This window comes from Gemmiger formicilis (assembly GCF_016900095.1).
GTDB classification, from domain to species: domain Bacteria; phylum Bacillota; class Clostridia; order Oscillospirales; family Ruminococcaceae; genus Gemmiger; species Gemmiger formicilis_A.
The window spans coordinates 1-46095 of record NZ_JACJJP010000026.1; the positions used below are offsets into that span (position 1 = coordinate 1).

The following is a 46095-nucleotide window of genomic DNA, read 5'->3' on the forward strand; positions in this document are numbered from 1 at the left end:
CCGCTTACGCTTCGCCAGTCCTGTTAAGGTCCCCACTACACGAGGGTCTTTTTATTCATGTCTACTAATTCTGGGGCAGTTCACTTCCCTGCCGGGGCGGCGTTTTTTGTTTGTTTCAGGCCAAAACCGTTACAGGACCTGGTGTTCGGGCACCGGAGCGTCCACCGAGGTGGGTTTTCCTTCCACCCAATGGATGACCTTCTTCGGGCACTTGGTCACGCAGGTACCGCAGCCGTTGCACTTGGTGTAGTCGATGACGGCCACGTTGTTCTTGAGGAAGATGGCCTGCTGCGGGCAGTTCTTGACGCACAGGCCGCAGGCAATGCAGCCCACCTTGCAGGTCTTGTTGACAATGGCACCACGGTCGGTGTTGGAGCATTCCACCACAGGCTGGGGCGCGATGGGCTTCATGTCGATGACATGGCGCGGGCAGACGTTCATGCAGGCGGAACAGCCGGTGCACTTGGTGCGGTCCACCACGGCCACGCCGTTCTTCACATGGATGGCGTCGAACATGCAGGCGCGGGTGCAGTCACCCAGGCCCAGGCAGCCGAAGGCGCAGGCGCTGGGGCCACCGGCCACAGAAGCCGCCGCGGCGCAGGTCTGGATGCCCTGGTAGCTGAACCGCTGGCCGCAGTTTTCGCCGCCGTTGCACAGGACAACCGCCTTCAGGCTGGGGCGGTCGCTGGTTTCGCTGCCCATGATGGTGTTGATGGCATCGGCCACCTTGTCGCCGCCGGGGGCGCACTTGAAGGTGGGCGCACCGTCCTCCACAATGGCCTTGGCGTAGTCGGCACAGCCAGCGTAGCCGCAGCCGCCGCAGTTGGCGCCTGCCAGGCAGGCGGTGATTTCCGCAATGCGCGGGTCTTCGTACACGGCCATAAACTTGGAAGCCAGCACCAGAACGATACTGCCCACCAGGCCCAGCACAGCCAGGACGGCGACCGCAAGAATGATCGGATTCATACTTAGTCCCCCTCCTTCTGTTACAGCAGTGCGTTGATGATGTTTTCAACCAGGCCGCCGAAGCCCATGAAACTCATCGAGGTGATGGCCGCCGACACCAGGGTGATGGGCAGGCCCTTGAAGCTTTCCGGCGGGTTGGAGGATTCCACACGCTGGCGCACGCCGCAGAACAGCAGCATGGCCACCAGGAAGCCCACACCGGCGCCGGCCGCGCAGATCAGCGCTTCGGCGTAAGCCATGCCGAAGCCCTGGGCGGTGACGATCTCAGAGTAGTCCTGCACGGCCAGGATGGTGACGCCCAGCACGCAGCAGTTGGTGGTGATCAGGGGCAGGTACACGCCCAGGGCGGTGTACAGGGCGGGCACGTACTTCTTCAGGGTGATCTCGATGAGCTGAACCAGCACGGCGATGACCAGAATGAAGACGACGGTCTGCATGTAGCCCAGATCATAGGCGTCCAGCAGGAAGATCTGCAGCGGGAAGGTCACCGCCGTGGCGATGACCATGACGAAGATGACCGCCAGGCCCATGCCGGTGGAGGAGTCCACCTTTTTGGAGACACCCAGGAAGGGGCAGATGCCCAGGAACTGAACCAGAACGTAGTTGTTGACCAGAATCAGGTTGAAGAAGATGGTTGCAAACACGGCAAGGTTATTCATGCCTGGTCACCCCCTTCGGATTTGGCGGCGTCGATCTCGTCCAGCATGACTTCGCCGCAGGTCTTGCGCTCAATGGGATGGTTGGTCTTCTTTTCGATGAAGACGCACAGGGCCATCAGGCAGCCGAAGACGAAGAAGCCGCCGGGAGCCTGGTTCATCAGGCCCATGCGATCCACACTTTCGGGGATGATGGTGATGCCCATCCAGGAACCGTTGCCGATGATCTCACGCACGCTGGACATGAGCAGCATGGTGATGATGTAGCCCAGGCCCATGCCCACGCCGTCCACAGCGGATTCCACCACCGTGTGCTTGCAGGCGAACATTTCGGCGCGGCCCAGGATGATGCAGTTGACCACGATCAGGGCCAGGAAGACACCCAGGGAGTCATACAGATCCTGGGCGTAGGCTTCCAGCACCATCTGAACGACGGTCACGAAGGTTGCGATGATGACGATGTAGCAGGGCAGATGCACCTTGTCCGGAATGGCCTTGCGCAGGGCGGAAATGACGATGTTGGAGCAGACCAGAACGAAGGTCATGGACAGGCCCATGCCCAGAGCGCCGGACACGGTGGTGGTCACGGCCAGGGCCGAGCAGCAGCCCAGCACCAGGCGCAGAACCGGGTTTTCACGGATAATACCGGCGGTGAAGATCTTCCACAGGCTTTGTTTTTCGCTCATGGTCAAGCCACCCCCTTGATCTCATTGTTGTAGCAGTCGATGGCACTGTTGTAGGCCGAGATGACTGCGTTGGAAGAAATGGTGGCACCCGCGATGGTATCCACGGGGTTGCCGGCGGACACATGCTGGGAGGCATCCCAGCCCAGGAAGCCGGACCAGAAACTTTCGTTCTGGGTCTTGGAACCGATGCCGGTGGTCTGGGTGGAAGCGTCCACGCTGGTGGCCAGAATCTTGCCGGAAGCGTCAAAGGAAACATAGACAACCACTTCCTTGCCGCTGTAGCCGGAGCCGGAAGCCTTGATGGCCACCAGACCGTCGGCGGTGGTCACGGCGCCCTGCACACCGGGGGTCTGCAGGTTTTCCACCGTGGTCAGGGCGGAAGGATCGGTCACGCCGGGCAGAACGCCCATGTAGGCTTCCTGGGTGGCGATTTCCTGGTTGGTCTTGATGATGGGTTTGGTCACATCGTTCAGTGCTGCCAGGGCCGCGCTGCACACCACACAGATCACCACCAGAATGATGACCGGGTAGATCATGGTCTTGAAAGCGGACTCCTGCGCGGGGGTCTTTGCATTCTTCTCAGCCATCAGGCGTTGCCCCCTTCCTTGGCCGCGGCTTTGGCGGCCTTTTTCTTTTTGGGTTTGGTGTAGCCCAGCGGGATCTGGTGGCTCCAGGCGTTGAACCAGGGCACCAGCAGGTTGCCCAGCAGGATGGCGAAACTCATACCTTCGTTCATGCTGCCGAAGTAACGGATGGCGAAGGTCACCAGGCCGATGAAGATGCCGTACATCAGCTTGCCCTTGGTGGTGAAGGGACTGGTGACGTAGTCGGTGGCCATGAAGACGGCACCGAACAGCAGGCCGCCGGCCATGATCTCGGCCACGGCAGCGTGCAGGCTGCCGGTGGCGATCCAGGAGAGCACGAACACGGTGCCCACAATGCTGCCCGGAATGGCAAAGCCGATGGTGCCGGTGGCCAGCAGGTAGACCAGGCCCAGCAGGATGGCCAGGATGCAGGTCTCACCCATCATGCCGCCGTGCAGGCCCAGGAACAGATCCACCAGACTGACGGTGGTCTTGTCCACGCTGTCGGCCAGCGGGGTGGCGGAAGCCAGGGCATCCACCGCCATGTCGGGGTAGACGTACGCGGTCATGCGGGCGGTAAAGCTGAGGAACAGCACGATACGGCCCACCAGTGCCGGGTTGGCAAAGTTGAAGCCGATGCCGCCGAACAGCTGCTTGACCACCACAATGGACACAAAGGCGCCCACCACGCAGATCCACAGAGGCAGACCCACGGGGAAGTTCAGCGCCAGGATCACGCCGGTGACGCAGGCGGAAAGGTCGCCCACCGGGTTGGGTTTCTTCATGATCAGGCAGTACAGATACTCAAAAGCCACACAGGCCAGCGTGGTGACGACCACGCTGATGAGGGCCTCGTAGCCGAAGATCAGCGCCGCCGCGACAACGCAGGGCACCAGCGCCTTGAGCACGTTGCCCATCAGGCCGCGGGTGCTGGAGTCGTCCCGGATGTGGGGCGAGGCAGTTACGAGCAAAACCTGGTCCATCGTTACTTACCTCCCTTACGCATTTCGCTGAGATACCACGCCTTGGCCTGGGTGACAGCCTGGGACACGGGGCGTTTGGCCGGGCAGACATAGGTGCAGCTGCCGCAGGCCACGCACAGATCCACGCACAGGCTCTTCAGGGCCGCGGTATCCTTCTTGTTGTGATTTTCCACAATGACCACCGGTTCCAGACCCATGGGGCAGGCGCTGATGCACCGGCCGCAGCGGATGCAGGGCTGGGCGGCGGGCAGCTGGGCGGCCTTGCGGCTGAACAGCAGCAGGCCGTTGTTCTGCTTGAGCACCGGGAAATCGGCGCTGGGCGAAGCGCCGCCCATCATGGGGCCGCCGAAGATGATCTTGCCCAGTTCCACGTCCGGCTTGATGCCGCCGCAGGCTTCGATGACATCCCGGTACAGGGTGCCGATGGGCACTTCGATGTTCTGGGGCTTGGCAATGGCGTCGCCGTCCACGGTGACACGCTTACTGACCAGAGGAATACCCGTTTTGAGGTACTTGCCCAGGGTGGACACAGAGGTCACGTTCATGACGATGCAGCCGCAGTCCGCCGGCAGGCCCGCCTTGCCGGAAGGTCCGATCTGGGGCACTTCCCGGCCGGTGCAGGTTTCCACCAGGGTTTTCTCGGCGCCCTGGGGATAGCGCATGGGCAGCGGCTTGACCGAAACGCCCTTCATATCCCGGGTCAGGGAGCACATCAGATCGATGCAGGCCGGCTTGTTGCGCTCAATGCCGATGATGCAGTTGGGGATTTCGCAGTACTTCATGACCGCCTGGATGCCGGACAGGATGGTATCGCTGCATTCCAGCATTTCCCGGGCGTCGGTGGTCAGGTAGGGCTCACACTCGGCCGCATTGATGAGCAGGGTGTCCACCTTGGCCATGAGCTTGACGTGGGTCGGGAAACCCGCACCGCCCACGCCCACCAGGCCGCAGGCCTGGATGGCTGCCAGCAGAGAGTCCTTGTCGGTGACCGTGGGCGGCACACAGGCCGGGTCAACGGTCTGGTTGCCGTCGCACTGGATGGCCACGGCCTGGCACACCGGGCCGTTGACCATGCGCATGGGCGCCACGTCAACCACCGTGCCGGACACGCTGGAGTGGATATTGGCACTGACAAAACCGCCGGCTTTGCCGATCAGGGTGCCAACGAACACCTGATCGCCCTTTTTGACGACGGGTTCCGCCGGGGCGCCGATGTGCATCGACATGGGAATGACGACGTTCTTGGGCACCGGCATGCGTACGGTGGGCATGTCGGCCGTCGATTTCTCATGCGGAACACGGGCACCCTTGGCGGAGCGCTTCAGGATTTTGAACATGGATCCTGTTCCCCCATTCCTTTGTTTCTCTTTCTGACGGGCCATTTACCGCCAAAAAGACAAAATAATACATGGTTTATTTTAATCCGCTTGCCCGGACAAGTCAAGGCCGCTCCGGGCGACACTTTTTACATATTGACCATATTTCTTTTACCTTTTTTGTACAGTTTCTTTGGCTCCGGAGGGGGTTTTCGTTGCCATTTTTCCCTTGGTATGGTATACTGTACGCAAGCATACTGTATCGTTACGCACCCATTGCCGGGGTATGGAGGTATGACAGATGAAAACCTTTCTCAAAATGATCGCTTTCCTGGCCGTCGCAGCCGGTATTCTGGCTTTGGTCGCCGCCCTTTTCTGCAAAGGAAAGTCTGAGCCGGTACACTATATCACCCTGTATGGCGGCCCGGAGGATGAGCGGGAATAATTTCCTCCTTCCGCCTTGCCCTGCCCGTATTTGGGCAATATACGCAAGATTGCCGCTGCAAGATTTGCAAAGTTAAGCGCGCCCTTTCCGGTTAAGGAACCGGAAAGGGCGCGCTTTTCCGTTGTATTTCTGTCTTCACTCCAACCGCAGCAGCACGGCGGAGAAGGGTGCCAGCGTCCCGGACAGTTTTCCTTCCGCCACGGTGCAGGGGGAGGCGCCTTCCGGCGTCATGCCGCCGTAGGGCTGCCAGTCGCTGTACAGCAGCGCCCGGGCGCCCTGGGCCTGCACCGGCACCCCGAAGGGCTGGGCCCTATCACTGAAGTTGAAGGCCGCCGCCACCCGGCGGTTCCCGGCCCGGCGCTCAAACACATAGACGCACTGGCTTTCCAGATGGCAGTCCAGCCAGGCAAAGCCGTCGGGGGTCTCGTCGGCCTCCCACAAGGCCGGTTCCGCCAGATAAATCCGGTTCAGGGCCTGGATATAATGGTAAAAGCCGTCGTGGTTGGGATAGCTGCGCAGGCACCAGTCCTGTTCCCGGTCCTGGTCCCACTCCCGCAGCTGGCCGATCTCGCTGCCCATGAAGTTCAGCTTTTTGCCCGGGTGGGTCATCATATACAGGTACAGCGCCCGGCCCTGGGGGAACTTGCCGTCGTAGCCGCCGTTCATTTTCTGCAGGATGGTGGCCTTGCCGTGCACCACCTCGTCGTGGGAGAAGGGCAGCAGATACCGTTCCTTATAATAGTACATCATAGAGAAGGTCAGCTTGTGGTAGTTGTCCGGGCGGCAGGCGGGATCGGTCTGCAGGAAGGAGAGGGTGTCGTGCATCCAGCCCAGATCCCACTTGTAATCGAAGCCCAGTCCCCCCTGCTCCGCCGGGCGGGTGACCCCTTCAAAGCTGGTGGAGTCCTCCGCCGCCAGCAGACAGCCGGGATGCCGCTGCTTGAGGCCCTTGTTCATGGTGCGCAGGAATTCCACCCCGTTGCCGTTCACACCCCGGCGCTCGTCCCCCTGCCAGTAGATGATCCGGCTGATGGCGTCGTACCGCAGGCCGTCGAAGTGGAATTTTTCCAGCCAGTAATGCCCGGCCGACTGCAGAAAGCTGCGCACCTCCCCCCGGGAATGCATGAAGTTGCAGCTGCCCCACTCGCTGACGCCCACATCCTGGTGGGGATACTCATACAGGGCGGTGCCGTCGTACTGGGCCAGGCCGTAGGGGTCCAGGGCAAAGTGGGCGGGCACAAAGTCCATAATCACCCCGATGCCCCGGTTGTGCAGGGTGTCCACCAGGGCCATGAGCTGCGCCGCCGTGCCGTACCGGCTGGTGGGGGCAAAAAAGCCGGTGACCTGGTAGCCCCAGCTCTCGTCACAGGGGTGCTCGGTCAGGGGCAGGAACTCCACATAGTTGTAGCCGCTTTCGCAGAGATAGTCGGCCAGGGGTTCGGCCAGTTCGTCATAGGTGTAGAACTCGCCATCCGGCTTGCGCCGCCAGGAACCCAGGTGCATCTCGTAGATGTTCAGCGGTCCGGTTCGCCGGTCGGTGCGGGTGCGCATCCAGCGGGCATCGGTGAAGGTATACGCCCCCAGGTCCCGCACCACCGACCGGTGGGCCGGGCGCAGTTCCATACCGAAGCCGTAGGGGTCGCAGTGGTCGGTCCATCCCCCGTTCCGGGTATGGATGCGGTATTCGTAGGGGGTGCCGGGCGGGGCGTCGGGCACGGTGAGTTCATAGAAATTGCCGTCCGCCATCTTCTGCATGGGCCGGGGTTGGCCGTCCAGCAGCAGCTCCACCGCCGTGGCTCCCGGTGCAAAGGTGCGGAACACCGTGCCGCCCGGCTGCAGGTGCGCGCCGAGAAATTCATGGGCATCAAAGATCTGCCCGGTGTAAAATCCGTAAAAATCCATGGGTGCCTCCGTTTTATTTGACTACCGTCCAATAATTTACTATAATCAATATAGCAGACCCGCCCGGGCGGCACCATCCGCAAATTTGACAAAGGGTACAATACTGGACGGTTTTGAAAAATCGACAAGGGAGGCCGGGCCATGGACCTGCGAGAGAAAAAAACACGGCAGAACATCCGCAATGCCTTTTTGCAGCTGCGCGCCCACAAGCCGCTGGAGCGCATCACCGTGAAGGAGCTGGCCGAGCTGGCCCAGATCAGCAAAGCCACCTTTTATCTGCACTACCATGACATTTACGATCTTTCGGAACAGATGCAGGACGAGGTCATCCGGATGATGCTGGACAGCCTGGAACAGCCGGACAGCTTCCTCACCGACCGCAAGCGGTTCACCCGGGAACTGTTTGCCGCCTTTTCCGCCCATGAAAACCTGACCAACATCCTGTTTTCCGGCACCCAGGCGGCGGTGCTGCCCATCCGCATCGAGCGGGGCATCAAGGAACACATCTTTTCCATCCTGCCCGAAACCCGCAGCGACGCCCGGTTCAACATCCTGCTGACCTACCAGGTCCAGGGTGCCTACTACACCTACATGGAAAACCGGGAAAAGTTCGGTACCGAGCAGGTGCTGGCCGCCCTGGACGAGGTGACCGACCGCATCACCGCCAAACCGGGCGCATGACAAAAACCGCCGACCCCTTTGCAGGGGCCGGCGGTTTTGTTTGGTTTGTGAGTTCAGGCGTGCTGGCGGCGGGTGCCGGGCAGCAGGCGGGCCTTTTCCAGGGCGGGACGCAGGGCCAGGTAGAGCACCACGGCGCAGACGGTGGATAGCAGCGAGTTGACCAGGGTCACCCCGCTGGCCACCTTGGCCATGGTGGCGGCCAGGTCCACTTCCTGGCCGAAGATGTACCGGTTGCGGAAGTAGCCGATGAACGGATCGGTGAAGACGTTGACCAGCAGGCCGCTGAAGGCGCTGCCCACCACCATGGACAGGTATTTCAGGTCTGCGCCCACCTTGCGGGTGGGGTGACGGTCGGCCAGGCGGAACAGGCGGTGGCTGGTGGCCCCGCAGACCAGGCCGATGATGAACTTGAGCAGGAAGGTGGTGATGGCGTACCCCGGGTCACCGGCCACGATGTCCGCCAGGGACAGGCCGATGGCACCGGCCAGGCCGCCGGAAACGCCGTCCAGCAGCATGGCGGTGAGGGCGGTGAAGGTGTTGCCCAGGTGGAAGGAAGAACCGGTGCCCAGAATGTTGGGAATCCGGAAGAATTCATAGGCCACAAAGCTGAGGGCGGCCATCACACCGATGAGCGCGATCTTCTGCACCGTGAACTTGGTGCGGGACAGGGCCGCGAACACCAGGACCAGAACGACTACCAAAAAGAACAAAAGCCAGATCATTGCAGGCTGCATACAAAACTCTCCCCTCGTGCCGGTGGGACGGGGCGCCTGCCGTCCTTTCGGCTTCTGATTCCCGACGGCTTGACTTTTGGGTCCCGTCGGGGTATGCTCTCATTATAGTCGTTTCTGGCCTTGTGTGAATATCCAGTATTTGATTTTTTCATGGGGCCAGTTTTCCTTGACCGGAGGGGAGGCAACCTATGATCACACTGTCCGCCCAAAGCAGCACCCCCATGTACGAACAGCTGTATACCCAGCTGGCCGCCGAGATCCGCAGCGGTGCCAGGGCGCCGGGCAGTCCCTTGCCGGGGCGGCGCACCATGGCCAACCAGCTGGGGGTCAGCGTGAACACGGTGGATGCCGCCTACCAGATGCTGGCCGCCGAGGGCCTGGCCGAGTCCCGGCCCCGCAGCGGGTTCTATGTGCAGGACACGGGGGGCATGCTCTGCCCTGCCCCAACGGCGCCCTTGCCGGAAACGGTGCCCGATGGTCCCGCCGTCAGGGAACCGGCGCCCCGGTACGACCTGTCCACCGGCAGCATCGACACCGCCCTGTTCCCCGCCCGCAGCTGGGGACGCATCCAGAAGGAACTGCTGTACCAGGCCCCGGAACTGCTGCAGCGCGGCCCCATGCAGGGGGACGAGGACCTGCGCCGGGAGATTGCCCGGTATCTGGCCAGCTACCGGGGGGTGGTGTGCACCCCCGAACAGGTGGTGGTGGGCGCGGGCATCGAGTATCTGCTGGGCTGCGTGGCCCATCTGTTTGCCGGGTCCTGCGCCGCGGTGGAAAACCCGGGCTACACCCGGTCCCGCACCATCCTGGAGAACAACGGCATTTCCTGTCGGCTGGTGGACATCGACCGCCACGGTCTGCCCGCCGAAGGGCTGGAAGCCTGCGGGGCCAACCTGTGTTATGTCACCCCCAGCCACCATTTTCCCACCGGGGTGACCATGCCCGCCTGGCGCCGGGCCCAGCTGCTGGCCTGGGCCGCCGCCCGGCCGGGGCGGTACATTCTGGAGGATGACTACGACTCGGAATTCCGGTTCAGTACCCGTCCCCTGCCCAGTCTGCAGGGCATGGCGGGGGCGGACGGGCCGGTGGTGTATCTGACCACCTTTTCCAAAAGCCTGGCCCCGGGCATCCGTATTGCCTGCATGGTGCTGCCGCCCCATCTGCTGAAGCGGTACCGGCAGGACTTTGCGGTGTACTCCAACACGGTGAGCCGGTTTGAGCAGGAAACCCTCTGCCGGTTTATGGCCCAGGGCCACTTTACCCGGCACATTGCCCGCATGCGCCTGGCCTACAAGCGGCGGATGGAAACCTTTGCCGACGCCCTGCGGGCCCGGCTGGGGCCGCAGCTGACCCTGGACGGCACCCGGTCCGGGCTGCATTTTCTGCTGACCCTGCCGGGGGCGGGCGGCGAGCGTGCCATGGTGCAGTCCGCCCGGGCCCAGGGGGTCCAGCTGCGGGGGCTGAGCGAATACTACATGGCCCGGCCCGAAGCCTGCCGCCCCGACACGGTGGTGGCCGGGTATGCTGCCCTGCGCAGCGAGGACATCCCCGCCGTGGCCGACGCTCTGGGCAGGGCCTGGCGGCCTCAGACTCACTCCACCTGTGTGCCCCCTGCCAGCATGGTCTGAATCATCTGTTGGTCCTCCTCGGTGAGCTGCCAGCCCCCTGCTCCCTGCTGCAGAGCCAGGGACTGATAATCCACATGGTAGCCCGTGGCCCCCGACAGCCAGCTTAGAGTCTCTTCCAGCTCATACAGGTCCTGGGCCCGCAGGTCGGTGAGGGTCTGGGTACCGGCGTCGCGGACAGCGTCGGCCAGAGCGGCCAGCCGCTGGGGATATTGCCGGAAAAAGGCCGACCACAACGCCCCCCGGGTGCGGGCCAGGGCGGCGGGGGTCTGTTCCGGCAGGGCCGCGGCCCGGGTGAGGAAGTCGGCGGACTGTTCCGCCGTCAGCTCCACCACCGTTTCGTCTGCCAGATGCAGCGCTTCCCGCTCGTCTTCTGAAAGGACGGCGGCGGTATCGAACCGGACGGCATCCTCCCCCCAGATGGAAGCAAAGGTGCCGGCGGTGGCGGCCAGATAGGCGTCCGGGGCAATGCCCAGGGTCTGGCCCAGCAGCTCGGCGGCCCGGGCGGGCCCGGCGGCCAGGTAACACTCGGACAGGGTGGTGGTGCCCGCCGGGGCCTGCAGCAGCAGTTCCCCCGGCAGGGCACAGAAAAGCACTGCCTGTTCGGGGCCGTCCAGCCGAAGCAGCAGAAAGGCCGGGTCGTTGGCCTGCACCGCCAGCAGCAGCCGATGGGTGTTGCGCGCCCCCGCCGGTTCACTTACCTGGGTCTGCCCGGCTGCCGCCTGCCGCAGTTGTTGCTGCTCGGTGCGCTGGGAGGCAAAAAAGACCACCGTGCCCATCATGGGCAGGACCAGCAACAGGGTCAGAACCAGGCTCTGGAAAAAAAGTCCGCGCCGTTTGTGCATAAAGGACACCTCTTTGTTGCAAAATGTAGTCATAGCTTGGGCCGATTGGCCCGGCCTTATGCACAAAAGGAGGCAAACGTTTATGTATCATGCACCTTACGGTCCCCGCGGCGCCGAGAGCGAACAGGATGATTTCTGGACCGATATCGTGGAGGGCGGCGACATGCTGCCCGGTATGGTTCCCGGCATGATGCCCGGCCAACCCAACCAGAAAACCACCGACGAGGAAGAGGAAGAGCAGCAGCCTTCCACCGCCGAAAACCGGGAATGGTTTGAGATGACCGAGCAGCCGGAGGACAACGACCTCTGATTTTCCCCGCAGCGCAAAAAACGGCGGAAGGCACCCAAGAAAGGGCCTTCCGCCGTTTTTATGTATTTCCTTACATCAGGGGGCTGAACAACCGCAGCAGGCAGTCCACCCCGCGCACCGCCGCCGAGCGCACCTTGTACTGGTCGGTGACCTCCCGGCACTGGGGGAAAAGCGCTTCAAAGTCCTTTCGCACATCCTTCACCGCGCCGCAGCCGGTAAACCAGCAGGCATTTTCAAAATGCAGGTACAGGCTGCGGTAGTCCAGGTTGATGGTTCCCACCACCGCGGCCCGGTCGTCGGCCACCGCCTGTTTGGCGTGGATGAAGCCGGGGCTGTACTCAAAGATGCGCACCCCGTGGGCCGCCAACCGGGCATAATGGCTGCGGGTGACCCGGAACACCATCTTCTTGTCCGGAATGCCCGGGGTGATAATGCGCACATCCACCCCGCGGCGGGCCGCCAGGGTCAAGGCCCGCTGCATCTCGTCGCTGATGATCAGATACGGGGTGGTCAGCCAGGCATACCGGTCCGCATGGGTGACCAGATTGATGTACACGTTCTCCCCCACCGGCTCTTCGTCCAGGGGGGTATCGGCATAGGGTACCACCACCCCGTCCGAGGAAACCGGCCGTTCCATGGGCGGCAGGAAGGGGGCCGGGTCGATGGGCTCCTTCTGGGTGGCCCCCCACATCTGCAAAAAGGTCAGGGTCAGACCCCGGACAGCCTCCCCTTCCAGCCGCAGGCCGCTGTCCTTCCAGACGCCGTAGGGATGGGTCAGGTTGAAGTATTCGTCCGCCAGGTTGTACCCGCCGGTAAAGCCGATCTGCCCGTCCACCACCGTGATCTTGCGGTGGTCCCGGTTGTTCATGATGATGTTCATGGCCGGCACCAGGGGGTTGAACACCCGGCACTGGATGCCCTTGGCCCGCAGGCGCTGGGCAAAGGGCGGGCTGATGAAGCCCATACTGCCCACGTCGTCATAAAACACCCGCACATCCACCCCGGCGGCGGCCCGCTGGGCCAGAATCTCCTCCAGCCCCTGCCAGGCGGTGGAATCCTCGATGGCGTGGTATTCCATGAAAATGAAGTGCCGGGCACCGCGCAGGGCTTCCTGCTGGGCTTCCAGAGCCTGGTTGGTATCCCCGTAGAATCGCACCTCGGTGTTGCGGTAGACCGGGAAACCGGCGGTGTTCTGCAGGTAGGCCGCCTGCCCCGCCAGGTCCGGCGCCCGGTCGTGCAATGCCCGGGTGACCTGGGTTCCCTGTTCCACTTCCCGGCGACGGGCGGGGTCCAGGGCTTCATCGGCGGCGCGGAAACGGCGGCGCAGCGGCCAGAGGGCCACCGGTCTGCCGAAGAGCAGATACAGACAGGCTCCCAGCACCGGGAACAACAGGATGAGGATGATCCAGCTGAGTCGGAATGCCGAGTTCATGCTGCGCCCATACACCGAGAAGACCAGCAGGAGCGCCAGCAGGCTGGAGGCCAGCTGCACCACCGCATAATACCGGGTGAGATACAGGGCAAAACCCAGAATCCACCCCACCTGCAGCAAAAAAGACAGGGCCACAAACACGGCCCGGCCGATGCTGTTGGGAATCTGTTGTCGTTTTTCTTCGGTCTGCATGGGAACACATCCTTTCGGCCCGATGTACGGGCTCTTGCTGCCATTGTAGCCGAAATCCACCGCTTTGTAAACGGGTATGCGGGCAAAACAAAAAGCCCCCGGAACGGGGGCTGTAAGAAAAGCTTATTCGGCGCGGCGGTACAAAAGAAACCGGAAGCCGATCTCGGTGGTCAGGCCGGGGCATGCCGCCAGCCGGTCCGCCCCTTCGGGGGGCGTGTTGAAGTAATAGGGGGTCATGGCAAACAGGGCCTGGGCCATGGCGTTGTCCAGGGTGATGGTGTCGGTGACGGTGCGCTCCCCCGCCGGGACAAAACCGGGATACTCGGTGCGGATGGCCGGGTTCTCGTAAGGCTGGTCGTACAGCACCTGTTTCAGCCCGAAAAGATGCCGCGGGGTGGGCACCGCGTAGATCAGCCACCCGCCGGGACGCAGCATGCGGGAAAATTCCGCCGCCGCAAAGGGTGAAAACACGTTGAGCAGGATATCGGCCCAGCCGTCGGCCACCGGGGCGCAGAAACTGCCCCCCACCGCAAAGGCGCCTTCCGGCACCAGCTTGGCCGCCAGGCGCACCGCCAGTTTGGACAGATCAAACCCGATGAGCCGGGGTTCCGCCCCGGCCGCCGTCAGCGTATCCACCACGGTACGGTCGTAACTGCCCTCGCCGCAGCCCGCGTCCACAATATTCGGCGTCTTGTACCCCGCCTGCAGGCAGAGTTCCCCCAGGGCACGGCGGAAGGGATCATAGGCACCGCTTTGCAGGAATGTCCGCCGGGCCGCCACCATGGCTTTGCCGTCGCCGGGGTCGGCGGCGTGGCGTTTCTGGATGGGCAGCAGGTTCACATACCCTTCCCTGGCCATGTCAAAGCTGTGGTTTTTGGCGCAGCGCAGTGCCCGGCCCCAGATGCCCAGCCCGCCGCCGCACACCGGGCAGCGCAGCCCGGCCGCCTGTGCGGCGTTCATTCGGCGTCCGCCGGGGTTTCGGGAGCGGGATCCCCTTGCACCGGCACGGTCACACCGCCATGGGCGGCAATGTACTCTTCAAAGTTGGCAAACTTCTGCTTGGGCGGACGGCGGGTGATCAGCAGCAGACCCAGATCCTCGGTCTGGGGTTCCTTGCGGCCCCGGGATGCATTGTTGGCGCGGCGGCCGGGCTGGGATTCCGCCTGGCGGGCCGGGCGCTGCTCCTGGGGACGGCGCTGGGCTTTCGGCTGCTGGGGCTGCTGGGCCTGGCGGCGGGCATTGCCGTTCTGGGCATTGCCCTGGCCGCCGTTCTGGCCGCCCCGGCCTTTGTTGCGGGGCTGGCTGTTTTTCTCCGCCGGCGCATTTTTGCCCTGCTGGGGCTGCTGGGCCGCCTTGGCCTGGGCCTGCCCCTGCTGGGACGCCCCCTGCCCGCCGCGGGAACGGCGGCGACGGCGGCGGTGCTGCTCCTGCTCGCCGGAGGCTTTTTCCTTATTCTGATTCTGCTGGGGTTGGGCGGGTTTGTTGTTCGGCATGCTTATTCCTCTTCTCTCGGGTATCCAGGCCGCGGCCCTTATACCAGGGCCCGGCATTCATTGTAGTAACGTTTTTCCTCGGCATGGCCCATGCTGAAGGTCTTGCGGGGCAGCACGCCCCCCAGTACCACGCCCCGGAACAGGTCCGCTTTCTCGAAGGGCGGCAGCAGGATGGCGGCGGCCTTTTCCCCCGCCAGGCTGCGCACGGCGTCCTCGCCGTGGATGTAGTCCACCCGGCATTCCGGATTCGCGGCGCACAGATCGGTGAGGAAGGCTTCCACCGTGCCCACCGCCAGCGGCTGCCGGGCATGGGTCAGATGATAGGTTCTGTTCAGGTCCGGGCCGTATACCGTGAAGGTCTGTTCCGGGGTTTGCTCCGCTCCGGCATGGGTCTTCTCCCAGGCATCCAGAGCACGGCAGAGTTCCGCGGCCCCCATGCCGAACACCACCCGGTGGATGGGTTCGATCTCGATGGCCGGGGAATGGACGTTGCACACCTCGGCCAGGCAATACCGGGCGGGATGCACCGCCCGCTGCTCCGGCGTCAGGGTGGGTTTCAGTTCCTCCCAGTAGGCTTTGGCGGTGGCCAGGGAATGGTTGCCGTCCCCCACCGCCAGCACCATGGGCGGCTGGCCGGCGGCTGCGGGCCACCGGGCGGCAAAAGCCTCCGTATTGCCCAGGGCGGACAGGGCCGCATCGATCTGCGCGATCAGTGCCGAGTCCTCCACGGCCCAGCCGGTCAGATGGCCGCCGCCCAGCATCAGGTCCCCGTCATACAGCCGGGGCAGCCGGTCCTTGCAGCGGCCGATGGGCTCGATGAGGCTGCATCCTTCGTCGTCGGCCAGCATCATCACATGGGGTGTTTCCAGCTCGGCGCCCCGGCGGATGGCCAGGCGGGGCGGAATGCGCTCCACCACCGTCTTTTCACTGGGACGGATGGCCGTTTTGGCCCCCGGTTCATAGCGGTAGGCTTCCAGATCCACCATGCCCACCAGTCCCTGGCGGACACTGCCGTCCATCTGGGTGCGCTCCACATACACATACCCGTGTACGGTGCGGGTGAGCACGCTGCGGCGGTATTCTGCCATGGCGGCGCGGATCTCTTCCAGCCGCCGGGGTTCCTCCGGTGTGCCCAGATAGGCTTCGGGCAGAACGATGTGCAGGGTGCTGGGCTGACCGGCAGCCCGCGCCTCGGCGCGCTGCCAGTATTCCGGCTGGGATGTGAACTGATCCACCGCAATGCAGGCCCACGGGTCCAGCGGCACCGAAGAGTCCGGCAGCAGGATCTGCGCCGGCAAGAAGCAATTGGACATTGGTATCAACCTCCCCATACAGGTTGGCGGGGCGGGTCAGCGCGCCACGCCGTGGCCCACCAGGCCGTAGATGGCCAGCGACAGAATGCCGATATAAATCAGATAACTGGGCAGACCGCGGAAGATGGCGGGCACGTCCTTGCTGCCCAGACGGCGGCGGCCTTCGTCCACCACCAGCACGGCAAACAGATACCCTAGCCCGCTGCCGAACCCGAAGGCTATGCACTGCAGCAGGTTATAGTTCTGGTTGGAGCAAAGCAGCAAGGTGCCCAGCACACTGCAGGTGCAGGTGGCCAGAGGCAGCTGCTCCCGGCAGGCCGTGCGGTGAACGGCGGGCAGAAGTCCCAGCAACACCCACACCACCGCCATGGCAATGACCGCACAGGTCAGGTACAGGATGGGGCGCAGGGAGGCAATGGGCAGCCATTCGGGAAGATACAGCCGCAGCTGGGGGGAAACATAGGTCATGCAGGCCCAGCCCAGAGGGGCGCTGAACAGCTGCACCAGGATAACCGGAATGCAATACTGCCAGGTGCTCACGTCCGGGTCGCTGACCAGCTTGATCAGGCGGGAAACACCCATAGCGCGGGAAAACACCACGTTTTCGGCAAAGACGGCCAGGATCGCGTAGGAGACGAACTGCGCCACGCCCTGCAAAACCGTCAGTTCAGTGCTTGCGGTCCACATACAGGTGACGCACCTCCTCCTGTTTGTAATGCACGTAGGCGCCGCCCACGGCGGTCCAGACCGCGGCCACCAGGCCCAGCAGCAGGAACCCGCCCGCCGGCTGGGCTGCCAGCGGCAGCAGCCCCACTTCCAGCACCGGATGCTCGTACACAGTGCCGTAGGCCAGCAGCTCCCGCAAGGTACCCATGAGCAGAATGGCCACACACAGGCCGATGGTGTTGTTGATGCCGCGGCGGAAGGCTTCCCCGATGGATTCCAGCTCGGTGGCTTCCATCCGCTTGACGATGACCGGCTCCACCACCATCATGGGCAGGTAAATGCCCATGATGGACAGGTCGGTGCCGAAGATATAATACATGAGAATATACACCGGGATATAGATGAGGGCCGCCGAATAGGCGTACACCACCGGGCGGAAGCGGTTGCCGGTGATATGGCAGACAGCCACCGCCAGCATACGGGTGGCGGTGAGCAGCAGAATGGACAGCACGCACAGCATCAGCGCACGGTCCACGTCGCTGGCCATGGCCACAATGGGGGCCAGGCCCAAGCCGCGGACCATCACCGGGTTGTTCAGCCACAGATGGTCGTCGTGGATGCTCTGGGCCAGTTCGGCCTCGGCCTCGGCCCGGGTTTTGCGGGCGGGACGGCTGGGCTTGGGCTGGGCGGTCTGCCGGGGCAGTTCGGCCTGCGGTGCCTTGGCCGCCTGGGCGGTCTGGGCCGCGGCGGCGTCCAGAGCTTCCTGTTCTACCTGCTGGGCCGTCTTGCCTTCGGCAGCGGCACGGCGGGCACGTTCCAGAACCTCGGGGGAAAGCTGGGGGATGATGACAGTCTGGGAATGTTCCGGCTGGTTCTTTTTGCGCACCGGGCGGGACGCGGGTTTAGAGGATTTCCGGTTTTGCTCGTTTTGCAAGCCGTTTCGCCTCCTTCTTCATAAACTTCATGCGCTCGGCGCGGCGGGACACGCGGTCCAGCCATTCGGGCACGGCGCCGACGATGAGAAGTGCAAAGCAGACGCCGGTTTCGTACACGGTGTTGTAGCGGAAAACGGTGGTGGCCACCCCCAGCAGCAGGCCGTAGATCAGCCGGCTGGTAAAACGGTTGGGCTGGGTGACCGGCTCACAGATCAGAAACACACCACCGAAAGCCATACCGCCGGTAAGAAGGATATACTTTTCCAGGTACACCCGCTGGCGGATATACTCCCAGGGCAGGCTGAAGGCGGGCAGATCGTTCAGGTTGGGCAGCAGCCAGGGCACCGCCACGCACACAATGAGATACGGCAGCAGGGTGGACAGCTGCAGATGACCCCGGCAGAGCAGGAACAGCCCGCAGGCCACAATGACCAGGAACGCCCCGGTACCCAGCGGTCCGGTGACGTTGCCGGTGAGCAGGTTCATGGTGGTGGCCGAGGGCAGACCGCCTCCGGACAGGGTGGTGTTCATGCCGACGGCGGTGGAGATGGTATCGTTGCCCCACAAAGGCAGCACAGTGCCGGGGGTGGGATAGCGGGTCATCTGGTTGGGCCAGGAAAGCGCCGCCACCGCCACGCCCACCGCCGCCGGGTGGAAGGGATAGTGGCCTTCACCGCCGAAGGCTTCCTTGATCAGCACCGCCATGATCACCGCGGCCACCACCATGAAGTAGGACACGGAGGCCGGCATCATCAGCACGATCAGGGCGGCAAAGCACTCGCTGGAAGGTTCGTGGGGACGATACCCCGCCCCGTGCAGCGGCGTGACCAGGCAATCGCAGACATAGGCCGTGAACAGCCCCACCAGCATCAGCAGAATCGGCCGGGGACCATAGTAGAACCAGGACATGGCCATAAGCGGCACGCAGCACCACAATACGTCTGCATAGTAGTCATAGTTGGCGCTGCGCTCAATCTTGTTTCGGTTTGGCATAAGCTCTCCTTTGCGGCCCGCCCTGCGGGCGTCGGTTGCTTATAAGGCGTGGATGCCCGCCGCCATGGCGGACATATCGGGTGCATTGTAAAAAGCACTGCCCACCACCAGGACATCGGCCCCGGCTTGGGTGCACAGTGGTGCGGTCTGGGTGTTGACGCCGCCGTCCACCTGCACCATGACCGAAAGGCCGCGGCGTTCCAGTTCGGCGCGCACGGCCGCCAGGCGCTGGGACGTCTGGGGCAGGAAGGACTGGCCGCCGAAACCGGGTTCCACGCTCATGATGAGCACCAGTTCCACCTGGTCCAGGTAGGGAAACAGTTCTTCCACCGGGGTGCCGGGGCGGACGCTGAGCCCGGCCTTGCAGCCCAGGTCGTGGATGGCCTGCAGCACCGCCTTGGGGTCCTTGCGGACGCCTTCGGCTTCCAGATGCACGGTGATCAGATCAGCCCCCGCCGCAGCAAAGTCCTTGGCGTAGAAGGCCGGGTCCTCGATCATCAGGTGCACGTCGTAAAAGGCGTCGGGCAGAGCCTTGTGCAGGCACTTGAGCACCGGGGCGCCATAGCTGATGTTGGGCACAAAGTGACCATCCATCACGTCAATGTGCAGCATGTCCGCACCGGCATCCAGGGCGGCCCGGCTCTGTGCGGCCAGATTGGCCAGGTCGGCCGAAAGGACCGACACACTCAGTTTTGTTTGCATGGCAAAATTCCTTTTCCTTTATACTCTTTCCCGCGCGGGCATCCCCGCGCATACTCATACATGTTTTATTGTACCGTAACACAGCCCAAAAATCAAATCTTTATCCCCTTTTCCCACCGGAAAAAACAGGCGGCAGCCCCATGAGCACAGGGCTGCCGCCTGTTTGTGAAAATTTTCAAAACAGATTATTTGTCGTACTGGTTGATCTTGTCCAGCTGCACATGCACACAGTCCAAAGCACTCTCGATGACCTTGTCCATGTCATAGTACCGGTACTCGCCCAGACGGCCGCCGAACACCACATGGGGTTCCGCGTCGGCCATAGCCTTGTAGCGGGCGTACAGGGCGTTGTTCTGCTCGTCGTTCACCGGGTAGTAGGGCTCGTCGCCGGGCTTCCACTCGGCGGAATATTCCCGGCTGATGACCGTCTTGGTGCCGGGTTCGGTGGAGCCGAACTCAAAGTGCTTGTGCTCGATGATGCGGGTGTAGGGCGTTTCGGCGTCGGTGTAGTTGATGACCGCGTTGCCCTGGTAGTTGGGGCAATTCAGCACTTCGGTCTCAAACCGCACGCTGCGGTACTGCAGGGTGCCCAGGGCATAATCAAAGTAGGCGTCGATAGGACCGGTGTAGATCACCCGGCCGGCCAGAGCATCCAGCTCAGCCTTGTCTTTCAGGTAGTTGACACCCAGGCGCACCTCGATGCCGTGGAGCATCTTTTCCACCATGGCGGTGTAGCCGCCGTTGGGAATGCCCTGGTACAGGGCGTTGAAATAGTTGTTGTCGAAGATAAAGCGCACCGGCAGCCGCTTGATGATGAAGGCGGGCAGCTGATCGCAGGGGCGGCCCCACTGCTTCTCGGTATAGCCCTTGATGAGCTTTTCATAGATGTCGATGCCCACCAGGTTGATGGCCTGCTCTTCCAGATTCTTGGGCTCGGCGGTGAAATGGGCGGCCCGCTGCTCGGCAATCTTGGCGGCGGCCTCGGCGGGGGTGACAACGCCCCACATCTTGTTGAAGGTGTTCATGTTGAAGGGCATGTTGTACAGCTCGCCCTTGTAGTTGGCCACCGGCGAGTTGGTGTACCGGTTGAACACCGCAAACTGGTTCACATAGTCCCACACCTGCTTGTTGTTGGTGTGGAAGATGTGGGCGCCGTATTTGTGGACGTTGATGCCCTCCACCTTTTCGGTATAGATGTTGCCGGCGATGTGGTCGCGCTTGTCGATCACCAGGCAGGTGCGCCCGGCCTTGGTGGCTTCGTGGGCAAACACCGCGCCGAACAGTCCGGCGCCGACGATCAGATAATCATATTGTTTTGCCATGGTACTCTTACCTCCTCGTGACAAAAAGGCGTCCGTTCCATCACGGTCCCGGACACCGCACAGACTGATTTTACTGGGCGGCAAAGCGGCGGATCTCTTCCAGCCAGAAAGCCGCTGTCACCGGCCAGCTGTATTTTTGCAGAATCTTCTGGGGCGGCGCCACCGGGCGGGACATCAGCTCATCCAGGTCCACGTCGTAATCGTAAGGATCAAAATACCGCACCGTGTCGCCGTACAGTTCCGGCAGGCAGGACGCGTTGGACACAGCCACCTGCGCCCCCAGGCTCAGCGCTTCCAGCGGCGGAATGCCGAAGCCCTCAAAGACGGCCGGGTGCAAAAACGCCCGGCAGTTCTGCATCAGGGCCTTGTTCTCCCCGTCGGAGACATAGCCGGGATAGTGCAGGTTGCCCCTGCTCACCGCCTGTTCGTCGTCCCCGAAGGCGGCCAGGTCCTTGCCGCCGGCCACCACAAAGGTCTTGTCCGGGTTGCGGGCAGCCACTTCCCGGATCCACTTGTAGTTCTTGTGCCCAGCCAGGCTGCCCAGGGCGTAAAAGTAGGTGCCCTTTTCCACACCGGGCAGTTTTTCGAACACCGATTCGTCCGGCTGCACCGGCTGCAGGTGTTCCCAGCCGTTGTAGGTCAGCCCGATGCGGGCCACCGGAATGTGCAGCCGTTTGGCGATGAGCTGCCGCTGGTCGTCGCTGACCGTGTACACCCGCTGGGCAAAGGCCCGGATGCTCAGGCAGTGCACCCAGAACTTGAACCGGAAAAAGGCCCGGTCGGTGTTCATGACCAGGGGGCGGATGTCGTGCAGCACCACCGCACTGGGGCGGCCCATGAGCATATCGCTGGCCAGGCCCAGGTAAAAAGCATCGTGTTTGCGCACATAATGGGGCAGCACAAACAGGTTGTAGCTGTATTTGACCGCCTTGAGAGGCACGATCTGAATGTTTTTCAGCGGCGGCAGATGCAGGGGACGGCCGTCGTCACGGTAGCACAGCCGCACATCCAGTCCGGTACCGGTGAGCAGCTCGTCCAGCCGGGTCACCACCTCATAGACATACCGCGGGATGCCGGTGATGGGGTCACACAGCACCGTGCCGTTGATCACGATGGGTCTCAAAATGTTTCCTCCTTCGGCATATGGGCACAGTTTTGCAGTTCCCGGCGCCAGTCCTCCACCCGGCGCGCACAGTACGCCCGCAGCTGCGCTTCAAACCGTTCCTCACTGAAGCGCAGGCTGTGGGCCCGGATCTCCTCCTTGGTGCAGGCCACGCCTTCCGCCTCAAACTTTTCGATGCACTCGGCCAGGCTGTCCACCGTCTGGGCGTGGAAGAGCAGGCCGGTACGGCCGTCCTCCACCGTCTCGCAGGCGCCGCCCCTTCCATACGCCAGCACCGGGGTGCCGGCACTCTGGGCTTCCACCGGGGTGATGCCGAAATCCTCTTCCCCGGGGAAAAGAAAGGCCTTGGCACGCAGGTAGTAGTCCCGGACTTCCTCATCCGAGAGACCGCCGCCCTTGAACTCCACCGTGGGGCCGGCGATGGCCCGCAGACGGCTTTCCTCGTCACCGGAACCGATGACCACCAGCCGGCGGCCCAGCTTGGTGCAGGCAGCCACCGCCAGGTCGATGCGCTTGTACCAGGTAAAGCGCCCCACCACCAGGTAGAAGTCCTCCTTTTCTACAAAGGGGCTCTGGTTGATGTGAACACAGGGATAGATCACATCGCTGTCCCGGCGGTAGTACTTTTTGATACGCTGGGCGATATAGCGGGAATTGGCAATAAAGTAATCCACCCGGTCGGCGGCACACTTGTCCCACTGGCGAAGCTTGTGCATCTGGCCGGGCATGACCGCCCGCACCAGCGGGTTGGCATTGGCACGGTAGGTATAATAGAAATCCCACACATACCGGATGGGGGTGTGGCAGTAGCAGATGTGCACCGCATCCGGCCGGGTGATGACCCCCTTGCTGCAGGACGAGGAGGAGGACAGCACCAGATCATACTCCGAAAGGTCCAGGGCTTCAAAGGCGCTGGGCATAAGGGGCAGCAACTTCTTGTACAGCTTGGTGGCAAAGGGAAGTTTCTGTATCCAGGTGGTGCGGATGTCGTAGTCCCGGAACCAGGCGGGCATTTTATCTTTGTCATACACAAGGGTGTAGATGGGGGCGTCCGGAAAGACGTGGTGCATGCAATCCACCACGCGGTCCGCGCCCGCGTACGACACGAGCCAGTCATGCACAATGGCGACCTTGAGTTTGTTGTTTTGCATTAGCTGCCTCCTTGGTGGGATGCGACGAAACGGGCAGCTCAGACGAGCTTTTCGTCGTTGATCATCTTGCCGCCGAAAGCCGTGCGGAAGATGATTTTGATGTCCAGGGCGAGGGTCCAGTTTTCGATATACCAGATATCGTACCGGATGCGCTCGGCGATGTCGGTGTCCCCCCGCAGGCCGTTGATCTGGGCCCAGCCGGTCACACCGGGGCGCACCTGCTGGCGCACCAGATAGCGGGGAATTTCCTCCTTGAAATGCTCCACATGGTAGGGCACTTCGGGGCGGGGGCCCACCAGGCTCATGTCCCCTTTCAGCACATTGAAGAACTGGGGCAGTTCGTCCAGGCTGAATTTGCGGATAAAGCTGCCGAAGCGGGTCTTGCGCGGGTCGGTGTTGGTGCTCCAGCCGGTCTTTTCATCTCCGTTGGTGCGCATGGAGCGGAATTTATACATCATAAATTCCTTTTTGTTCAGCCCCACCCGCTTCTGCCGGAAGATCACCGGACCGGGGCTGGACAGCTTGACCCCGATGGCCACCGCCAGCATGACCGGGCTGGTGAGCACGATCAGCACCAGACTGCCCAGAATGTCAAACAGCCGCTTGGCAAAGGCGTTGAGGATGTTGTCAAAGGGGGTCTGCCGCACGTTGATCAGCTTGCAGCTGCCCACCACGTCGATGGTGGGCCGGGCGGGCAGATAGTCGTTGTAGAAGGGCACCATGGTGATGCGCAGCCCCTGCTTGTCGCAGGCGGCCAGGGCCCGGGGGATCATTTCCATCTCGTCCGCGTCCAGGGCGATGACCACTTCCTCGATGTCGGGGGAGGCCAGGACCTTGTCCAGCTGATGATAAGACCCCAGATACCGGGCTTTCAGGGATTCGTTGGGGGTGTTGGCCAGGTATCCGTCCACATAGTAGCCGTAATAGGGGTTGTGTTCCAGAGCCAGCAGGTACTGGGCGGCCATCTTTCCGCCACCCACCAGCAGCACGTGGTGGAAGTCTTCCCCGTGGCGGTGGCGCCAGCGGTCATAGAACCGGCGCACCAGCCGCTTGAAGATCAGCAGCCCGGTGCCGAAGAGGTAGAACATGCCCACCACCAGGCGGGAAAAGTTGACCACCCGGAACTGGTAGAGCAACGCCTCGAAGCCCAGGATGCAGGCGGCGTTGACCCAAAGGATCAGCCGGCAGCGGCGCCAGAACCCCCGCAGGCGGGAAGCATCGTACAATCCGCACAGCCAGAACACCGCCACCGCCACAACGGCGTACAGGGCACCGGCGTACACCGTATCCTGGGCAATGTCCAGGGCGGGGCCGGCGCCGCCGGGCTGGAAGTAGCGCACATAGTTGAACCGCAGATGGTTGGCCAGAAGATACGCAGCAAACAGAAGCACCGCGTCCAGCAGGCTGCTGGCCCAGGCACGGATGCGTTTGTTCTTTTCAATCATGCTGCGGGCTCCCCTTTCTTGTTAAGATCGTAACTGCGCAATAAAAGGCATCTATATAGAATACCACACTCCCGGCATGGTTGCAAGGCAGACGCCCCGTTGCCGGTTTACTCAAAGAAGTATTCCCAGTCGAAATAGGTGGCTTCCACCGCGGCACTGTCCACGGTCACGCTGGCGGCATCCTGGGGCAGGGCTTCCAGGGTGATGACCCCCGTCCCGTCCGAGATGGTCACCGGCACGTTGTAGGTGCCCCGGTCGGTGGGCAGGAAGAAATTGCCCTGGTCGGGGTCGCGGCCGGCGGCTTCGCACAGCTGGTTTTCGGTCACCGGGGTGCAGAACAGGAAGCTGTGCAGCCCGCCCCGCAGGGCAAAGCCGCTGTCCACGGCGAAGGTATAGTTCAGGGTCACGTCCGCCACCCCGCAGAAGGTGGGATCGTCGGCGGTGACGGTGATGGTCACCGTCTTGCCGTCCTGGGCCAGGTCCACGGTACAGGGCTGGGCCAGGTCATTGCAGACGCCGGTGCGTTCCCAGAACAGGTGCATACCGCCGCTGTTGAAGGTGTTGGCCACCGGGGCCCACCAGCGGTACAGTTCCCGGTAGAACCACCAGTTGGCGTTGCGGCTCCACCGTTCGGACAGAGCCACCTTGGCGCTGGGGGTCACCACCCGGTCAAAACTGCCGGTCTGGAAGGCGGTGAGATACGCCAGCCGCTGCCGGTCCCCCATGGCGTGGATGATGTAATCCACCCCGGTGGGCTGCAGCTGGCCGGTCATGGCTTCCAGCGCGCTGGAATAGGTGCCGAAGAGGGTCTTGCCCTCGTTCATGGACTTTTCGGTGGCCAGCTTGTCCGCCTGGTCCCCGAACCAGCCGCCCAGTTCCGGCACATAGGTCAGGTCGCCGTGGCCGCCCAGGCGGCTTTGCACCTGTGTGGCCAGACCCACGGCCAGCACCCCGCAGGCCAGCAGAGCGCACAGGCCCTGTGCCCCCAGGGCTGCCAGGCGGCCGTATTTCCGGCGGCTGTTCAGCGGACGCCGGGCCAGGTCCAGCAGCACACGCAGCACAAACAGCGGCACCATCACGGCCAGCAGTGCCTGGGCGCCGCCGGTGGGGCCCCCTTCCCGGGAACCGGAAAGGATACAATACAGAAGATTCCACAAAGGCATACCCAGACACAGGGCAAACCCGGCCGCAGCCAGCACGGCGGAGCGGGCTGTGCGGCAGCGGAAGATGCCCACCGCAAACAGCACGGCCAGCACCAGGCAGACAGCCCCCGCGGGCTGGGGAATATAGTCGGTGAGATAGCAGAGCTTGCCCTGGGCGGAGGTGCCGTAATACCACCCCTGGAAGGCACTGACCCCCCGGGTCTGCTGCAGCCAGGCGATGGGATGCCCATAGCTGATGAGCAGCACTGACACACCCAGCGCCACACAGCTGATGAGGATGTACTGCCCCACCCGCAGCAGCACCTGTTTCCAGGCAGTGCCGTACTGCCGCAGCAGAAACAGGCCGTACCCCAGGGCCACCGAAAGATACATGGCGGCGCCCATATCGTTGCTCCAGGGCACCAGGAATCCCGCCACCGCGGGCACCAATACCCAGGGCGGCACCGCCCGGCCCCGGCCGGTGTGACAGCGGCGGGCAAACAGCCACAGACCCAGCAATATCAGCAGCACCACCAGGGTGAGCGCCGCGCCGCGCATCATGCGGGCGCTGTTGCCGTTTCGGGCGGCGTATTCGATCAGGGGACGCACCTGAGTGTACAGGGGTACCTTCACATCGTGGGCGATGAGCAGGAACCAGGCGCACAGCGCCGGGCAGACCGCCGCGGCGCGGCGACCCCGGCCCAGCACCACCAGGCAAGCGGCCAGCACCAGCAGTTCAAAATAGAACCAGGTACAGAAGTTGGTGGCGAAAATGCTGCGGCCGAAGCTGTTGCCCAGCACCAGCAGCAGGGTTCCCACGCTGTACAGTTCCCCGGCTCCCAGGTACACCGCAAAATCCTGGTAGGGCGCCTGGCCGGCCAGCAGATGCCGCACCGGGTTGTAGTTCTGGAAATCGCCGTTCATGATCTCGTAGCTGGAATCGAAGTTGGCGTCCAGCCCATGGACGGCCGCCAGACCCGCCAGAATCACCAGCACAAAGGCCCAGGGTGCCAGGCGTTTCAGGGTTTGTTTCAAGATGCAGGCTCTCCCTTCAGCGGTAAATCGTTTGCAGGGTGTCCAGGGTCTTGCGCATTTCGGCGCGCACTTCCGGCGGGGAGAGGATCTCCACCCCGGTGCCGAACCCGGCCACCCAGCCGAAAAACTGCGGGCTGATCTGCACGTCCACCGTCAGGGTAAAGTGCTCCCCGCCGGTGAAGGGCACCAGGGTTGGCCCGGTGCCGAAACGGTCGATCATTGCCCCCGCAAACCGGTTTTCGCATTTCAGCGTCACCTTTTTCAGCGGACCGTTGAACATGCCGAACATCTGCTGGGTGTAGGCGTTCACGTCAAAGTTGGCGTACTCGTCGGCTCCTTCCCGGGGTACGTCGGGGATGGGTTCCACCTTCTGCATCTTGTCCACCCGGTAATGGCGCAGGTGGCCTTCGGTGTAGGCGATGAGATAATAGTTTCCGTTTTCCCACACCAGCGCCCAGGGACTGACCCGGTACAGCATACCGCCGTGGCGGGGCACCATCTGTTTTTGCAGATTCCAGTCGCAATAGCGGAACTGCACCTGCACCCCGGTGGTAATGGCGGTGTGCAAAGCATCCACACTGTACAGGATCTTTTCGTCCTGGCTTTTCACCCGGCCGGAAACCAGCACCGTACGGTCCAGCTCCGCCTGACGGTAACGGGAGGTAAAGCGGCCCAGCTTTTCAATGAGAGTGCGGCTCTTGCGGGCGGTGATGAACTTGCTGGCATACACGGCGTCCACCAGCAGCTTGAGTTCGGCGAACTCAAAGGGGGTGTCGGTCATGTAGTACCCGCCGCCGCGGCCGCGCTGCTGCACGATCTCAAAGGGTGCACCGGGCATGGAATTGATGGTCTGGATGTCGTCGTACACACTCTTGCGCTCGGCATCCACACCCCGCTCCCGCAGCAGCTCCACCAGATGGGGCACACTCAGGGGGTGTTGTTCGTCCGTCTCACGGGAGAGGATTTCCAGCAGAGTCAACAGTTTGAGTTTTTGTCCTTCTTTGCGGGGCATAGCGGTTTCCTCCTCGCGTTATTTTTTGTCGAAGGCTTCACGGCGCTTGGTGGAAAGGCGGAACATCTCTTCCAGGCCTTCCCGGTCTCCGGCGGCCAGGCGGTCACGCAGACGATCCAGCGCGGCGGAGAACATGTCGATCTCGCCGATGAGGTTGTCCTTGTTCCACAAGAACAGTTCCGCCCACATCTTGTCGTTGATGCGTGCAATCCGGGTCAGATCCCGGAAGGAATCCCCGGTGTAGCAGGCCAGTTCGGAGTTGTCCGAAGCACACATCAGGCAGACGGCAATGGCATGGCACAGCTGGCTCACATAGCCGATCATCCGGTCGTGCTCGGCGGGGGTCAGGGTGGTGATGCGGGCAAAGCCCAGCACCCCGGCCAGGTCTTTGCACCATTGGATGGCTTCGGGAGTGTTCCTGTCGGTGGGGGTGATGATGAAGTTGGCGGGGGCAAAATCCACCTCGGCACTGTGGGTGATGCCGCTGGTTTCCCGACCGGCCATGGGATGGCTGGAGATGAACTCCACGCCCTCGGGCATCATGGCCTGTACCGGGCCCACCACCCCGCGCTTGACTCCGGACACATCGGTGACCAGGGTGCCGGGGCGCAGCAGGTGGCCGTACTGCCGCACCCAATCCAGGAAGGCGGTGGGGTACAGCCCGAAGATGACCCGGTCCGCCCCGGTGACCAGCGCTTCAAAGTCATGGTCGGCACCGGCGCAGATATATTCCTTTTCCAGGGCCCAGGCCACGGCGGCGGGGTCCTTGTCGATGCCGGTGACCCGGTATCCCTTGCCGGAAAGAACCTGGGCGTATTTGCCGCCCAGCAGACCCAGGCCTACAATGAGATAGGTATGACTGTGATCCATCCAAACGTCACTCACTTTCCACCAGATCGATCTTGGCGCCCAGAGAGCGCATAACCGTAAAGAAATCCGGCCAGCTCTTGCGCACGGCCTCGGCCCCCCGGATGGTGGCCGGTACCCCGGCGGCCAGCGCCGCCACCGTCAGCGCCATGACGATGCGGTGGTCGTTGTGGCCGGACAGGGGTTCGGCGGGGGCATGCAGCGCCCCGCCCGTCATGGTCAGGGTATCCCCCTCCACCTGCACCTGGCCGCCCATCTTGGCCAGTTCCAGCTGCATGGAAGCAATGCGGTCGGATTCCTTGATGCGCAGACGTCCGGCGTTACGGATGGTGGTGGTGCCGCCGCACAGGCAGCCCAGGGCGATGAGCACCGGGCCCAGGTCGGGGCAGTCGGCCAGGTCGATCTCCCCGGCCTTCAGCAGGCCGCGGGAGAAGCGCAGCCCGCCGTTGACGTTGGCGATCTTGCCGCCGAAACTTTTGAGGATGTCCAGGATGACCCGGTCCCCCTGGCGGCTGGCCGGGTCCAGGCCGGACACGGTGATGCCGCCCAGCAGCACCCCCAGCACGGCCAGAAAGGCCGCCTGGCTGTAGTCCCCTTCCACCGCCATATCGCAGGGCAGGTAGCGCTGGGGCGCGGCAATGCGGTAGATGACCCCGCCGTTTTTCTTGGCTCGCTGGGTCACCTTGACCCCGAACCGCTGCATGGCGGCGATGGTCAGATCCACATAGCTGCGGCTCTCGTAGGGGGGCAGCACCTCGATGGTGGTCTCGGATTCCAGCAGCGGCGCCGCAAACAGCAAGCCGCTGATGAACTGGCTGGACACGTCCCCGGGCAGGGTGAGCCCGCCGGGGCGCAGCCGCCCGAAGACGGTGATCCCCTCGCCGGACTGCTCAAACCGCAGTCCCTGGCGGTTGAACAGCATGCGGTAGACTTCCTGGGGACGGTCCATGAGCCGTCCCGCCCCGGTAAACCGGATTTTCTGCCCGGTGAGGCTGAACACCGGGATCAGGAACCGCAGGGTGCTGCCGCTTTCATTGCAGAAAACCGGGCGGGTGACGGTGGGAAAACCGTCCGTTCCCAGCCCCTTGATGACCACAGCGTGCTTATCCTGTTCCACGCGGGCGCCCAGCTGGCACACCGCTCCCAGGGTGGCACGGATGTCGTCGGAATATTCGATATTGTCAATGCGGCTGGTGCCGCCGGCCAACGCCGCGCACAGCACCGCCCGGTGCGCCGCGCTCTTGCTGGGGGGTACACAGGCCGTGCCGGACAACCGGCTGGCATGCAGGATTGCGTCCAAACTGACACCACCTTCTGTACAGGATTTTTTCTGCCGATCAGCCTTACATATCCCGGCCGATGGCGGCGGCCACCTTGCGGCACTTGGCCACGGTCTCGGCAAACTTGTCCGGCTTCAGGCACTGGGCGCCGTCGCTCCAGGCGCACTGCGGGTTGTCGTGCACTTCGATCTCCAGACCGTCGGCACCGGCAGCCACCGCCGCCAGGGCCATGCTTTCCACGTACTTGTAGTCGCCGGTGGCATGGCTGGGGTCCACGATGACGGGCAGGTGGGTCTTTTCCTTGATGACCGGCACAGCGGACAGGTCCAGGGTGTTGCGGGTGTACTTTTCGAAGGAGCGGATGCCGCGCTCGCAGAGGATGACCTTCTCGTTGCCGCCGGCCATGATGTACTCGGCGGACATGATCCACTCTTCGATGGTGTTGGCAAAGCCGCGCTTGAGCAGGATGGGCTTGGTCATCTTGCCCACTGCCTTGAGCAGCTGGAAGTTCTGCATGTTGCGGGCGCCGATCTGCACGATGTCCACGTATTCCTCGAACTCGTCGATGTGGGTTTCGTCCATCAGCTCACTGACGATGGGCAGGCCGGTGACTTCCCGGGCCTTGACCATGTCCATAATACCCTCGGTGCCCAGGCCCTGGAAGGAATAGGGGCTGGTGCGGGGCTTGTAGGCGCCGCCGCGCAGGAAGTTGGCGCCGCCCTCCTTGACCAGCTTGGCCATCTTGATGATATGGTCCTCCCCTTCCACGCTGCAGGGGCCGGCCATGACCACCACCGGGGATTTGCCGCCGATCTTGATGCCGTTCACATCAATGACGGTGTCGTCGGGGTGGAACAGGCGGTTGGCCCGCTTGTAGGGGGCGGACACACGGGTAACGTTCTCCACCCAGGGGTTGGCCAGCACGTCCTTCTCGGCGATCTTGGTGGTGTCGCCCACCAGGCCGAAGACGTTGTAGTCGGTACCACGGATCAGGGTGACCGAAAGGCCCTGCTTCTCGAAGCTGTCAATGATGCGGTCCAGTTCGACCTGGGGCGTGCCCTTTTTGGTAGAAATAATCATGATACATGTCCCTCTCTCTATATTTTTGGTTTGGCGACGGTACGGCGTCAGCGGGTATAATCAAAGGTTTTTTCAAAAGCGGCCCGGGCGGCGTTCACCGCGTTGGTCAGGGTGGAGGTGTTGTCCACCACGGCGTCGGCAGCGGCACGGTAGGCAGGTTCCCGCTCGGCTTCCATCTTGCGCAGAGCTTCCCGGCCGGTGGACAAAGGACGGCCGCCCATGGCCAGGAATTCCACCGGGCGGCGCACCCACAGCACCGGGCCGTTCTGGCGCAGCATCCGGGTGTTGCCGGGGGTCTTGACCACGCCGCCGCCGCAGGCGATGACCTGGCCGCCCCGCTTGGAGACTTCCGCCAGGGCGTCCGCTTCATACCGGCGGAAAGCCGCCTCCCCTTCCCGGGCAAAGATGTCGGGAATGGGCATACCGGCGTGCTGCTCGATCCATTCGTCCAGGTCCACGTAGGGCTTGTTCAACGCCCTGGCCAGGCCTTCGCCCACCGTGCTCTTGCCGCAGCCCGGCATACCGATGAGGGAAACATTGCTCAGGTCCCGCTTCAGATCCCGGCTGGTGGTGCGGATGAAGGCTTCCTTGTCCATCTTGGTGCCGGTGAACAGCTCGGAGGCGTAGGCCGCCTGGGCCACCAGCATCTCAAAGCCGCAGTAGGCCGGAATGCCCCGGTCCTCCGCCCGCAGCAGCAACTCGGTGCGGAAGGGGTTGTACACCACATCCAGCACCGCCTTCAGCTTGGGCAGGCCGCTGATGTCCAGCAGGCACTCCCCCACGTTGGGGAACATGCCCGCCGGGCTGGTGTTGACGATGATCTCGGCGTCCTTGCACTGGGCCGCCTGGTCATAGGTCAGGGTGCCTTTGCCGCCCCGGCGGCTGACCGGCAGCACCGCCTTGGCGCCGGCGTCCTTGCAGACGGCGGTGACGGTGGCGCAGGTGCCGCCGGTGCCCAGCACCAGCACGGTGCGCCCGGCGAAATCGATGCCGTGGCGGCGGGCCAACCAGGCAAAACCGGCATAGTCGGTGTTGTAGCCGTAGAGGCGGCCGTCCCGCTGCACCACGGTGTTCACCGCCCCGATGGCCTTGGCCGCCGGGTCGATGACGTCGCAGTATTCCATGACCAGCTTTTTGTACGGGATGGTCACGTTGATGGCCTTGAAGGCCCGGGCCTGCAGAAAGGCGCGGGCGTCGGCCTCGGTGGGCAGTGCCTTGAGCTCATAGGCGTAGCCCCCCGCCTTGTTGTGGATCTGCCGGGAATAGCTGTGCCCCAGCTTGGCCCCGATCAAACCGTATTCCATGCGCAAATTCTCCCCTTTCCCTGCCGATGGTTTATACTTGCGGCAGGCCGTGCTTCTGTGCCAGCGTGCCGTAACGAATGCTGAGTAGATCCAGGATGCCGAAGGCCGTCAGGCTGTTCTGCACCACCGCCGCCCGGGGCACGATGCAGGGATCGTGCCGGCCCTTGATCTGGATTTCGGCGTCCTGCCGGGCGGGATAGTCCACCGTGTCCTGGGCACGGTAGATGCTGGGGGTGGGCTTGACCACCGTGCGCAGCACGATGGGCATGCCGTTGGTGATGCCCCCGTTGATGCCCCCGTTGCGGTTGGTGGCGGTGATGATTTTTCCGTCCCGCATGCGGAAGGCGTCGTTGGCCTGGCTGCCCCGCAGGTCGGCAAAGCCGAACCCGGCGCCGAACTCGATGCCCTTGACGGCGGGCACCGCAAACAGCAGGTGGGCCAGGGTGCTCTCCACGCTATCGAACCAGGGTTCGCCGATCCCGGCCGGGAGGCCGGTAACCACCGTTTCCAGAATGCCGCCCACGCTGTCACCCTCGGCCCCGGCGGCACGGATGGCCGCCTGCATGGGGGCTTCCTTATCGGGGTCCAGCAGGGCGAAATGCCCCGGTTCCGGTTCGGGCATGACCAGCCCGGCGGCGCTGGACAGAGGGGCGTCTTCCACCCCCGCACAGGCGGCGATGTGGGTGTACACCCGGATGCCCAGGCCCTGCAGGGCCTGTTCGCAGATGGCCCCGGCGGCCACAGCGGCCGCGGTGATCCGGCCGGAGAAATGTCCCCCACCCCGGGCGTCCTGGTAGCCTTCGTACTTTTCGAAGGCGGTGTAATCCGCATGGCCGGGACGCAGCAGGGCGGCGGTTCTGGCATAGTCGCCGCTGCGGGTATTGGTGTTGCGCACCATCAGAGTCAGAGCGGTGCCGGTGGTGTGACCGTCCAGCACGCCGGACAGAAACTCCACCTCATCCGGCTCGGTGCGGGCGGTGGAAAGGCCGTCTCCCCGGGCCCGGCGGCGGTCCATGCGGGTATTGATGAAGTCGGTGTCCACCGGCAGACCGGCGGCCAGGCCGTCCAGCACGGCGCCGATGGCCGGGCCGTGGCTTTCGCCGAAGATGGTCAGGGACACCGCACTGCCAAAGGTATTTTTCATCGGTGGTCAGGCCCCCTTATTCCTCTTCCAGGCCCAGCAGGGCGGGCAGCTGGGTCATGGGCAGGGTATCGGCCCGCCAGCAGCCCAGCCCCGGCACCCGGATGACCGTGATGCTCTTGCCGCCGCTCTTCTTGTCGTGGCGCATATATTCCAGCACCTTGTGCTTGTCCACCCCAGTGCGCACCGGCAGGCCCAGCTTGCGCAGCACCGCCCGGGTGCGCTTTTGCAGGCTCTTGTCCTCAATCATGGGCAGCATGCCCAGGGCCACGCACTCGCCGTGGTACAAACCGTTGGTGCGGCGGCCCCGCACCCCTTTGACGGCCTCGATGCCGTGGCCGATGGTGTGGCCGAAGTTCAGCGCCTTGCGGGCGCCGGATTCCCGCTCGTCCTGCTCCACGATCTTCTTTTTCACCAGCAGGCTGCGGTAGATGATGGTCTCAATCTCCTTGTCCACATCCCCGTTTTCGAAGATGCCGAACAGTTCCGGGTCGGCGATGAGCCCGGCTTTCACCGCCTCGGCCAGGCCGTTGATATACTGGCGGCGGGGCAGGGTGGCCAGGGTGTCCGGGTCCACCAGCACCACCTGGGGCTGCCAGAAAGCGCCCACAATATTCTTGGCACTGCCCAGGTCAATGGCGGTCTTGCCGCCGATGGAAGAATCGATCTGGGCCAGGGTGGTGGTGGGGCAGTTGACGAAATCGATGCCCCGCATATAGCTGGCGGCACAGAACCCGCCCAGGTCCCCCACCACGCCGCCGCCCACGGCCACCAGCAGGTCCCGGCGGTCCATGCCGAATTCCAGCATGGCGTTGAGCACCTGACCGTAGACTTTCAGGCACTTGCTGCCTTCGCCCTGGGGGATGGTGCAGACGGTGCCGTTGGCGCATTGGTCGGCCACGGTTTTGGCGTATTCGGCAGGCACACCGGAATCGGTGAGCACAAAGACCCGGCGATGGGTCAGATCGGCAAACTGATGCAGGTTGGAAAGGCAGCCGCGCTTGAGGATGATGTCATAGCTGCGGGTGCCGAGATTCATCGTCATTTTCATGGGAGGGCCCTCCTGTTCTTTATCATGACCTTGGTTACTGCATTTCATCGGCCGGGCCGGTGGCAAATACCCCCAGCACCCGCACGGTGCGGCAGACCTTCTGCATGGCCTGTACCAGCGCATCACAGGTTTCGGGGGCGTTGGTGTCGGGGCAGACCAGCTGCACGTAGAAGTAATATTCAAAAGAGACATGGGGAAGCGGGCGGCTCTTGATGTTTTCCATGTTGAAGCCCTGTTCCCCGATGAGGCGGATCACATCGGCCAGCTTGCCCGGCTTGTGGTCCACCGTGAACAGCATGGCCATGCGGCGGCCGGGGGCCGGGGGCACCGGCGCGGCGGCGTCGGTGCGGGTGATGACGATGAACCGGGTGGTGTTGTCCCCGTCCTCGTTGACACCCGGGGCCAGAATTTGCAGTCCGTAGAGCTCCGCCGTCTGGGCCGAGGCAATGGCTGCCAGGGACTTGTCCCCGCTTTCGGCCACATACCGGGCGGCGTCGGCTGTGTTGCCCCACACCCGGGTGGCCAGGCCGTGGCTCTTGATGTACACGCTGCTCTGGGCCAGGGCCTGCTGGTGGCTGACCACCGTGCGGATGTCCGACAGCTGCGCCCCGGGCAGGGCCAGCAGGTCCTGCCGGATGGGAAGGTCACACATGCGGGCCACGCTCAGTTCCGGATGGGCATACAACAGATCCAGCACGGTGGAAACATCCCCGGCGTTGGAGTTTTCAAAGGGCAGCACCCCGAAGCTGGCATCCCCCGCCGCCACGGCGTCGAACACCTCGGCCCAGGTATCGAAGGCTTTGGCCTTGGCAAAGGGGAACAGCCGGGTGAGGGCAATGTGACTCCACGCCCCCTGCACCCCCTGGTAGGCGGCCACATCCCGCCCCAGCAGCCTGCGCTGGTACGCCCGGGATACCGCCATCATCCCCTGCAAAACCTGCCGGTAGTAGGGGGCCAGCTCCTGATTGTGCAGCCGCGCCGTGTTCTTGGCCAGCACCGCGTCTTCCCGGGCGGCGTCAAACACCGGCTTGCCGGTGGCCGCCTTGTACTGTGCCACCTGCCCCACGGCTTCCATCCGCCGTTCAAACAGCGCCGCCATCTGCCCGTCGATCTCATCAATGGCTGCGCGAGCCTGCTGCAGCTGATCCATCATGATACCCCCTGCCATTATCAAACATATACAGATTCAATATACCATAAATCGGTCTGTATCACAAGTAAAAACCGTGAAAAATGTCCGCAGTTTTTACACGGCGTATACAATCCGAACAATTTGTTTTGATGGTACGGACTGTACTTTTTTATGGTCGAAGATACGTAAACAAGCAGGGCGGCCGCCTGTCGGCGGCCGCCCTGGGGCAGGCTCATTTTTTCTCCGGTTCTGCGGGGTGGCCCTTGCTGCGGCGCACCAGCTCTTCGAAGGTGGGGGTGCGGGTGTAAAAACGGCGGTAGGGATTTTCCGGCAGGGGCGGGGTGCGGGCCGGTTCCGGGGCCGGCGATGTCGGCCGGGCGATGGGACGCCAGCGCATCAGTTCTGCCCCGCGGTGGACACCGCCCCGGCGGTCAGGGTCTGCCACAGGGTCTCGTCTTCGGCGTAGGCTTCCTGGAAGCTGTCACTCCAGACACCCCGGCAGCCGATGTACAGGTTGCTCATCACGTCCTGGTTGCTGCCGGTCTGGTCATCCATCAGGGTATAGCCGGTGTACGTGCCCAGGTCCAGACCTGCCAGCACCGGGCAGTCGGTCCAGCGGTAGACCATGTTCTGCCAGTCGGTGGGAGTGGCGTTTTCCTCCGGCACGGTGCCGTCCAGATACCGCAGGGCCGAGGTGTAGGATTCAAAGCTTTCCGGGTCTTCCAGAATAAAGATATAGCTGCCCTCGGTGCTGGAAAGATCGGCGCTGAGTTTGGTGACGCCGGCCATCTGCATGTAGGCGTCCACCTCTTCCCCGCTGTTGGTGCTGCTGTTCAGGTCCAGGGTATACTGGTTCAGCTGCACCAGTACCTGGCCGTCCCCGTTGCGGTCGTCGCAGTAGGCCTGCAGGGCCGCAGTCAGGGCCTCGCCGGTATCCACGGGCAGTTCCTGCTTGCCCACATAGGCGATCTGGTAGTCCGGCTCGGTGCGGAAGAAGGTTTCCTTGACGATGCTGGCCACAATACACACCAGCACAATCACGGCTACCACATACCATTTGTTGTAATGCCACCAGTTGCCCGCTTTCTCGCTTTTGGTGTATTCGCGGACGGGTTCGTTGTTTTCATAGGTTTCCTGGCTGTCTTTTGTGACCCAAGCCATGGGCAGGTTCCCCTTTCCTAATCTGAATTCCTTATGATTGTAACACAAAACCGTGTTCAATTTGTAAAAATATTCTGACCTTTTTCTGCCCGCGCCTTGCACGTACCGACAAAAAAGGGTATGATGAAAATGTATTATTATATCCATAGATGGGAGAAACACCATGACTGATCAAGAAAACACGCAGCAGCCGGCCCCCGCCGCCGAGGAAGAACCCCGTTCTGCCGGGCAGAACACCCCGCGCAAGGTGGGCGTGGCACGCTTTTTTGAGTTGGTGGGCCGGGACCTGTGGCCTTTTTACAAAGCCAGCATTCTGTGCTGTCTGGGTTTTGTGCCTGTATTTCTGGTGATCATGTTCGGCATTCTGGCCAAAGCGGTCTGGATCAGCGTGCTGGGCGGCCTGGTGGGCGGCATGATCGCGGCGCCGTTTCTGTGCGGTATCTTCGACACCGTGCTGCGGGCACTGCGGGATGAGCCCGGCTACTGGTGGCACACCTACCGCAACGCCTGGAAACAGAACTGGCGGGACGCCATGGCCCCCGGCGCCCTGGGCGGCGCTGCCATGGGGCTGTGGAGCTGGGCGCTCATGACCCTGCCGGACATGGACAACGTGCCCACCTCGGTGTGGGTATGCATGATTGTCAGCGGCGTGGTTCTGGTGGGCTTTTTCACCTATGTGTTTGCCCAGATTGTTCTGGTCAGCCTGCCCCTGCGCAAGCTGTACAGCAACAGCGCCCGCTTTTTCCTGGGATTTTTCCCCCAGACGCTGGCCGCCACCCTGGTGCAGTGTGTGTACTGGGTGCCGGTGCTGATGTATATGCCCTATACCCTGCCGGTGCTGCTGGTCACCGGATTCTGGCTGCCGGTGACCATCGCCCTGCAGATTCTGTACCCGGCCCTGGACCGGGTCTTTGCCCTGGAGAAGACCATCCGGGAGCGGCGGGACGCCGAACTGCGGGACCTGATGGCCCGGCAGGACGACCAAGACGAAACCTAAGGCGGTGAGGCTTTGAATGGATAGCAAAAACACCTTTTTGTTGCAGGACACCGAAATGTTCATGCGCGGCGAGCTGGACAACGTGACCGTGGCCGGCGGCTGCATCCTGCTGGACATGGTGCAGGGCGGGCATGTGCCCTACGGCTGCTACACCAGCCCGGCCATCTCTCTGCCCGCCTTTGACGCGGTGCGGGTGAGCTGGAACGCCGGTACCCCGCCGGACACCGCCGTGGAGGCCCAGGCCCGGGTACTGGTGGACGGCAACTGGACGGCCTGGTCCAGCTTCGGGCGGTGGAGCCCTTATCTGGACCGGGAAGGCGCCCGTTCCACCACCCGCGGACCGCTGGTGCTTTCCTCCGACCATCTGACCCTGGATTCCAAGGTGGGTATGCAGGTACAGCTGCGCATTTATCTGTACACCAAAGATGAAAAGAAGACCCCCTCGGTGAGTCTTCTGGGGGTGAGCGTCCACGCCGTGGATGTGATTCCCGCCGGGGGACGGCCGGTGAACGCCAAGCTGAACCTGATGCCTTACACCGTGGCCAACCGGGCTCCCGCCCTGCACGATGTGATGGACCTGGCCATCTGCCTGACCAGCCTGACCAACCGCTGGGGCGCCGACATCCTGCCCGAGGAGTTCGCCCTGGCCATGCGGGATTTTCAGCCCGGACAGGACCCCCGCAACCTGAGTTTTGCGGCGGCGGTGGCCGGGTGCTGGGGATTTCCCGCCTGGGCCTGCTGGGCCGACCTGGCCCTGCTGCGCGCCGAGGTGCGGGCCGGATACGGTGTGGTGGTGGCGCTGAGCCGCCGGGCGGTGGAGGTTGATGCCGGTATGCCGCCGGTTCGCTTTGCGGCGCTGCGAGGGTTCAGCAACATGGATGGTGCCCCCTGTGCCCTGCTCATCGACCCCTGGGCGGGGCTGAGCAACTTTGACGCCGAAACCCAGATGCCGCTGGATGAATTTCTGGTGGCCTGGAACAACCTGGCCCTGTGCATGCGTCAGCGCCGGAAGATTCTGCCCGAAGGCCGTCCGGAGCGGTCCTCCGTATGGCTGCGCCACGAAAAAGACAGCCCCGAAGGGCTGTACCAGATGTATCTGGGCGGCACACCCCACCCCCTGCCGGATGATTTCTGCGGGGAGGAGCCCACCCCAGCCCCGGCGGAGCCGGTTTCCGAAGGCGAAGCGGCCGTCCCCGACACGGCCCCCGCATCCGAGGCGGAAAAGGCTGTTCCCGCACCGGTGCACCCGCCTCGCGCCGGCGGTGTGCTGGCCTGGTCGGTGCCGGATGAGCGGCCCCACGCCACCACCGCCCACCGCACCCTGCATTTCACCCGGCCGATGAACGGCGGCATTCATCTGGGCACCCGGACAGCCCCCGATGAGCCCCCCACCAAATATACGGTGTATGCCATCGACCCCGCCGGTCGGATGCTGGTGGGCGACGTGATGGTATAAAAAGATCAGGCGGAGCGTTCAGCGTTCGCTCCGCCTGTGAGAAGGAGAAAAACAGAGCGTCCCGTTTGCACAGTTTCGCCTGGCAAACCCACCCCTCTGGGTCTGCGAAACCCCAGGGCGCTCTGGTTTTCTTCTTATCAATATAAAAAAATAAGAAGAAAAAACAAAAGGCACTTTGAGCCATAGCTCAAAGCGCCTTTGCTTTATGTCTGTATTATAGCGCATTCCCTGCGGCTGCGCAAGGGGTCACTGTGCACAACTTGCACAAACGAGACCCGGCAGTTATGAGGCAGATTGCTCAAGAACCGAGAGCTGGTATTCCGCGGCTTCCCGGTTCTGGGCCGCCGCCTGGGTGATGGTATCGGTGTAGGTTGCCATGTCCCGGTCCCAGCTTTCAAAGCCCGGCTGTCCCCGGTGGTCTTCCAGGGAATAATGTTCGGTGAGGTAGCTGCCCAGGGCGGTGGTCAGCTTTTGCGCCCCCAGCACGTTGAGGTGGGCCCCGCCGTCCGGGGTGTCGGTTTTCCAGTCGATGCCGGGATTCAGGTCCGCCATGTTGAAATCCAGGTAGGTCAGGCCGTATTCATCGGCAAAGCTCTGGATACCGTTGTGCCGCGCCAGGTTCCAGCTGGCAGAGGCCGGTACCGTGATGAGCAGCAGCTGGCTGTCGTGGTCCTCACACAGCCGGACAATCCGTTCCATGTACAGGCGCACCAGCAGCGGGATGGGTGCCCGGACACCGTCGTCGTACATGTAATCCCCGCGCATACTGGCTCCCACCGTGGTGACAGGGGTGAACCCTTTGTTGGTATCCCGCCAGCTGTAGTCGTGTTCCTCCAGCAGATTGGCAAAGGTCAGGTCCTTCCAGTTGTCGTGGAACCGCACCAGCGGAATCAGCTCATCGGTGATGTCCCCGATGGCCGCCTGCAGCTCGGTCTCGTCACTCATCTTGCTGTACACCACGCCGGTGCACAGCACCACCACTTTGGGGCTCTGCTCCTCATAGATGGAGCGCAGACGGTAATAGATGTTGTACACCGACAGCCAGCCGGACCCGTAGGTATATCCGGTCACACCGCTGTCACAGTACCACTGCATGGGGGAAATGCCCTGGGCCGCGTTGGAATCCCCCATGATCAGCACGTCGATGGTGTCGAAATCCTCGCCCAGAATGCCGCCGGCAGTGTAGCCGGACAGATACCGGTTGGAGTGGGGCATCAGATAATGCCCCGCCAGAAACACCGCCACGGACAGCACCAGCAGAAATGCGGCCACATGCAGAATGTGTTTGATGCAGGCTTTCATAATACTCCCTTAGAATTGTGCGTAGATAAAAGCGGCGGGGTCATAATTGTCGCCGTAGGCGCCGAAGATCATCACCGACAGCACCGCACCGATGTACACGGCCCAGCGCAACGCCAACGGACGCATGGCCAGTTCGGCCCGCAGCCGGTGGCCCCGATGGTGCAGCCAGTCCACCCCGAACAAGAGCAAAGCCCCCGCAGCCAGCACCGCCATATCCCGGGCATCCACCTTGATGAGCAGCGAGCCCTGGTAGGGCACCGCCAGCGCCCGAAGCATGTCCAGGGCGGCGTGCACACCGTTGGCGCGGAAGATCAGCATACCGAAGTTGACCAGCACAAAGGTGCGCAGCACCTGCCACAGGCGATAGGGCCTGGTTTTGCGCCAGGCAGGCAGAGCGGGCAGAATCCGCAGAAGAGCCGGTTCGGCCAGTTCACCCAGCCACTGCAGGGCAAAGTAATACAGGCCGTACAGCAGGTACAGCCAGCCGGCCCCGTGCCACAGCCCGATGAGCGCCCAGGTGATGCCCAGCCCCGCCCACACCGGCCACTGCCGGGCGGCGGCGGGACTGACCTTGTCCCGGCACAGTCTGGCAAACCGCTGCATGGGTTTGCTGAGGATCAAAGGCTGGAAGACGTATTCCCGCAGCCAGGCCCCCAGCGTGATGTGCCAGCGGCGCCAGAATTCGCCCACACTGGCGGAGAAGAAGGGCTGACGGAAGTTTTCGGCCAGGGGAACGCCGAACAGCTCGGCGGAACCGCAGACCATATCCATACAGCCGGAAAATTCCGCATACAGCTGCAGGGTGTACAGCAGCACACCCAGGGCGGTGGCCGCCCCGCTGTACTGGGTCCAGTCGTCGAACACCGCCTTCACGTACATGTTGGCACGGTCGGCAATGACCATCTTTTTGAACAGGCCCCAGACAATGCGCTGGATGCCGAAGGTCAGGTTGCGGTAATCGGGCCGGGGCGGATCCAGCAGCGCGGGCGAAAGAGCTCCGTACCGGTCAAAAGGACCCTCCACCACATGGGGCCAGAAGCTCAGGAACAGCAGCACCTGCCAGTAATGTGAGGCGGGCTTGCAGCTGCCCCGGTACACGTCCACCATGTAGCTGACGGCCATGAGGGTGAAAAAGCTCAGCCCCATGGGCTGCACCAGGGCCGGCACCGTAAACACCGGCGACCCGGGCAGGGCTTCCATCAACTGGGAGAGCACCCGCGCCCCGAAAGGCAGATACTTGACAAAAAGCAGAATGCCCACCATGGCCGCCACGCCCCCGGTGACGGCCATCTTTTTCAGCACAGCCACCTTCTTTTTGAAGGGCTTCCGGTCGGCCGCGGGCAGGGCGGGGCGTGTTTCGGCCAGAAGTTCGTCCATCCGGCCCAGCAGCAGCCCCACACCCCAGGCAATGGCCGCCGCCAGAAGAATGTACACGATATACCGCTTGGTGCTGGCAAAATAGAACACCAGGCTGGCGCCCAGCAGCACGCCGGGCCGCCATTTCTGGGGCGCAAAGGCCCACAGCAGCCAGGCGACAACCAAAAAGACGAACAGATAAATAAAAGAATTGTAAGACATACCTGCCCCTTACTCTTCTTCCAGGCGCTCCACCATAGCCAGAATCGCCTGGGGCGTGCGGAAGTTCTCTTCCTTCAGATCCAGCGGCGTGATCTCGATGTCAAACTCTCCGGTCAGGGCCATGACCAGGGACATGATATCCACCGAGTCCAGCTTGCCGCTCTTGACCAGCTCTTCCTCCGGCGCGGGATGCAGGCCGGGCTTGACTTCCTCGATCATTCCAATAATTTCTTCGATGGTATGCATATGGATTCTCCTTTTGGTTCAAAGCATGGCGGCCAGGGCTTTGCGATCCACCTTGCCGTTGGCGTTGTGGGGCATCTGCCGCAGGCGCCGGTATTCGGCGGGCTGCATGTAGGGCGGCAGCCGTTCAGCCAGACGGGCGCGCAGTTCCTCGGTCACGTCCCGCTTGGCCTGGAAAAACAGCACCAGCTTGTCCCGGGCGGCGTCGTACAGGCAGGCACAGTCGTCCAGCTTGTCCTGCCCGAAGGCCGCCGTCTCGATGTCGCCGGGCTCGATGCGGTAGCCCATGTGCTTGATCTGGTTGTCCAGCCGGCCACAGTAGACCAGCTCTCCCCTGTCGTTGGTGCGCACCAGGTCTCCGGTGCGGTAGATGATTTCGGGATAGGCCCCCTGCACCGGGTTGGGCACAAACCGCTCCGCCGTTTTTTCCGGCTGACGATAGTACCCCGCCGCCACAAAGCTGCCCCGCACACACAGTTCCCCCGCCTCGTCGGGGGCGGCGGGGCGATCTCCGCAAAGGATCAGCAGCCCGCAGTTGCGGCAGGCCCGGCCGATGGGCAGACTCTCGTCGTCCGCGAAGGCCCGGTCCAGTTCGTAGTAGGCACAGATGTCGGTGGTTTCGGTGGGACCGTACAGGTTGGCAAACCGGGCGCCGGGATAGTGCGCCCGCCAGTAGTTCAGCTTGGCCGTGGGCATAACCTCCCCCGCAAAGAGGATGGTGTGCAGCGCCGGGGCCGCGGTGTAGTCCAGGGCCTTCCAGTTGGCCACAATCCCCAGGGCCGAGGGCACCCAGTACAGGGTGTTCACCCGGCGGGCACACAGGTATTCCAGCAGCTGCACCGGAAAGCTGAACAGCCGTTTGGGAAGCACCTGCACGCAGGCGCCGCTGCGCAGGGCGCCGTACAGGTCGGTCACCGACATGGAAAAGTAGAAGGGCGTCTGGTTGCCCAGCACCGTCCGGGGGCCGAAGCCGAAGGTATCCGCCACCCACTCGCTGTAGGCCAGCACGTTCCGGTGGGTGACGGCCACCCCCTTGGGCAGGCCGGTGGACCCGGAGGTGAACAACACATAGGCCAGGTCGGTGTCAATCATCCCGGCCCGCACCGCCTCCAGCGTCCCGGAATCAGGAGGTGTGGCGGCGGCGGTTTCATAGGACAGTACCGGGCATTGTCCCGCCAGCGACTTTGCCCCGTCGGCGTGGGCGGCGTCGGTGAGCAGGGCGGCCGGTTCCAGCTGATCCAGAATGGCCCGCACCCGCTCGGGGGGTTGGGCGGTATCCAGCACGGTATAAAACCCGCCGGCGGCCAGTCCCCCCAGCATGGCATGAACCGCCCCGGCACAGCGCTCCATATAGATGGCCACCGGTTTGCGCTGCACGCCCCCGGGCAGACCGGCCAGGGCCGTGCCCACGGCCTGCACTGCCCGGGCGGTCTGCGCCCAGGTGTTTGATTCGGTTTCGTCGCAAAAGCTGTAGCCCTGAGGGCAGGCTGCTGCCGTGCGGTCCAGCAGTTCCAGGATATGACGCATCCGGACCCACTCCTTTCCTACAATTCCGATGTGCCCCCTATTATAGCACGCACCCCTGCGCAAAACCGGCAAAGAAATGGCAAAGACGCCTTTGCCCGGTTGGAAAACAAAAAGCACGCAGCCCGTTTTATACGGTTCTGCGCGCTTTTTGCAACTTGTTTTCAATTGTAAAAGTTTTGCGAAGGCCCTGTTTCCATCAATACTTGGGTTCCACCTTGACGGTCCAGCCCTTGGTGTCGGGCAGCTTGCCCCACTGGATGCCGGTGAGGGTATCGTACAGCTTCTGGGTCAGGGGGCCGATCTTGCCGTCGCTGATGTTGGCGACCTTGCCTTCCCAATCCAGTTCCTTGACCGGGCTGACCACAGCGGCGGTGCCGGTGCCGAAGACCTCTTCCAGCTTGCCTTCATCGGCAGCCTTCATGACGTCGGCGATGGCCAGCTTGCCTTCGACGACCTCATAGCCCCAATCCTTCAGCAATTCGATGATGGAACGACGGGTCACGCCGGGCAGGACGGTGCCGGTGCAGGCGGCGGTATAAATCTTGCCGTCGATCTTGAACATGATGTTCATGGAACCGACTTCCTCGACGTACTTCTTCTCCACGCCGTCCAGCCACAGAACCTGGCTGAAGCCCTTTTCCTCGGCCAGCTCGCCGGCCTTGATGGAAGCGGCGTAGTTGCCGCCGCACTTGGTGAAGCCGGTCAGGCCCGGAGCCGCGCGGATATATTCATCCTCCACGTAGATGCGAACGGGGTCCAGGCCCTCGGCGTAATACGCGCCGGAGGGAGAGCAGATGATCACGAACAGATAATGCCGGGATGCATGCACACCCAGGCCCACATCGGTGGCAAAGGCAAAGGGACGGATGTACAGCGAAGCACCGTCGCTGTGAGGCACCCAATCGCGGTCAATGTCCACCAGAGCTTCCACGGCCTGGATGAAGTCCTCCACCGGGATGGGAGGCATGCACAGACGGTCGGCGGAATCCTGGAAACGCTTGGCGTTGCAGTCCGGGCGGAACAGCTGAATGGTGTTGTCGGCGGTACGGTAAGCCTTCATGCCTTCAAAGATTTCCTGGGCATAGTGGAAAACCGTGGTGGCCGGGTCCATGGGCAGCGTCCCGTAGGGCACAATACGGGCGTCGTGCCAGCCTTCACCGGCCGTATAGTCCATCAGGAACATATGATCGGTAAAAATCTTACCGAACCCGAGCTTGCTCTCGTCCTGAGGTTTTTCTTTGGGCGTTTGTGTACGCGTGACCTTGATGTCCAACATTTTCCTTCTCTCCTTACTATCGCACAAAATATTCGCACAAAATATTTGCACAAAACAGCATACGAAGCCGTCTGGCGCCACACCGCGAGGGGCGGTCCGTATAGCTATGCCTTATTATAGCGCTCTAAAGTGGTGAATACAAGCCCCATATTTCAACTTTTGTTGCAAGGAAAAGGGTTTTGCGGTACAATAAGGGCGCGAAATTGCCATGAAAAGGAGAAACAATATGGTCAAGGGCGTTATTTTTGATATGGACGGGTTGATGTTTGACACCGAACGTCTTTGGGATACCTTGTGGGAACCCTGCTGCCGTAAGCTGGGGCTGCCACTGCCCCGCCCGGAATTTCTGGCCAGCGGCCGGGGGCTGGCCGGGGACAATCTGCTGCGGCATCTGGCGGAATATTACCCCCAGATCGATCCCCATATCATGCTCAAGGAGGTGTACGGCCTGGCCGAAGAGCGGTTCCGCCAGGGGGTGCCCTGCAAGCCGGGTCTGCATGAACTGCTGGACTGGCTGAAGGACCATGACCTGCCCTGCATTGTGGCCAGTTCCAGTCCCCGGGATATGATTGAAAACAACCTGAAAAACAACCATGTGGAAAGTTATTTCCGGGGTGTGGTCTGCGGCGCGGACGTGGAGCGGTCCAAGCCGGCACCAGATATCTTCCTGCTGGCGGCCCGGAAGCTGGGTCTGCCCGCCACCGATTGTCTGGTGCTGGAGGACAGCTTCAACGGGGTTCGCGCCGGACATGCGGCCGGTGCTGTCACCGTGATGGTGCCCGACCTGGCCCAGCCGGACGAGGAAATCAAACAGCTTTACACCTGTTGCTGCCACGATTTGCTGGAAGTACGGCAATTGCTGGAGGACGGCAAGCTGTAAAGCACCTTCCCTTCCCTGCTTTGTTTCGCCGCAAAAAGACAACATAATCAAAACCACCCGTTGAACGGGTGGTTTGAACAGGCCCTATAAGGGCCTATCTCCTGTGGTCGCTCCCTAAAGGGAGCCCCGAA

General features: G+C 62.8%; 44 protein-coding genes. 7 read left to right on the forward strand and 37 right to left on the reverse strand.

Annotated features, from left to right (window positions below; all coding sequences use genetic code 11):
* Positions 1 to 129: 129 nt before the first annotated feature.
* From H6B15_RS11560 to H6B15_RS11585, 6 genes are read right to left on the reverse strand one after another with little or no spacing between them, the layout of a single operon-like run.
* Complete coding sequence (locus H6B15_RS11560) at positions 130 to 966, reverse strand: RnfABCDGE type electron transport complex subunit B (protein ID WP_204648152.1); 837 nt, start codon at positions 964 to 966, stop codon at positions 130 to 132.
* Between the two features lie 20 nt (positions 967 to 986).
* On the reverse strand, positions 987 to 1625 hold the full coding sequence (locus H6B15_RS11565; protein WP_204648153.1) for an electron transport complex protein RnfA: 639 nt from the start codon (positions 1623 to 1625) through the stop codon (positions 987 to 989).
* Positions 1622 to 2308, reverse strand: coding sequence for an electron transport complex subunit RsxE (rsxE, locus tag H6B15_RS11570; RefSeq protein WP_204648154.1), 687 nt, complete (start codon positions 2306 to 2308; stop codon positions 1622 to 1624). Before rsxE ends, H6B15_RS11565 begins: the two co-directional genes overlap by 4 nt.
* 2 nt (positions 2309 to 2310) lie before the next feature.
* Positions 2311 to 2895, reverse strand: a complete 585-nt coding sequence (locus tag H6B15_RS11575; RefSeq protein WP_204648155.1) for an FMN-binding protein — start codon at positions 2893 to 2895, stop codon at positions 2311 to 2313.
* Positions 2895 to 3875 carry an RnfABCDGE type electron transport complex subunit D gene (locus H6B15_RS11580; protein ID WP_204648156.1) on the reverse strand — a complete coding sequence of 327 codons (981 nt, stop codon included), beginning with the start codon at positions 3873 to 3875 and terminating at the stop codon, positions 2895 to 2897. The genes H6B15_RS11575 and H6B15_RS11580 overlap by 1 nt, the downstream gene beginning before the upstream one ends.
* 2 nt (positions 3876 to 3877) lie before the next feature.
* Complete coding sequence (locus tag H6B15_RS11585) at positions 3878 to 5212, reverse strand: RnfABCDGE type electron transport complex subunit C (protein ID WP_204648157.1); 1335 nt, start codon at positions 5210 to 5212, stop codon at positions 3878 to 3880.
* A gap of 280 nt (positions 5213 to 5492) precedes the next feature.
* Between H6B15_RS11585 and H6B15_RS11590 the strand changes: the two genes are divergently transcribed.
* Positions 5493 to 5636: a hypothetical protein gene (locus H6B15_RS11590; protein WP_204648158.1), complete on the forward strand. Its 144-nt coding sequence runs from the start codon at positions 5493 to 5495 to the stop codon at positions 5634 to 5636.
* Positions 5637 to 5771: 135 nt separating this feature from the next.
* Here H6B15_RS11590 and glgB read toward each other — a convergent pair whose 3' ends face one another.
* A complete protein-coding gene (gene glgB, locus H6B15_RS11595) occupies positions 5772 to 7538 on the reverse strand; it encodes a 1,4-alpha-glucan branching protein GlgB (RefSeq protein ID WP_204648159.1) in 1767 nt (588 codons plus the stop codon).
* A 141-nt stretch (positions 7539 to 7679) separates the two neighbouring features.
* On the opposite strand from glgB, the gene H6B15_RS11600 reads away from it, so the two are divergent.
* Complete coding sequence (locus tag H6B15_RS11600; protein ID WP_204648160.1) at positions 7680 to 8219, forward strand: TetR/AcrR family transcriptional regulator; 540 nt, start codon at positions 7680 to 7682, stop codon at positions 8217 to 8219.
* Positions 8220 to 8272: 53 nt separating this feature from the next.
* Here H6B15_RS11600 and H6B15_RS11605 read toward each other — a convergent pair whose 3' ends face one another.
* Complete coding sequence (locus H6B15_RS11605) at positions 8273 to 8953, reverse strand: ECF transporter S component (RefSeq protein WP_204648161.1); 681 nt, start codon at positions 8951 to 8953, stop codon at positions 8273 to 8275.
* A 188-nt stretch (positions 8954 to 9141) separates the two neighbouring features.
* Between H6B15_RS11605 and H6B15_RS11610 the strand changes: the two genes are divergently transcribed.
* Positions 9142 to 10581 carry a PLP-dependent aminotransferase family protein gene (locus H6B15_RS11610; RefSeq protein WP_204648162.1) on the forward strand — a complete coding sequence of 480 codons (1440 nt, stop codon included), beginning with the start codon at positions 9142 to 9144 and terminating at the stop codon, positions 10579 to 10581.
* On the opposite strand, the gene H6B15_RS11615 is transcribed toward H6B15_RS11610, so the two are convergent.
* Entirely contained in the window at positions 10545 to 11423 is an 879-nt protein-coding gene (locus tag H6B15_RS11615; RefSeq protein ID WP_204648163.1) for a hypothetical protein, read from the reverse strand. The genes H6B15_RS11610 and H6B15_RS11615 overlap by 37 nt on opposite strands.
* An 82-nt stretch (positions 11424 to 11505) precedes the next feature.
* Between H6B15_RS11615 and H6B15_RS11620 the strand changes: the two genes are divergently transcribed.
* Positions 11506 to 11733 carry a hypothetical protein gene (locus H6B15_RS11620; RefSeq protein ID WP_204648164.1) on the forward strand — a complete coding sequence of 76 codons (228 nt, stop codon included), beginning with the start codon at positions 11506 to 11508 and terminating at the stop codon, positions 11731 to 11733.
* A gap of 70 nt (positions 11734 to 11803) precedes the next feature.
* On the opposite strand, the gene cls is transcribed toward H6B15_RS11620, so the two are convergent.
* From cls to H6B15_RS11735, 23 genes are all read right to left on the reverse strand, one after another.
* The gene (gene cls, locus H6B15_RS11625; RefSeq protein WP_204648165.1) at positions 11804 to 13357 is read right to left on the reverse strand and encodes a cardiolipin synthase; all 1554 of its coding nucleotides are present in this window, start codon (positions 13355 to 13357) and stop codon (positions 11804 to 11806) included.
* A gap of 123 nt (positions 13358 to 13480) precedes the next feature.
* Positions 13481 to 14317 (reverse strand): putative RNA methyltransferase, encoded by an 837-nt coding sequence (locus H6B15_RS11630; RefSeq protein WP_204648166.1) that lies wholly within the window; start codon positions 14315 to 14317, stop codon positions 13481 to 13483.
* Entirely contained in the window at positions 14314 to 14850 is a 537-nt protein-coding gene (locus H6B15_RS15710) for a hypothetical protein (RefSeq protein WP_204648167.1), read from the reverse strand. The genes H6B15_RS11630 and H6B15_RS15710 overlap by 4 nt, the downstream gene beginning before the upstream one ends.
* A gap of 38 nt (positions 14851 to 14888) precedes the next feature.
* Positions 14889 to 16163 (reverse strand): DUF1015 domain-containing protein, encoded by a 1275-nt coding sequence (locus tag H6B15_RS11640; RefSeq protein WP_243424401.1) that lies wholly within the window; start codon positions 16161 to 16163, stop codon positions 14889 to 14891.
* 36 nt (positions 16164 to 16199) lie between these two features.
* Entirely contained in the window at positions 16200 to 16850 is a 651-nt protein-coding gene (locus H6B15_RS11645; RefSeq protein WP_204648168.1) for an Rnf-Nqr domain containing protein, read from the reverse strand.
* On the reverse strand, positions 16831 to 17763 hold the full coding sequence (locus H6B15_RS11650) for an Rnf-Nqr domain containing protein (protein ID WP_204648169.1): 933 nt from the start codon (positions 17761 to 17763) through the stop codon (positions 16831 to 16833). Before H6B15_RS11650 ends, H6B15_RS11645 begins: the two co-directional genes overlap by 20 nt.
* Positions 17732 to 18757, reverse strand: a complete 1026-nt coding sequence (locus H6B15_RS11655; RefSeq protein WP_204648170.1) for an RnfABCDGE type electron transport complex subunit D — start codon at positions 18755 to 18757, stop codon at positions 17732 to 17734. Before H6B15_RS11655 ends, H6B15_RS11650 begins: the two co-directional genes overlap by 32 nt.
* Positions 18758 to 18796: 39 nt before the next feature.
* Positions 18797 to 19459, reverse strand: a complete 663-nt coding sequence (gene rpe, locus H6B15_RS11660; protein WP_204648171.1) for a ribulose-phosphate 3-epimerase — start codon at positions 19457 to 19459, stop codon at positions 18797 to 18799.
* 185 nt (positions 19460 to 19644) lie between these two features.
* Positions 19645 to 20781: a UDP-galactopyranose mutase gene (gene glf, locus H6B15_RS11665; RefSeq protein WP_204648172.1), complete on the reverse strand. Its 1137-nt coding sequence runs from the start codon at positions 20779 to 20781 to the stop codon at positions 19645 to 19647.
* A gap of 70 nt (positions 20782 to 20851) precedes the next feature.
* Entirely contained in the window at positions 20852 to 21904 is a 1053-nt protein-coding gene (locus H6B15_RS11670) for a glycosyltransferase family 4 protein (protein ID WP_204648173.1), read from the reverse strand.
* On the reverse strand, positions 21901 to 23055 hold the full coding sequence (locus H6B15_RS11675; RefSeq protein WP_204648174.1) for a glycosyltransferase: 1155 nt from the start codon (positions 23053 to 23055) through the stop codon (positions 21901 to 21903). The genes H6B15_RS11670 and H6B15_RS11675 overlap by 4 nt, the downstream gene beginning before the upstream one ends.
* A 38-nt stretch (positions 23056 to 23093) precedes the next feature.
* Positions 23094 to 24500, reverse strand: coding sequence for an undecaprenyl-phosphate glucose phosphotransferase (locus tag H6B15_RS11680; RefSeq protein ID WP_204648175.1), 1407 nt, complete (start codon positions 24498 to 24500; stop codon positions 23094 to 23096).
* A gap of 107 nt (positions 24501 to 24607) precedes the next feature.
* Positions 24608 to 26677 (reverse strand): hypothetical protein, encoded by a 2070-nt coding sequence (locus H6B15_RS11685; RefSeq protein WP_204648176.1) that lies wholly within the window; start codon positions 26675 to 26677, stop codon positions 24608 to 24610.
* A 16-nt stretch (positions 26678 to 26693) separates the two neighbouring features.
* Complete coding sequence (locus H6B15_RS11690) at positions 26694 to 27689, reverse strand: helix-turn-helix transcriptional regulator (protein ID WP_204648177.1); 996 nt, start codon at positions 27687 to 27689, stop codon at positions 26694 to 26696.
* Between the two features lie 18 nt (positions 27690 to 27707).
* Positions 27708 to 28559, reverse strand: a complete 852-nt coding sequence (locus tag H6B15_RS11695; protein ID WP_204648178.1) for a prephenate dehydrogenase — start codon at positions 28557 to 28559, stop codon at positions 27708 to 27710.
* A 7-nt stretch (positions 28560 to 28566) separates the two neighbouring features.
* A complete protein-coding gene (aroA, locus tag H6B15_RS11700) occupies positions 28567 to 29856 on the reverse strand; it encodes a 3-phosphoshikimate 1-carboxyvinyltransferase (protein ID WP_204648179.1) in 1290 nt (429 codons plus the stop codon).
* Positions 29857 to 29899: 43 nt separating this feature from the next.
* Positions 29900 to 30916: a 3-deoxy-7-phosphoheptulonate synthase gene (gene aroF / locus H6B15_RS11705; RefSeq protein ID WP_204648180.1), complete on the reverse strand. Its 1017-nt coding sequence runs from the start codon at positions 30914 to 30916 to the stop codon at positions 29900 to 29902.
* A gap of 47 nt (positions 30917 to 30963) precedes the next feature.
* Positions 30964 to 32220: a shikimate kinase gene (locus tag H6B15_RS11710; RefSeq protein WP_204648181.1), complete on the reverse strand. Its 1257-nt coding sequence runs from the start codon at positions 32218 to 32220 to the stop codon at positions 30964 to 30966.
* 31 nt (positions 32221 to 32251) lie between these two features.
* Complete coding sequence (gene aroC / locus H6B15_RS11715) at positions 32252 to 33364, reverse strand: chorismate synthase (protein WP_204648182.1); 1113 nt, start codon at positions 33362 to 33364, stop codon at positions 32252 to 32254.
* A gap of 16 nt (positions 33365 to 33380) precedes the next feature.
* Positions 33381 to 34412: a 3-dehydroquinate synthase gene (gene aroB / locus H6B15_RS11720; protein ID WP_204648183.1), complete on the reverse strand. Its 1032-nt coding sequence runs from the start codon at positions 34410 to 34412 to the stop codon at positions 33381 to 33383.
* A 34-nt stretch (positions 34413 to 34446) separates the two neighbouring features.
* Positions 34447 to 35565: a bifunctional chorismate mutase/prephenate dehydratase gene (locus H6B15_RS11725; RefSeq protein WP_243424402.1), complete on the reverse strand. Its 1119-nt coding sequence runs from the start codon at positions 35563 to 35565 to the stop codon at positions 34447 to 34449.
* 211 nt (positions 35566 to 35776) lie between these two features.
* On the reverse strand, positions 35777 to 35941 hold the full coding sequence (locus H6B15_RS11730) for a hypothetical protein (protein ID WP_204648184.1): 165 nt from the start codon (positions 35939 to 35941) through the stop codon (positions 35777 to 35779).
* Positions 35941 to 36705 carry a hypothetical protein gene (locus H6B15_RS11735; RefSeq protein WP_204648185.1) on the reverse strand — a complete coding sequence of 255 codons (765 nt, stop codon included), beginning with the start codon at positions 36703 to 36705 and terminating at the stop codon, positions 35941 to 35943. Before H6B15_RS11735 ends, H6B15_RS11730 begins: the two co-directional genes overlap by 1 nt.
* 163 nt (positions 36706 to 36868) lie before the next feature.
* Here H6B15_RS11735 and H6B15_RS11740 point away from each other — a divergent pair, with 163 nt between their 5' ends.
* Positions 36869 to 37702, forward strand: a complete 834-nt coding sequence (locus tag H6B15_RS11740; RefSeq protein ID WP_204648186.1) for a DUF624 domain-containing protein — start codon at positions 36869 to 36871, stop codon at positions 37700 to 37702.
* Positions 37703 to 37718: 16 nt separating this feature from the next.
* A complete protein-coding gene (locus H6B15_RS11745) occupies positions 37719 to 39158 on the forward strand; it encodes a hypothetical protein (protein ID WP_204648187.1) in 1440 nt (479 codons plus the stop codon).
* Positions 39159 to 39440: 282 nt separating this feature from the next.
* On the opposite strand, the gene H6B15_RS11750 is transcribed toward H6B15_RS11745, so the two are convergent.
* From H6B15_RS11750 to H6B15_RS11770, 5 genes are all read right to left on the reverse strand, one after another.
* The gene (locus H6B15_RS11750) at positions 39441 to 40460 is read right to left on the reverse strand and encodes an SGNH/GDSL hydrolase family protein (protein WP_204648188.1); all 1020 of its coding nucleotides are present in this window, start codon (positions 40458 to 40460) and stop codon (positions 39441 to 39443) included.
* 9 nt (positions 40461 to 40469) lie between these two features.
* On the reverse strand, positions 40470 to 42038 hold the full coding sequence (locus tag H6B15_RS11755; protein WP_204648189.1) for an MBOAT family O-acyltransferase: 1569 nt from the start codon (positions 42036 to 42038) through the stop codon (positions 40470 to 40472).
* Positions 42039 to 42047: 9 nt separating this feature from the next.
* A complete protein-coding gene (locus H6B15_RS11760; protein WP_204648190.1) occupies positions 42048 to 42284 on the reverse strand; it encodes an acyl carrier protein in 237 nt (78 codons plus the stop codon).
* Positions 42285 to 42302: 18 nt separating this feature from the next.
* Positions 42303 to 43808, reverse strand: coding sequence for an amino acid adenylation domain-containing protein (locus H6B15_RS11765; RefSeq protein ID WP_204648191.1), 1506 nt, complete (start codon positions 43806 to 43808; stop codon positions 42303 to 42305).
* 196 nt (positions 43809 to 44004) lie between these two features.
* A complete protein-coding gene (locus H6B15_RS11770) occupies positions 44005 to 45084 on the reverse strand; it encodes a branched-chain amino acid aminotransferase (RefSeq protein ID WP_204648192.1) in 1080 nt (359 codons plus the stop codon).
* Positions 45085 to 45310: 226 nt separating this feature from the next.
* Between H6B15_RS11770 and H6B15_RS11775 the strand changes: the two genes are divergently transcribed.
* The gene (locus H6B15_RS11775) at positions 45311 to 45964 is read left to right on the forward strand and encodes an HAD family hydrolase (protein ID WP_204648193.1); all 654 of its coding nucleotides are present in this window, start codon (positions 45311 to 45313) and stop codon (positions 45962 to 45964) included.
* The last annotated feature ends 131 nt before the right edge of the window (positions 45965 to 46095 follow it).

Excerpts from the sequence above, each read along its gene's own strand:
- H6B15_RS11675 (WP_204648174.1), bottom strand. The coding sequence starts at position 23,055 with ATGCAAAACAACAAACTCAAGGTCGCCATTGTGCATGACTGGCTCGTG.
- aroB (WP_204648183.1), bottom strand. The coding sequence starts at position 34,412 with ATGAAAATGACGATGAATCTCGGCACCCGCAGCTATGACATCATCCTC.
- H6B15_RS11690 (WP_204648177.1), bottom strand. The coding sequence starts at position 27,689 with ATGCCCCGCAAAGAAGGACAAAAACTCAAACTGTTGACTCTGCTGGAA.
- H6B15_RS11770 (WP_204648192.1), bottom strand. The coding sequence starts at position 45,084 with ATGTTGGACATCAAGGTCACGCGTACACAAACGCCCAAAGAAAAACCT.
- H6B15_RS11755 (WP_204648189.1), bottom strand. The coding sequence starts at position 42,038 with ATGTCTTACAATTCTTTTATTTATCTGTTCGTCTTTTTGGTTGTCGCC.
- aroC (WP_204648182.1), bottom strand. The coding sequence starts at position 33,364 with ATGAAAAATACCTTTGGCAGTGCGGTGTCCCTGACCATCTTCGGCGAA.
- H6B15_RS11695 (WP_204648178.1), bottom strand. The coding sequence starts at position 28,559 with ATGGATCACAGTCATACCTATCTCATTGTAGGCCTGGGTCTGCTGGGC.
- H6B15_RS11645 (WP_204648168.1), bottom strand. The coding sequence starts at position 16,850 with ATGTGGACCGCAAGCACTGAACTGACGGTTTTGCAGGGCGTGGCGCAG.
- H6B15_RS11775 (WP_204648193.1), top strand. The coding sequence starts at position 45,311 with ATGGTCAAGGGCGTTATTTTTGATATGGACGGGTTGATGTTTGACACC.
- H6B15_RS11630 (WP_204648166.1), bottom strand. The coding sequence starts at position 14,317 with ATGAACGCCGCACAGGCGGCCGGGCTGCGCTGCCCGGTGTGCGGCGGC.
- H6B15_RS11750 (WP_204648188.1), bottom strand. The coding sequence starts at position 40,460 with ATGAAAGCCTGCATCAAACACATTCTGCATGTGGCCGCATTTCTGCTG.
- aroF (WP_204648180.1), bottom strand. The coding sequence starts at position 30,916 with ATGATTATTTCTACCAAAAAGGGCACGCCCCAGGTCGAACTGGACCGC.
- H6B15_RS11605 (WP_204648161.1), bottom strand. The coding sequence starts at position 8,953 with ATGCAGCCTGCAATGATCTGGCTTTTGTTCTTTTTGGTAGTCGTTCTG.
- H6B15_RS11575 (WP_204648155.1), bottom strand. The coding sequence starts at position 2,895 with ATGGCTGAGAAGAATGCAAAGACCCCCGCGCAGGAGTCCGCTTTCAAG.
- H6B15_RS11680 (WP_204648175.1), bottom strand. The coding sequence starts at position 24,500 with ATGATTGAAAAGAACAAACGCATCCGTGCCTGGGCCAGCAGCCTGCTG.
- H6B15_RS11710 (WP_204648181.1), bottom strand. The coding sequence starts at position 32,220 with ATGGAATACGGTTTGATCGGGGCCAAGCTGGGGCACAGCTATTCCCGG.
- H6B15_RS11600 (WP_204648160.1), top strand. The coding sequence starts at position 7,680 with ATGGACCTGCGAGAGAAAAAAACACGGCAGAACATCCGCAATGCCTTT.
- H6B15_RS11745 (WP_204648187.1), top strand. The coding sequence starts at position 37,719 with ATGGATAGCAAAAACACCTTTTTGTTGCAGGACACCGAAATGTTCATG.
- glgB (WP_204648159.1), bottom strand. The coding sequence starts at position 7,538 with ATGGATTTTTACGGATTTTACACCGGGCAGATCTTTGATGCCCATGAA.
- H6B15_RS11640 (WP_243424401.1), bottom strand. The coding sequence starts at position 16,163 with ATGTCCAATTGCTTCTTGCCGGCGCAGATCCTGCTGCCGGACTCTTCG.
- H6B15_RS11740 (WP_204648186.1), top strand. The coding sequence starts at position 36,869 with ATGACTGATCAAGAAAACACGCAGCAGCCGGCCCCCGCCGCCGAGGAA.
- H6B15_RS11585 (WP_204648157.1), bottom strand. The coding sequence starts at position 5,212 with ATGTTCAAAATCCTGAAGCGCTCCGCCAAGGGTGCCCGTGTTCCGCAT.
- rpe (WP_204648171.1), bottom strand. The coding sequence starts at position 19,459 with ATGCAAACAAAACTGAGTGTGTCGGTCCTTTCGGCCGACCTGGCCAAT.
- H6B15_RS11580 (WP_204648156.1), bottom strand. The coding sequence starts at position 3,875 with ATGGACCAGGTTTTGCTCGTAACTGCCTCGCCCCACATCCGGGACGAC.
- H6B15_RS11760 (WP_204648190.1), bottom strand. The coding sequence starts at position 42,284 with ATGCATACCATCGAAGAAATTATTGGAATGATCGAGGAAGTCAAGCCC.
- H6B15_RS11565 (WP_204648153.1), bottom strand. The coding sequence starts at position 1,625 with ATGAATAACCTTGCCGTGTTTGCAACCATCTTCTTCAACCTGATTCTG.
- H6B15_RS11730 (WP_204648184.1), bottom strand. The coding sequence starts at position 35,941 with ATGCGCTGGCGTCCCATCGCCCGGCCGACATCGCCGGCCCCGGAACCG.
- H6B15_RS11615 (WP_204648163.1), bottom strand. The coding sequence starts at position 11,423 with ATGCACAAACGGCGCGGACTTTTTTTCCAGAGCCTGGTTCTGACCCTG.
- H6B15_RS11655 (WP_204648170.1), bottom strand. The coding sequence starts at position 18,757 with ATGCCAAACCGAAACAAGATTGAGCGCAGCGCCAACTATGACTACTAT.
- H6B15_RS11765 (WP_204648191.1), bottom strand. The coding sequence starts at position 43,808 with ATGCGTCATATCCTGGAACTGCTGGACCGCACGGCAGCAGCCTGCCCT.
- H6B15_RS11735 (WP_204648185.1), bottom strand. The coding sequence starts at position 36,705 with ATGGCTTGGGTCACAAAAGACAGCCAGGAAACCTATGAAAACAACGAA.
- H6B15_RS11560 (WP_204648152.1), bottom strand. The coding sequence starts at position 966 with ATGAATCCGATCATTCTTGCGGTCGCCGTCCTGGCTGTGCTGGGCCTG.
- H6B15_RS11610 (WP_204648162.1), top strand. The coding sequence starts at position 9,142 with ATGATCACACTGTCCGCCCAAAGCAGCACCCCCATGTACGAACAGCTG.
- glf (WP_204648172.1), bottom strand. The coding sequence starts at position 20,781 with ATGGCAAAACAATATGATTATCTGATCGTCGGCGCCGGACTGTTCGGC.
- H6B15_RS11620 (WP_204648164.1), top strand. The coding sequence starts at position 11,506 with ATGTATCATGCACCTTACGGTCCCCGCGGCGCCGAGAGCGAACAGGAT.
- cls (WP_204648165.1), bottom strand. The coding sequence starts at position 13,357 with ATGCAGACCGAAGAAAAACGACAACAGATTCCCAACAGCATCGGCCGG.
- H6B15_RS11725 (WP_243424402.1), bottom strand. The coding sequence starts at position 35,565 with ATGATGGATCAGCTGCAGCAGGCTCGCGCAGCCATTGATGAGATCGAC.
- H6B15_RS11590 (WP_204648158.1), top strand. The coding sequence starts at position 5,493 with ATGAAAACCTTTCTCAAAATGATCGCTTTCCTGGCCGTCGCAGCCGGT.
- H6B15_RS15710 (WP_204648167.1), bottom strand. The coding sequence starts at position 14,850 with ATGCCGAACAACAAACCCGCCCAACCCCAGCAGAATCAGAATAAGGAA.
- rsxE (WP_204648154.1), bottom strand. The coding sequence starts at position 2,308 with ATGAGCGAAAAACAAAGCCTGTGGAAGATCTTCACCGCCGGTATTATC.